Raw genomic sequence first — 42,395 nt, forward strand, 5'->3', positions numbered from 1 at the left:
CCCGAAGAAGCGCGCATCGGGCCAGGCGCGCGCCGCCGCGATCAGGTTGCGCCCGGTGCCGCAGCCGATCTCGAGCACGCTGCCCCCCGGTGGCGGCGCGATCCCGGCGACCAGTGCGTCGCGCCCGAGCAGGTAATATTTCCGCGTCAGGTCATAGATGTGCCGCTGCGACCGGTAGATCGCATCCATATGGCCGGCATGCCCCACCGCCGCCTCAACCGCTGCCGCGTCGCTCATCCGAGCACGTAGAGGTGGACGCCGCCATAGATCGAGGAGCGGTCGCGCTTGGTGTAATCGAGCGAGTCCTCGGCGCGATACTCCCATTTGCCGAGGACTGCGTCGGGCACGCGGCCCGGTAGGATCGTCGGTTCGCCCGCGGTGCGGAACAGCACGCGCGCGTGCGGTTTGGCGGTACGCGTGATTTCGCTCCACAGCTCGGTCAGCTGCGTGTCGGTCATCCAGTCCTGCGCATCGAGCAGGATGTAGCGGTCGAGCGAGGCGTCGCCCTGCTCGCGCAGATAATCGGTGAAATTGGTGTGGCGCACCTCGATCCGTGCGGCGCGATCGACGATCTCGGCATAATGCTCGCGCTGGAGATACGGCGGCAGCGGTGCGGCGGCGTCCTTGCCGTAACCGCGGCCGAACGCTTGCCAGGCGAAATAATTGTCCTTGATATCGAAGTCGCAGGCGAGCTTCTCGAGCCGTTCGCGCAGCACCACCGCCATCTTCTCGTCGCCGGCGAGCGCTTCATATTGCGCCGGCGGAATGCCGAGCCCGAACAGCGAAGCGGGCTGGTCCGTGATCCACTTGACGAAGCCCTTGTCGAAGAAGGGCGCGAACTCCCGGTCGAAGATCTCGCGCTGCTCCTCGATCGAATTGGCGGTGAGCAGGATCTTGGGGTTTACCCCGTTGAGCCGCGCGAGCAGGTGCGCGACGCCGATGAAATTGCCGAGCAATCCGCGCTTGTAGACGTTCTTGGCGAACCCCCCGATCCGCCGGCGGCCGACGATGTCGCGGCCCTCCCAATAGGCGAGCGTCGTCGCGTCGAGGTGCGGGCGGATATAGGTGCGATAGGCGAGCACGTTCTGGCGGCTGTTGGCCTGCGCGAAGAACCGGTGGAAGGCGTCGTAGTCGGGCAAATGGCGCGCCGCGACGCGCTTCAATTTGTTGAGCGCGATATGCGCCGGATTGAGATCGACCGCGGTGATCGCGCGCGGATTGGCGGTGAGGTACGACATCATGTTGCACCCGCCCGAGGCGATCGTGACGACATGGCTATCGGGGGTGATCGCGAGCGCTTCCATGTCGACCGCCGGATCCTCCCAGATCTGCGCATAGACTAGGCCGCGAAACGCGAAGGTGAACGCGCGCTCGAGCAAACCCTGCTTCGAAAGATGCTTGTGCTGGAGCACGGCGTTGCGCACCGCGCGATTCGTGACGGGGCGCTTGTCGGGACGATGGACCACGCGGTCCTTGAGCGATCGAAGGGCATTGGCCATGACGAACTCTCCTGCCGGATGATCGCGCCAAAGGAGCGGCGCACGGGGCGTGAGCGCACTACGACGAACCGGTGACGCTTCCATGACGGGATCGCGTCTAAATGAAAAGGACCTGCCGGCTAAAGGGGGGCCGACAGGTCCGTTTACGCCACCGTTCGTCGCAAAGGAGGGGATCCGACGACGGTGTTACACGCCGCTGCTTGGGGCAGCGACAGTCCAGCTACGAGGGAGTCATCAGTCCGGATGCATGCTGATGCAGATAAATATCTTACGGCATCATCACGGTGTCGATGACATGGATCACGCCGTTCGACTGCATCACGTTGGCGATCGTGATCTTACCCTTGTGGCCCTTGGCGTCCATGATGCCCCAGCCATTGCCGACCTTCATGAAGGTCAGCGTGCCGCCCTGGACGGTGGTGTAGGTCGCCTTGCCCATATTGGCCTTGGCCTTGGCGGCGATGTCCTGCGCGGTGATCGTGCCGGGCACGACGTGATAGGTCAGCACCGACGTCAGCGTCGCCTTGTTCTCGGGCTTGAGCAGCGTATCGACCGTGCCCGCGGGCAGCTTGGCGAAGGCTGCGTTGGTCGGCGCGAACACGGTGAAGGGGCCGGGGCCGCTCAGCGTCTCGACGAGGCCGGCAGCCTTGACCGCGGCGACGAGCGTGGTGTGGTCCTTCGAATTGACGGCATTCTCGACGATATTCTTGGTCGGATACATGGCGGCGCCGCCGACCATCGGGTTGGTTTGCGCATAAGCGAGCGAGGCCCCGCTGATGGCGAGGGCGGCGGCGACGATCGAGGTACGGATGGTGCGAGTCATGAGCGTCTCTCCTGCTGTACGCCCGGTGGGCCGGACGCGGCGCAGATACGCGGCAGATATCGTTACGGATGCAAACCGGACCTCTTTCCAGTCCGCGATGTTTACACCCGTGCGAGCGCGCCCGTCGCAACGACCGGCCCGGTCGGCAGCCCGGTGGTCGACCCGCCGAGCGGCTCGAGCGAAACGGCGAGTGTCGCCCCGGCGGCGATCCGCGCGCGGTTCGCGGTGCTCAGCGTCAACGCGGTCCCGCCATGCGTCTCGAGCAAGCCGAGCGAATGCGGCGTCCCGCCGACAGGGATCACCCACAGCTCGGCCACGCGCTTGGCATCGGCGAGATTGGCTGCGGTCAGCCGCAGCGAGCCGATGCGCGCATCATAGACCACCGTGACGGGCGCGCCCTTGGCGGTGGGCGAGATCGAGGCGACGAGCGTCGGCCCGGTATCGGCTGCAAGCGGCGTGGCGGGCGCTTCCGGCAGGGGCGGCGGTACGGCGAGCGGGCGGGTGAACAGAATGACGAGCAAGGCCGCTGCGGCGAGGCTCGACAGTGCTGCGATCCCCGGCCACAATTTGCTCGGCTGCCGGCCCGGCAAGGCGGCGACGCGCGCCGCGCCGGCACCGTGAATCGATCGCTCGATCCGCGCGAACAGGTCGGGCGCCGGCATTGCCGGCCACAGATCGAACAGCTGCGCCAACCGCAGCCGCCATTGCTCGACCGCACGCGCGAACGCCGGTTCGGCGAGTACGCGTCGCATCGCCGCGGTGCGCGCCTCGCCTTCGAGCAGGCCGAGCGCGAACTCGCCCGCGCTGGTGTCGGGCAGGTCGTCGTCGGGGACGTCGCGAGATGGCACGTCGCTCATCCCTCGAGACACGCCTTGAGCCGCGCGAGCCCGCGACGCACCCAGCTTTTCATCGTGCCGAGCGGCACCGCCTCGCGTTCGGCGAGCTCGGCATAGGTCACGCCGTCGAAAAAGGCGGTGCGGATCGCATCGCGCTGACGCGCCTCGAGCGCGTCGAGGCAATCGTAGAGTTGGTGCGCGGCTTCGTCGTCGAGCATCGTCTCGCTCGCGAGCGGCGCGGTGTCGAGAATCGGCGGGGCATCCTCGATCGGGGTCGCACGGCGCACGGTCTGCGCGCGCTGCCAGTCGATCGCGCGGTTGCGCGCGATCGTCGCGAGCCAGGTGATCGGGCTCGCCCGGGCGGGCTCATAGGCGCCGGCGCGTTTCCAGATGGTGAGGTATACGTCGTGCAACACGTCTTCCGCAGCCTGCCTTTCGCCGCAGATACGATAGCAAATCCCGAATAGCTTCGCCGAGGTGAGCGAATAGAGATCGCGAAACGCCGCGCGATCCTCTTCGCCGGTGCGGATCAGCGCCTCGATCAGCCGCACGCGTGCCGCCTCTGCCGTCTCGGCAGCGGAATTCACGGAAGCGCGAGGCGACGAATCTATCACAGATCAACACCCTAGCCCGCTGTAGCGGGCATCGCAATCGCCGCGGGGCAATTCTCGCGGCTTGAGTGTGGCAATTGCGCGCTTGCTTGTTTAAAGCGCCGATCATCCGCTCAATCCAATTGGGAGCGCGCTTCCGTTGCGCATCGCCATCGCCTCCGACCACGCCGCCTTTGCGCTGAAGGGTCTGCTCGCCGCCTGGTTGGCTGGGCAGGGGCACGAAGTGCGCGATCTCGGCCCCGACAGCGACGCGCGCGTCGATTATCCCGATTTCGGCTATCGGCTCGCCGAGGCGGTCGCTTCGGGGGCGGTCGAGCGCGGCATCGCGCTGTGCGGCTCGGGGATCGGCATCTCGATCGCGGTCAACCGGCACCCCGCGATGCGCTGTGCGCTCGTCTCCGAACCGCTCTCCGCCGCGCTGGCGCGCGAACATAACGATGCCAACGTCGTCGCGCTCGGCGCTCGGCTGGTCGGCGACGACATGGCCAAGGCCTGCATCACCGCTTTCCTGACCACCGATTTCGCCGGTGGCCGTCATCAAACCCGCGTCGACAAGCTCGGCGCTCCAGCTCTCGCGAAGGAACCGGCATGAGCACCAACCCGACCACGCTTCACGACGTCCAGCCCGACGGCTTCTTCACGCGCGGCCTGGCCGAAGCCGATCCCGCGATCTTTGCCGGCGTCCAGCACGAGCTGACGCGCGAGCAGACGCAGATCGAGCTGATCGCGTCGGAGAACATCGTGTCGAAGGCGGTGCTCGAGGCGCAGGGTTCGGTGTTCACCAACAAATATGCGGAAGGGTATCCCGGCAAGCGCTATTATCAGGGCTGCCATCCGTCGGACGAAGTCGAGCAGCTCGCGATCGACCGTGCCAAGCAGCTGTTTGGGTGCGCCTATGTCAACGTGCAGCCGCATTCGGGGGCGCAGGCGAACGGCGCGGTGATGCTCGCTTTGGTCAAGCCGGGCGAGACGATCCTCGGGATGAGCCTCGATGCCGGCGGCCATCTCACGCACGGCGCGCGCGCGGCGATGTCGGGCAAATGGTTCAACGCGGTGCAGTACGGCGTCGATCCGGTCAGCCATCTGATCGACTTCGACGAAGTCGCGGCGCTGGCGCGCGAGCATAAGCCAAAGCTGATCATCGCGGGCGGCTCGGCCTATCCGCGGCAGATCGATTTCGCCAAGTTCCGCGCGATCGCGGACGAGGTCGGCGCCTATTTCATGGTCGACATGGCGCATTTCGCGGGACTGGTCGCAGCGGGCCTGCATCCCTCGCCCTTCCCGCACGCGCACATCGCGACGACGACGACGCACAAGACGCTGCGGGGCCCACGCGGCGGGATGATCCTCGCCGACGACGAGGCGCTCGGCAAGAAGCTCAACTCGGCGGTGTTCCCCGGGCTGCAGGGCGGTCCGCTGATGCACGTCATCGCCGCCAAGGCGGTCGCGTTCGGCGAGGCGCTCGAGCCCGGCTATAAGAGCTACATCGCTGCGGTGATCGAGAACGCCAAGATCCTGGCGGCGACGCTGAAGGAGCGCGGCGCGGAGATCGTCTCGGGCGGCACCGACACGCATCTCGCCTTGATCGATCTCACCCCGCTCGGCGTCACCGGCAAGGACGCCGACGAAGCGCTCGAGCGTGCGGGCATCACCTGCAACAAGAACGGCATTCCCAACGATCCGCTGCCGCCGACCAAGACCAGCGGGATCCGCGTCGGCTCGCCCGCGGGCACGACGCGCGGTTTCGGTCCGGCCGAGTTCCGCGAGATCGGAAACATGGTCGCCGATGTGCTCGACGGCCTGCGCCAGAAGGGCGAGGCGGGCGACCCGCAGGTAGAAGCTGCTGTACGTGAGCGTGTTATTGTACTATGTCACCGGTTCCCGATCTATCCGGAGAGCTGACATGACCGACCATGCTGGTGACGAGAAGTCCAAGACCACTTTCGAAGACATGGCCCGCGCCGTGGGCGAAGACGTTGTCGAGGTGCTCGACAGCGCGGTCGACAAGACGAGCACCTTGCTCGGCGGCGAGGACGGCAACCGACTCGTCGGTGGCGCGGTCGTCGGCGCGCTGGCGGCGATCGTGCTGCCCTTTTCGCTGGTGACGGGCGCACTGCTCGGTGCCGGCTACGCCGCTTATCGAAAGTTGAACAAATAGAAGATGCGCTGCCCCTTTTGCGGACATGAAGACAGCCAGGTCAAGGATTCGCGTCCGACCGAAGATGCCGGCGCGATCCGCCGCCGGCGCCAGTGCGAAGGGTGTGCGGCGCGCTTCACCACGTTCGAACGGATCCAGCTGCGCGAGCTGACCGTGCTCAAGAGCGAGGACAAACGCGAGCCGTTCGATCGCGAGAAGCTGCTGCGCTCGGTCTCGATCGCGGCGCGCAAGCGCCCGATCGATCCGGTGCGGCTCGAAAAGCTCGTCTCGGGCATCCAGCGCCAGCTCGAGACGCAGGGCGAGAGCGAAGTCCGCTCGGGGCGGATCGGCGAGATGGTGATGGAGGGGCTGAAAGGCCTCGATTCGGTCGCCTATATCCGCTTCGCCAGCGTCTATAAGGACTTCCGCGAGGCGCGCGATTTCGAGGAATTCGCCGGCAATGTGAGCGAGGTCGGCAAGGCGTGAAGGATCCGCAGGCTGTTCCGCCGCCCGTCCTTGTCCTGGTCCGCCCGCAGCTCGGTGAGAATATCGGCAAGGCCGCGCGCGCGATGCTCAATTTCGGGCTGGTCGAAATGCGCCTCGTCGCCCCGCGCGACGGCTGGCCCAACCCCTCGGCCGGGCCCGCGGCATCGGGCGCCGATATCGTGCTCGAGCGCGCGCGCGTCTATGAAACCGTTGCCGCGGCGGTGGCCGATTGCAGCCATGTCTTTGCAACGACGGTGCGCAAGCGCGGTGTGACCAAGCCGGTGGTGACGCCCGAACAGGCCGCGTCGGCGATCCACGCCGGCCCGGGACGCGCGGCGATCCTGTTCGGCCCCGAGCGTTCGGGGCTCGAGACCGACGACGTCGCGCTCGCGCGCACGATCATCACCGTGCCGATCAACCCCGAATTCGGCTCGCTCAACCTCGCGCAGGCGGTGATCCTCGTCGCCTACGAATGGTCCAAGGGGATGGGACTCGCCCAGCCGCCCGCCGTCGAGCTTCATGAGCCAGCGCCGCAGGCCGAGCTCGACGGGATGATCGAACAGCTCGACGCGATGCTCGTCGCGACCGATTTCTTCTACCCGCCCGATCGCACGCCGGTGACGCGGCGTACGCTGCGCACCTTGCTGACCAAGCCAGGCTGGTCGGCGCAGGAGGTGCGCACGCTGCGGGGGGTGTTGTCCGCGCTTTCGGGAAAGACACCGCGCCGACCTTGATCGGATTGCCCCGGCGTCATACTGCGGTGCAGCAGCGTTCTTGCATGCGTGTTCCGATGTCCTAACCCAGGAGTTTCCATGAAGACGTTGTCGGCCGCCTTGCTCCTGTGTTTGCCGATGATCGCCCAGGCCGCCGACTCGCCGCTAGCTGCGTCGACGGAGAAGGAAAAGAAGGTCTGCCGCAGCGAGGAATCGACCGGATCGCTGTTCGTCAAGCGCGTCTGCCACACGAAAACCGAATGGGCAGCGCTCGACATCGAGGGTCAGCGCTCGGCCGAGCACATACAGAATCAAAGCCGCGGCAACGGCGTCGACATCCCGCGCTAAGCGCTCAGCGTCGGTCGAACGCGGCCAGTTCGTAGGCGATCGACGCTTCGACCAGTTGCTCCCAGAGATCGGCGACGATGCGCTCAGGCGCGCCGGCCGCTGCCGCTGCGGCAACCGCATTGTCGATCACCTGCATCTTGCGCGCCTCGTCGCGCACCGCCGTCCGCGCGGGTTTGATCCGCGCAGCGGCGTCCATATAGGCGAAGCGCCGCGCGAGCAGCGCGACCAGTTCGCGATCGACCTGATCGACGCCGGCGCGGACCTCGGTCATGGTGGTGCAGTCGGGGCCGGGAAGGATCTCGCTCATGGCCCCGCTCTTGGCGGGACCCACCGCGCCTGTCCAGCTTGACTCGCGGCGCCCGCACGGCTAGGCGCCCACCTTCGCAAATGGCCCCGCACCCCGGTGAAGCGGTGGCCCTGCCTCGATCCTTACAGATCCGGATAGAGCGATACCGGGTATCGATCTCCTGCCCCGGCAGGCGGTCTTGTCACGAAGCACTTGCCAAGGAATATCACATGTCGAAGCGTTCAAGCGCAAAGTACAAGCTCGATCGCCGGATGGGCGAGAACATCTGGGGTCGTCCCAAGTCGCCGGTCAACAAGCGTGAATACGGCCCTGGCCAGCACGGCCAGCGCCGCAAGGGCAAGGTCTCGGACTTCGGCATCCAGCTGCGCGCCAAGCAGAAGCTCAAGGGCTATTATGGCGACGTGACCGAGAAGCAGTTCCGCGCCTGCTACACCGAAGCCGCGCGCATGAAGGGCGACACCGGCCAGAATTTGATCGGCCTGCTCGAGCAGCGTCTCGACATGATCGTCTATCGCGCCAAGTTCGCACCGACCGTCTGGGCGGCGCGTCAGCTCGTTTCGCACGGCCATGTCCGCGTCAACGGCGTGAAGTGCAACATCGCGTCGCGTCGCTGCTTCGTCGGTGACGAGATCACGCTCGGCACCAAGGCCAAGGAAATGGCGCTGGTGCTCGAAGCGCAGCAGCTCGCCGAGCGCGAAATCCCCGATTATGTCGCTCCCGATGGCGCGGCGAAGGTCACCTTCACGCGCGTTCCGGCGCTCGACGAAGTGCCGTATCCGGTGAAGATGGAACCGAACCTGGTGGTCGAGTTCTACAGCCGCTGAGGCAAGGCTCCAGCGCAGCTGGAGCCAGCCACACTCAGCGGCTCGGCCGGCGGTGCCACGGCACCGTCCGACGACGTGGCTTCGCCACGGCGCGATCCGAACCAAGAAGGGCGGCCCCGCAACGGGCCGCCCTTTTCGTTATTTGGCCGGCAGCTTCAGCGCCGTCCGAAGGAAGGCATCGGCCTTGTCGAGCAATTGCGGCCGCGCGTCGCTGTCGTCGAGCTGGTGATCGAGCCCATGAAACTCGACATAGTCGACCTGCTTGCCCGCCGCGCGCAGCCGCGACGCCATCAGCCGTGATTCGCCGACGCCGACATTCTGGTCGCGGTCGCCGTGGAACAGCAGCACCGGCGCGGTGATCCGCGCGGCGTTCTGCGCTGGCGAGCCCTCGCGGACGTGCGGGCCCTTGCCGATGCGCGCATCCTCTTCGGCAAAGTCGGTATAGTCGTGCCGTTCCTGCCGCCGCGTCTCGAGATCGGTGACGGGAGCGACCGCGACGATCGCCTTGAACAGCGCCGGATCGAGCACCGCTGATTGCAGCGCGGCATAGCCGCCGTAGGACCAGCCGACGATCGCCAGTCTGGCCGGGTCGGCGATCCCCTGCTTGACCAGCCAGCGTCCGCCATCGTTGACGTCGCCGATCGCGACGCGCCACGATTTGTAGCCATTGTCCTTGAACCACGCTTCGCCGTAACCGGTCGATCCGCGGAAATTGGGTTGCAGCACGGCGTAGCCGCGATTGGCGAAGAATTGCGAGAGCCAGTCGAAACCCCATTCGTCGCGCGCTTCGGGACCGCCGTGCGGCATCACGATCGTCGGCAGCCCCTTGCCGTCGCTGCCCGGCGGCAGCGTGAGATAGGCCGGGATCTGTGTTCCGTCGGTGGCCGTGAAGGTGATCGGCTTGACCTGCGCCAGCGTCGTCGTGGCGAGCGCGCCGCGCGCGGGGAGGACTTCACCCAGATGGCGAGTGGCTTTGTCGTACAAGTAGAAATGCCCGGGGTCGACATCGCTGCCCGCGAACAGCAGCAATTTGCTCTCGTCGGCGCTGGCGTCGACGAAGGTGACGAGCGGCAGGCCCGGCAGCGCGCGCGACAGCGACGCGGCGAGCGCCTTGAGCGTGGGGTCGAAGAACGCGCTCTGGCGCTTGTCGGTGACGAAGCTCGCGCCGACCACGCGATTCTGCCGCCCGATCCGGATCAAATCGTCGACATCGACGTCGGGGTGATCGAGCACGAGCGTCTTGGTCAGGCTGCCGTCGAGCGCGATCGCGTACAGCGCCTGGCGCCCGTCCTTGGCGTCGAACCCGTAGACCAGGTTGCGATCACGATCGACCGCATAGGGGTTGAATCCGGTGGTCTTGCTTCCGGTGAACTTGAGCGTTCCGAGCGGCAGCCAATCGTGGCTGTCCGCCTTGCGATAGCGATAGCTGATCGTGTCGCCGTCATAGCCCGAATGGAGCCGTGGCCGGATCCCCATCACCCGGACCGCGCCATGGCCGTCGGAGATGAACTCGGCGGCTTCGGCGTTCGGCGATTCGACGGTCGTGCGGCGTAGCGTCGTCGTGTCGATCCGATCGATGCCCAGCCCCTCGCGGCCGTCGGCGAGCAGCGTACCGGTGCCCGCTTCGGGGATGTAGCTCCGCGTTACCAGGACGGTCCCGGGGCACCGCCGCTCCAGTCGATCACCGCGCCGCCACCGAACGCCACACCGAGCGCGCGGGCGTTAGAGCGCGCGCTCAGCACCTTGAGGTTCTTTCCGTCCTTGTCGATCGATATCAGGCGCGTGTAGCCGTCATGCCCGCGCTCGGTCTCGAGGATCATGTAGATGCCACAGACGAGGCGCGTGTCGCTCGACCAGTTGCACCGCGTCAGGCGGTCGGGATCGCCGCTCGACGACAGGATCGGCTTGGGCACTCCATCGGCGAGCGAGACGATGACGAGTGCGGCGCCTCTCCCCTTGATCGCGGCGATATAGGAAATTGTCGAGCCATCGGGCGAAAGGCTGATTTGCTGGATATCCTGGCGCGCTCCGAACCGCGTCGCAGCGTCGCTGTGAACGGGCGCCACCGTATCGGCAGCGAACAGCGGCCCGCTGAAACAGGCGGCGAGCGCCACCACAAACTTGGCTCTTTTCATAAAAATCCCCCCCGCAGAGGATGCTACCGACGTTTTCGTGCGATGCAATGGGATCGATGGTGTCCAGGTTGCGCGCTCGCGATGCGGCTGCCAGAACGGTGTCCTTAGCTAAAGAGGGATCTGTGCCGATGCGCGTTGTGCCGATTTTCACCGCGATGCTGGGGGTCGCGGGCCTGACCAGCGGCGCGATCGCGCAGACCGCGCCGCGTGGCCCTGCGATCTCGGTCGAGACGCTCAAGCAGGTCACCAAGACGCTGTCGTCCGACGCGTTCGAGGGCCGCAAGCCGGTGACGCCCGGCGAGACCAAGGCGACCGACTATATCGTCGAGCGCTTCAAGGCGGCGGGGCTCAAGCCGGGCAACAATGGCAGCTGGTTCCAGGCCGTCCCGCTGGTCGAGCTGACCGCGCACGCCGTGACGCCGATGACCTTCAGTGGCGGCAAGACTCCGGTCGCGCTGCAATATCGCGACGACATGGTGCTGGCGAGCTACCGCGTGACGCCGACCATCGCGATCAAGGACTCGCCCGTCGTGTTCGTCGGCTACGGCATCACCGCGCCCGAGCGCGGGTGGGACGATTACGCCGGCATCGACGTCCACGGCAAGACCGTCGTCATCCTGGTCAACGATCCCGACTGGCAGACCCAGGCGCGCGAAGGGCTCTTCGAGGGCAAGGCGATGACCTATTACGGCCGCTGGACCTACAAGTTCGAGGAAGCCGCGCGCCACGGCGCGACCGCGGCGATCATCGTCCACGATACCGAGCCCGCGGCCTATGGCTGGGGCGTGGTGCAGTCGAGCTGGACCGGGCCGCAACTCGAGCTCGACGAGCAAGGCGACCATGCCGACCAGAGCCAAGCGGTCGGCTGGATGCAATTGCCCAAGGCCAAGGAACTGTTCGCGAGCGCGGGCAAGGATTTCGACGCACTCAGCGCGGCCGCCAAGGTCAAGGGCTTCAAGGCCGTTCCGCTCGGCGTCACTGCCTCGGTTTCGTTCACCAACACGATCAAGCGGCAGGCGTCGAAGAACGTGATCGGCATCCTGCCGGGCACGACGGCGCCGAAGGACTATGTCCTCTTCACCGCGCATTGGGATCATCTCGGTCATTGCGACGCAGTCAAGGGCGACGCCATTTGCAACGGCGCGCTCGACAATGCGAGCGGGGTTGCGGGACTCGTCGCGCTCGCCGAGGCCAACGCCAAGGCGGGGCCGGCGCGGCGTTCGCTCGTCTTCCTGTCGGTGACGTGCGAGGAATGCGGACTGCTCGGCTCGCGCTATTACGCTGAGCATCCGGTCTATCCGCTTGCCGACACGGTCGGCGGCGTGAACATGGACGTGCTGAGCGTCAACGGCCGCGCCAAGGATTTCGTCATCACTGGTGCGGGCAAGTCGGAGCTCGAGGATCGCATGAAGGCGCTGGTCGAAGGCGAGGGGCGCGTGATCACGCCAGAGCCCAATCCGGAGCGCGGCGGCTATTATCGCTCGGACCATTTCAGCTTCGCCAAATTGGGCGTGCCGATGTTCGATGGCGGTGCGGGCGAGGACCTGCGTGTCGGCGGGACCGCGGCGGGGCATGCCGCGACGCTCGATTATATCCAAAACCGCTATCACAAGCCGCAGGACGAATATAATGCGGCCTGGGATTGGTCGGGCGCGGTCGAGGATCTCCAGCTCTATTACGGGTTGGGGCGCCAGCTGGCCGACGGCAGCGACTGGCCCAATTGGTACAAGACCGCGGAATTCCGCGCCATTCGCGACAAGGCTCGCGCAGGGAAGTAAAAGATGTCGAAGCTGCTGCCGCCCGCGGAATGGGCACCGCATGCCGCGGTGTGGATCGGGTTTCCGAGCCATCCCGAGCTGTGGGAGGACGATCTCGATACCGCGCGCGACGAAGTCGCGGCGTTCGGGCGCGCGGTGCATGCCGAGGGGCGCGGCGAGCAGGTCATCTTCGTCGTCGCCGATGAGGATGCGGCGGACGCGGCGCGCGACCTGGCGGGCGATTTCGCCGAGATCGTGGTCGAGCCGTTCGGCGATATCTGGCTGCGCGACACCGGGCCGATCGTGCTGTCGGACCACAGCGCGCGTGCGTTCCGCTTCAACGGCTGGGGCGGCAAATACGATCTGCCCGGCGACGACGATGTCGGGCTGCGGCTCGCGGCGAGCAAGCTGCTGCCGGTCGAGCGCTGCGACTGGGTGCTCGAGGGTGGGGCGATCGACGGCGACGGCACCGGGCTGGTCGTCACGACCGAGCAATGCCTGCTCAACGCCAATCGCAACCCGGCGCTCAGCAAGGCCGAGATCGAGCAGCGGCTGCACGACGATCTCGGCTTCGACCAGATCCTGTGGCTCGGTGATGGGCTGATGCACGATCATACCGACGGGCATGTCGACAATCTCGCGCGCTTCGTCGCGCCGGGCGTGCTGGCGATCCCGCAGGCGGCCGAGAACGACCCCAATTGGCTGGTCTATCAGCATGCCGCGAGCGCCGCCGAAGCGATGGCGGGGGTCACGGTGGTGCGGATCCCGTCGCCTGGCCGCGTGCTGCGCGACGAGGAGATCGTCCCGGCGAGCTATATGAACTTCTACATCGGCAATGCCGCTGTCGTGGTGCCGCTCTACGGCGCACCCAATGACGAATCGGCGGTCGCGGCGGTGCAGGCGCTGTTCCCGGGGCGCACCGCGGTGGGCTTGCGCGCCGATGCGATCCTGACCGGCGGCGGCAGCTTCCATTGCATCTCGCAGCAAGTGCCCGCCTGATCGGCGAGGCGCGATCGGGGAGATGCGGGCGGTCGCGTTCCGCGGAGCCGAAGCTAATCCAAATTAGAAACGCTCCGTTGCCTAAAGGTTACGGAACCCGGTCGGCTGCGACCTGTTGGCAGGCTAGTGGCTAAGCGCATGATTCTGCGCGCCGATGGCCGCGGCAAAGGGAAATGCGCATGAGCGAATGGCGAAGCTGGCCGGCGATCCTTCTGGGGCTGGTCATCGCGGCGATCGGGCTCGTCCTCACCATCGGCGGGGTCTGGCTCGTCGCGATCGGCGGATCGCCCTATTATCTGCTCGCCGGCGTCGCGATGCTGGTGTCGGGGGTGCTGCTCGTCCGCGGCCGCGTTACCGGGGCCTATCTCTATATCGCGGTGGTCGCGCTGACCGTGCCGTGGGCGTTTGCCGATTCGACCAGCAACCTCGTCTGGGCGCTGGTCCCGCGGATCATCGCGCCGATCGTGCTGCTGATCGCGACGCTGCTCGTCATGCCGACGCTGACCGCCACGCGCCAGCGCTGGCGGCTGGCGGGCGGTGCGATTGCCGGCGTCGTCGTCGCGACCGTGCTCCTGTTCACCGTGCTCGGCACGCGCGACGTCGCGATCGCCGCGCTGCCGGCGCAGACCTCGACCGGGATGGGCGATCCGTCGGGCGTGTCGACCGGCGCCGACTGGCCGGTCTATGGCGGCACCGGCGCCGCGCGCCGCTATTCGCCGCTGACGCAGATCAACGCCAGCAATGTCGGCGACCTCAAGCAGGTGTGGCTCAGCCATACCGGCGACATGCCGAGCGATGCCGCCGCCGCCGCGCAATATGGCGCCGAGACGACGCCGCTCAAGATCGGCAATTCGCTCTATCTGTGCTCGGCCAAGAACATCATGATCTCGATGGACGCGGCGACCGGCAAGGAGAATTGGCGCTTCGACCCGAAGGTCGCCAACGCGTGGATTCCCTATACCGCCGCCTGTCGCGGCGTGACCTATTATGCCGTACCGGGCGCCAAGCCCGACGCGGTGTGCGCGACGCGCATCCTCGAGGGCACGCTCGACGCGCGGCTGATCGAGGTCGACGCCAGGACCGGCAAGCCGTGCGCCGATTTCGGCGCCAACGGCCAGGTCGACGCCAAGATCGGCATGGGCCATGTCTTCCCGGGCCTCGTTTCGATAAACTCGCCGCCGGTCATCTTCCGCGGCATCGCGGTCACCGGGCATCAGACCACCGACGGACAGGAACGCTACGAGCCGTCGGGCGTGATCCAGGGCTTCGACGCGGTCACCGGCAAATTGCGCTTCGCCTGGGACATGAAACATCCCGAATGGACCGGCTATCCGCCCGCGGGGCAGGAATGGGCGCGCGGCACGCCCAACATGTGGACGATGGCGAGCGGCGACGAGAAGCTCGGGCTGGTCTTCCTGCCGATGGGCAATTCGACGGTCGATTATTGGAGCTCGCTGCGCACCAAGCCCGAGAACGATTTTGCCACCTCGATCGTCGCGCTCGACGTGACGACGGGCAAGCCGCGCTGGCATTTCCAGGCGGTCAAGAAGGATGCGTGGGATTACGACTTCGGCAGCCAGCCCTCGCTGATCGACTATAAGGGCACGCCGGCGCTGCTCGTCTCGTCGAAGCAGGGCGACATGTATGTGCTCGACCGCGCGACGGGCAAGGCGCTGACTCCGGTCGGCACGATCAAGGCGCCGGACGGCGGGATCGAACCCGACCAGCGCTCGCCGACGCAGATCGTCTCGCTGTGGCAGACGCTGCGCAAGGGCGTGCTGACCGAATCGGACATGTGGGGCATGTCGCCGATCGACCAGATGATCTGCCGCATCAACTTCCGCCGGGCGAGCTACAAGGGTTTCTACACCCCGCCCGAGGTCGACCGGCATTCGATCGAATATCCCGGTTATAATGGCGGGACCGACTGGGGCAGTGTCGCGGTCGATCCGATGCGCGGCGTGATCGTCGCCAATTACAACGACATGCCCAATTACGTCCGGCTCGTCCCGCGCAAGATCGCCGACCAGAAGGGTTGGTTCACGCGCGAGCAGAAGGCCGACATGGCCAAGCAGGACCAGGGCGGCAACGCCAGCCGTGGCGACAAGCCGCACGCCGAGGGCGCGGGCGATCCGCAGGCGGGGACGCCTTATGCGGTCGACGTCAATGCCGGGTGGCAGATGCCGTTCACCGGGATGCTGTGCAAGCAGCCGCCCTATGGCGGGATCCGCGCGATCGACTTGGCGACGGGCAAGACGATCTGGGATCGTCCGTTCGGCTCGGCGCGCAAGAACGGGCCGTTCGGCATTCCGAGCTACCTGCCCTTCACGATCGGCACGCCCAACAATGGCGGTTCGATCGTGACCGCGGGCGGGATCATCTTCGTCGCGGCGGCGACCGACGATCTGTTCAAGGCGATCGACCTCAAGACCGGCAAGATCCTGTGGCAGGTCGCGCTCCCCGCGGGCGGGCAGGCGACGCCGATGGTCTACGAACAGAACGGCCGCGAATATGTCGTGCTGATGACCGGCGGGCATCACTTCATGAAGACGCCGATCGGCGATCAGGTGATCGCCTGGGCGCTGCCTAAGAGCTGACCTTCTCAATCCTCCCCCGGGAACCGGGGGAGGGGGACCGCCAGCCTTCTTCAGGCTGGTGGTGGAGGGGGCCGCAAGCGGACCACTCGCGGAGAGGCCCCCTCCACCCTTCGCTGAATGCTCAGGGTCCCCCTCCCCCGCTGCGCGGGGGAGGATTGAGGTTACAGCCGCCCGATCAGTCGCTCGATCGCCTTGTGATCGCTCGATTCCTCGCCGCATTCCTTCTCGATCATGCGCTTGATCTTTTCGAGCTCGTCCTGCGTCAGGTGCTCGATGCCGATGAACGCGTCGCGCGCATCGCTCGTCGCGCGGATGATCTCGTCGAGCTTGGCCTGCATCGCCGACGCGTCTCTGTTCTGTGCATTCTGGATGAGGAACACCATCAGGAAGGTGACGACCGTGGTGCCGGTGTTGATCACCAGCTGCCACGTATCCGAATAGTGGAACAGCGGTCCGGTCACGCCCCACACGATCACCACCGCCAATGCGATGGCGAACGCCGGCGGCCGGCCGGCCCAGCTCGCGACCTTCTGCGCGATCGCCTCGAACACTCTATCCATCGCAACTGCCCTTTGTGTCTTTGAATCGTCGCCAAGAAGCCCGATATGGCGGCGCATGACCGAAATCACCGTCGCCGCGCTGCAGCTCGCTTTCTCCGCCGATATGGACGCGAACATCGCCCATGTCTCCGACCTCGTGCGCGAGGCCGCGGGCAAGGGCGCGCAGGTGATCCTGCCGCCCGAACTGTTCGAGGGCGAATATTTCTGCCGGGTCGAGGACGAGGGGCTGTTCGCCAACGCCAAGCCGGTTGGCGTCCACAAGGCGGTGCTCGCGATGCAGGACCTCGCCAGGGAGCTCGGCGTCTATATCCCGACCAGCTTCTTCGAGGCCGACGGCCCGCACCATTACAATTCGCTCGCGATGATCGGCCCCGATGGCGGCGTGATGGGGGTCTATCGCAAGAGCCACATCCCCGACGGGCCGGGCTATGAGGAGAAATTCTATTTCCGCCCGGGCAATACCGGCTTCAAGGTGTGGCCGGGTCCTGACGCAACGACGCTCGGCGTCGGCGTGTGCTGGGATCAATGGTATCCCGAGACCGCGCGCGCGCTGATGCTGATGGGCGCGGAAATCCTGTTCTACCCGACCGCGATCGGCAGCGAGCCGCACGACACCTCGCTCGACACCGCGCGGCTGTGGCGCCGCGCGATGGTCGGGCATGCGGTGTCGAACGTCGTGCCGGTGGTCGCCGCGAACCGCATTGGCGTCGAGCCCAATGGGGAAGAAGGGGGCCAGACCTTCTACGGCACGAGCTTCATCACCGACGAGCGCGGCGATATCCTGGCGGAACTCGGCCGCGAGGAAACCGGCGTGATCACCGCGACGCTCGATCTCGACCGGGTCAAGCGCCACCGCGCGGCGTTCGGCTTCTTCCGCGACCGCCGCCCCGATCTCTACGGGCGGTTGGTGCAGGATATCTGACGCGCTCGGGTCAGCCCGCGGCGTGCAGTTCGACCGCGCGCGCGAACACCGCCTCGAACATCTCCGCCGTCAGCCGCCCGGTGCTCTGGTTGTAGCTCGAGCAGTGATAGCTATCGATCAGCACACGCCCGTCGGGCATGCGATGCTCGGCGCCGTGCGCGAAGCGGCATTTGGGCAGCCGCCCGCCGAGCACCTTGACCGCCGACTGATGCGCGACCTGACCCAGCGCGATGAACACGCGCGCGGTGGGAACGGCGTCGGCCTGCGCTTCGAGGAAGGGGCGGCAAGTGCGGATTTCCTCGGGGGTCGGCTTGTTCTCGGGCGGGAGACATTTGACCGCGTTGACGATCATCACACCCTCGAGCTGGAGCGTATCGTCGGGTTTGCCTTCATAGTCGCCCGTCGCGAGCCCGAACTTGGCGAGCGTGTCGAACAAGAGCGGCCCCGAGCGATCACCCGTGAACGGCCGCCCGGTGCGGTTCGCGCCGAACTGGCCGGGCGCGAGGCCGACGATGCCGAGCCAAGCCTGCGGGTCGCCGAAGGCGGGGACCGGCGCGTTCCACCAGGCGGGATGTTCGACCCGCATCGTCTCGCGCAAGGCGACGAGGCGCGGGCAGAGCGGGCAATCTCGCGAAGGTTCGGTTTCGGGCAACGGGCTGGGTGCGAAGGTCATCGCGATGCGATAGGCCGGTTTGGGTGAGCAACTCAACCTGTCCCGCCTGCTATGCCATCGCAATCGGATCCAACCGCTCTGGGCGACACGGCGCTCCCACCGCTGAAGTGACCGCTGCGATCGCAGCGCTCGACGGCGTGCTGGCGCGCTCGCCGATCCTGAGCAGTGCCCCGCTCGGGCCATCGATCCGGCGCTTCGCCAATACAGTCGTGCTGGTCGGGAGCGAGGTCGTGCCGAGCGAGATGCTTGCCCGGCTCAAGCGGATCGAGCGTGATTTCGGGCGGCGGCGCGGCGCGCGCTGGGGCGCGCGGGTGATCGATCTCGATATCGTCTTGTGGTCGGGCGGGACGTGGCGGTCGAAGGGGCTGTCGGTGCCGCATCTCGCCTTCCGCGAGCGCGATTTCGTGCTCGCGCCGTTAGGCGTCGTGGCGCCCGATTGGCGCGACCCGCGGACGGGTTTGACGCCGCGCCAGCTGCTCGCTCGCTTGCGCAAGCTTAAGCGTCTGGGTTGACCCATCCGGCAACCGCTCCTAACGCGAGCGCGGTGTGGGCCCATAGCTCAGTTGGTAGAGCAACGGACTTTTAATCTGTAGGTCATGGGTTCGAGTCCCATTGGGCCCACCACCGGCATGCAAGGATGCCCCGATGCCGCCCCCCGCCGCCGATATCCGCCACCCGCCCTGGACGATCCTCGCGGTCGCCGCGCTAGGGCTGGCGGGCGGGGTCCTGATGCTCGTGGGCGCGCTGATCGATCATGGGCTGCAATTCGGGTTCGATCGCGCGATCCTGCTTTGGGTGCGGGGCGGCGTCGCACACGGCGTGCCCCCCGGGCCCGCCTGGCTGACGCGCAGCATCCTCGACATCACTGCGCTCGGTGGCCCGACCGTGTTGGTGCTCGTCGCCGCGGCGACCGCAGGGCTGTTGATCGTCCAGCGGCACTGGCTGACGCTCGCACTCGTGCTCGGCGGCACGATCAGCGGTTCGCTGGTGGTGACGGCGGTCAAGGCGCTGATCGGGCGGACGCGGCCGGCGGTGACCGATCATCTCGTCGCGGCCTATGACGCGAGCTTCCCCAGCGGCCATGCCGCGAACAGCGCCTGCGTCTATCTGACGCTCGCCTTGCTGCTGCTGCAGATCACCGAGCATCGCGCGGTTCGCCGCTATGGACTGGGCGCGGCCCTGCTGCTCGTCGCGGCGATCGGCTTCAGCCGGGTGTATCTCGGCGTGCATTGGCCGAGCGACGTGCTGGCGGGCTGGACTTTCGGCGGGTTGTGGGCGGTGGCCTGGTGGGCGCTCGGCGCAGCGCTTCGCGTGCGGGTCGCGCATCGGCGCGGGGCGCGCTGAGGGGAACGGGTCGAGCGCGCGACCCGCATGCGATCGCTGTTCCACGCCTGCAGCCGCCGCTACGACCGCATTGGCCGAACCGTTCATCGTTGCGCAAGGTTCGGGAGGCCACCCAGCCCGACACAGGGCCGATTCGTTTCCGGGAGTCGATGAAACGGCCTTGTGATAATATCACATAACATCTACTGCGCCGCACAACGACGTTTGAAAGGCCGCCTCCCGCATGCTCCGAGCCACCCTCCTGTCCAGCGCTGCCCTGCTTAGCATCGCGCCCGTCGCCGCGTTCGCCGCTCCCGAGGCCGCGCCTGCCCCGGCGCCGGTCGCTGCGCCGGCCCCTGCGCCGGCCCCTGCGCCGATCGCCACCGATGGCCAGACTCCGCCCGAAGCACCCAAGGCAGGCCCCGACATCGTCGTCACCGGCCGGCTCGACGCGGCGCGCGCCTCGATCCAGCCGAGCCTCGGCGCGACCACCTATTCGATCACCGCCGCGACGATCAAAGCGCTGCCCGGCGGCGAGAATCAGCAGCTCAATCAGATCCTGTTGCAGTTGCCGGGCGTGGTGCAGGACGGCGGCGGCCAATTCCACGTCCGCGACGACCACAACAATCTGCAATATCGTATCAACGGCACGATCCTGCCCGAAGGCGTCGCGGTGTTCGGTCAGACGCTGAGCCCGCGTCTGGTCGAGCGCTTCGATCTGCGCACCGGCGCGCTCCCCGCGCAATACGGCCTGCGCACCGCTGGCATCATCGACATCACCACCAAGAACGGCTTCGCCAATGCCGGGCAGGTGTCGCTCTATGGCGGGACCAACGACACCTTCCAGCCGAGCTTCGATTATGGCGGATCGAGCGGCAACACCAATTACTTCGTCACCGGCAGCTACAAGCATAGCAATATCGGGATCGAGGCGGTCGATGGCAGCCGGACGCCGTTGCATGATCAGACGAACCAGTATCAGGGCTTCGTCTATGTCGATCATACGCTCGACGAGAACAACCGCGTCTCGTTCATGGGCGGCTATTCCGACCAGAGCTTCCAGATCCCCAATCCGCGCGGGCTGACCCCGAGCAACGGTTACAATGTCGGCGGGGTCACCGATTTCCGCAGCGAGGATCTCGACGAACGCCAGCGCGAGCGCACCGCGTTCGGCCTCGCCAGCCTGCTCCACGATGCCGGCCCCGTTACGCTGCAGGCATCGCTCTTCGCGCGCTATTCGGCGCTGCGCTACACCCCCGACGTGACGGGGGAATTGCTGTTCAACGGCATCGCACAAAAGGCGTTCAAGCAGGACTTCACCTTCGGCGGCCAGCTCGAGGGGGTCTATCGGGCGTCGGACGCGCATACGCTGCGCGCCGGCGTGATCGTATCGCGCGATCGCAGCAATTCGCAGACCAGCGCGCAGGTGTTCCCGGTGGATGCCAGCGGCGCGCAGACTGGCCAGCCGATCACGATCGTCGACAACAGCGCGACGACCGAGATGACCTACAGCGTCTATCTGCAGGACGAATGGAAGATCGCCGATCCGCTGATCGTCAATTTCGGCGGGCGCTTCGATCATTACAACGGCTTCCGCGCCGAATCGCAATTCTCGCCGCGGATCAACGCCGTGCTGACGCCGTCGAAAGGGCTGACACTCCATGCCGGCTATGCGCGCTATTTCTCGCCCGCGCCCTTCTCGAACGTCGCGACGACGAGCGTGCTCAAGTTCCGCGGTACCAGCGCGCAGGCGCCGGGCGACGACGGTGTGAACACCCCGCTCGCCACCGTTCCCTTTGCCGAGCGGCAGGATTATTTCGACATCGGCGCCGAGCAGAAGATCGGCCGCTTCACGCTCGGCATCGATGCCTATCATCGCCGATCGAAGAACCTCGTCGACGAGGGCCAGTTCGGCGCGCCGATCATCCTGACGCCGTTCAATTATGCGCGCGGACGGATCGACGGGATCGAGGGCAATGTGTCGTACCAGCACGGACCCTGGCTCGCTTATGCCAATTTCTCCTATGCCAAGGCGCAGGGGCTCGGGATTGCGTCGGGGCAGTTCAATTTCGACCCGGGCGACGTCGCCTATATCGCGCGCAACTACATCTATCTCGACCACGACCAGACCTATACCGGCTCGGCGGGCGCGTCGTATCGCTTCGACCAGGGCTTCCTGCAGGGCAGCAAGCTTGGCGGGAGCATGATCTACGGGTCGGGGCTGCGCAAGGATGGCGATGTGCCCAATGGCGGCAAGCTGACGCCCTATGCGGTGTTCAACCTGACCGCGAGCCACAATTTCAAGGCGCCGGGGATCGAGCTGCGCTTCGATCTGCTCAATGTCGCCGACCGCGTCTACGAGATCCGCGACGGGTCGGGGGTCGGCGTCGGCGCGCCGCAATTCGGCGCGCGGCGCGGCTTCCTGTTCGGGATCAGCAAGACGATTTGATGTCGGGCACTCCCCTCCCGCCTGCGGGAGGGGCTGGGGGTGGGCTCGCGCTATCGACGGCAGCTGACGTTGAAAGCGCGCGCCCACCCCCGACCCCTCCCGCAAGCGGGAGGGGGGTAGTTACCTGCGCTCGCCCAGTTTGCGTTCCCACGCCAGCGCATCGCGGACGATACCGTCGAGATCGGCGCGCTGCGGCGTCCAGTCGAGCGTCGCCAGGATCGCGCGATTGTCGGCGACGAGTTCGCCGGCATCGCCCGCGCGGCGGCCCTCGATCACGCGGGTCAGCTGCATATTGGTGACGCGATCGACCGCGTCGAGCACTTCGAGCACCGAGAAGCCCTTGCCGTAGCCGGCGTTGAGCGTGTGGCTGCGCGTCGGCTCGGCGACGAGCAGGTCGAGCGCGGCGACATGCGCGGCGGCGAGATCGCTCACATGGATATAGTCGCGGACCCCTGTGCCGTCGGGGGTGTCGTAATCGGTGCCGTAGACTCCAACCGACGCGCGCTTGCCGAGCGCCGCCTCGACCGCGATCTTGATCAGATGCGTCGCGCCGACGGTCGACTGGCCGGTGCGCTGCTGCGGATCGGCGCCGGCGACGTTGAAATAGCGCAGCACCGCGTAATTCATCGGATAGGCTGCGGCGACGTCGCGCAGCATCGCCTCGGTCATCAGCTTCGACATGCCGTACGGGTTGATCGGCACGGTCGGGTCGCCCTCGGCCACCGGCACCTTTTCGGGTGTACCGTAAGTCGCGGCAGTCGAGGAGAAGATGAAGTGCCTTACGCCGCAAAACACCGCGCTCTCGAGCAGCGCGCGGCTCGCGACGGTGTTGTTGCGATAATATTTGAGCGGGTCGGCGACCGATTCGGGGACGATGATCGACCCGGCGAAATGCATCACCGCGCGCACCGCGTGATCGCGCAGCGTGGCGCGGACGAGCGCGTCGTCCTCGATCTCGCCGCGGACCAGCGTCGCGCGGCGATCGACCAGCCAGTCGAACCCGGTCGAGAGATTGTCGAACACCACGACCTGGTGCCCCGCGTCGAGCAGCGCCAGCACCGCGTGGCTGCCGATATAGCCAGCCCCGCCCGTCACCATCACCGCACCGTCGAGCATCGCCGTCTCCTTGTCGCGTCGCGGCGTACCAGTGGAGATTGCGCCGCGCCACCGCGTTCCTATCTAGGAAACCAGCAATAAAGGATTCGAAAATGGCAAGCGAAGTCGCAACGCTGGCGGGCGGATGTTTCTGGTGCACCGAGGCGGTGTTCAAGGACGTGATCGGCGTCGAGAAGGTCGAGAGCGGCTATATCGGCGGGACCGTGCCCGATCCGACCTACAAGCAGGTGTGCGGTGGCGACACCGGCCATGCCGAGGCGATCCGCGTGACGTTCGACAAGGACCAGGTGTCGTATGGCGAGATCCTCGACATGTTCTTTGCAACGCACGACCCGACGCAGCTCAACCGCCAGGGCAACGATGTCGGCACGCAATATCGCTCGGCGGTGTTCCCGGCGGACCATGTGCAGCGTGACGAAGTCGTCGCGGCGATGGCGCGCGCGGCGGGCGACTGGCCCGCGCCGATCGTCACGACGATCGAGCCGATGAGCGAATGGTATCCCGCCGAGGACTATCATCAGGATTATTGGGACACCGAGGGCCGCGGCAATCCATACTGTCTTGCGGTGATCCCGCCCAAGCTCGCCAAGCTGCGCAAGAGCTTCGCGGCGCGGTCGAAGGCGGCGGCTGCGCTGTAAGGGACGAAAAAGGGTTTCACGCGAAGGGCGCGAAGGAAAGAAGGTCGCGAAGGATCTCGAAGATCGAAGAGGTCCGGCGAAGCAGCCTTCTTGCTTCGCGCCCTTCTTTCCTTCGCGATCTTCGCGTGAACCTATTCGCGATACGCCGCGCGCGCCAACCGATCGTTGATCGCCACGCCGATGCCAAGCGCGGGAACGGGTGCGATCGCGATTCTTGCCGATGAGGACGCATCGGCTTCGTGGAGCGCGGCAAAGAGCCTGGACGCGGCTTCGGCGAGGTCGGCGGTCGGCGATAGTGTGATCGTGCCGGTGATCGCGCCGAAGCCGATCAGATATTCGTCGGGCGCTCCGCTGGTCGCGTTGAGGCGGAGCGGTTTGCTGGGCGCATAGTGGCTCTCGAGTTGGCCGGGCGCGGTTATGGTTTTCCCCTTCCCCGGCGAAGGCCGGGGCACAGTAGCGAGCATGTCGGCATCGTGCGCTGTGCCTGATAGCCGGTGCTCCTCGCTTGGGCCCCGGCCTTCGCCGGGGAAGGAGAAGGGGGATAGCGCTTCCGCCGTGATCGGCCCCGGGCGCAGCACCTTCAGCCCACCAGCGGTCGCGACGATCGTCGATTCCAGTCCGGCCGCTGTCGCACCGTCATCGACCACCAGCGCGATGCGCCCATCGAGGCTCGATACCACATGCCCCGCCCGCGTCGGGCTGATCCCCCCGCTGGCATTGGCCGAAGGCGCCGCGAGCGGCTTGCCCGACGCTGCGATCAACGCGCGCATCGCGCGGTGCGCCGGCACGCGCAGCGCGATCGTCGACAGCCCCGCCGTCACCGCCGCGGCGATCCCCGCACCCGCGCGCAGCGGCAGGACGAGCGTCAGCGGTCCCGGCCAGAACGCCTCGGCGAGCGCGCGCGCGACGGGGTCGAACATCGCAAGCCGCTCGGCTGCCGCGAGATCGAGCACGTGCACGATCAGCGGATTGAAGCTCGGCCGGCCTTTCGCTTCGTAGATTCGCGCGACCGCCGCCGAATCGGTCGCGTCGGCGGAGAGCCCGTAGACCGTCTCGGTCGGGATCGCGACCGGCTGTCCGGCGCGGATCAGCGCGGCGGCGGCGGCGATCGCGGCCTCGCCGTAGGGTAAGGTCTGCGTCGCAAAAGGTGCGTTTGGCGGGATCATCGGAGCGGGCTATAGCCCGGCGCAGCATCCCCGATAAGGGGCACCGAGTAAGAGGATCCGCCATGTTCACCCCCGCCACCGCCGACCAGCGTTTCGTGCTCGATCACATCGTCGGGATCGCCGATCTCGCCGCGACCGACCGCTTCGCCGCGGCGAGCGACGATGTCGTCGATGCGGTGCTCGAAGGCGTTGGGCAACTCGCCGCGGGCGAATGGGCGCCGCTGCTGCGCGCGGGCGACACGGTCGGCGCGAAATGGACGCCTGAAGGTGTGGTGATGCCCGACGGCTTCGTGAAGGCGTATCACGACTATGTCGAAGGCGGCTGGGGCACGATCGGCGTTCCCGAAGAATTCGGCGGGCAGGGCCTGCCGTTCGCGATCCAGACCGCGGTGCTCGATACGCTGGGCAGCGCGAACATGGGCTTCGCGCTCGCCCCGACGCTGACGGTCGGCGCGATCGAGGCGCTCGCGCATCACGGCAGCCCTGAGCAGCAGGCGCTCTACCTGCCGCACCTCGCGACCGGCGAATGGACCGGCACGATGAACCTGACCGAGCCGCAGGCGGGTTCCGACGTCGGCGCGCTGCGCTCGACCGCGACCCCGCTCGGCGACGGCAAGTGGTCGATCAAGGGCACCAAGATCTACATCTCGTTCGGCGATCACGACATGGCGCCCAACATCGTCCACCTCGTGCTCGCGCGGACGCCGGGGGCACCGGCGGGGACCAAGGGGATCTCGCTGTTCCTCGTGCCGAAATATCGCCTCAACGCCGACGGCACGCCGGGCGATTTCAACGACGTCCGCGTCGTCTCGATCGAGCACAAGATGGGCCTGCACGCTTCGCCGACCTGCGTGCTGAGCTTCGGCGACAATGACGATTGCATCGGCGAGCTGATCGGCGGCGAGTTCGGCGGGATTCGCGCCATGTTCACGATGATGAACAATGCGCGTCTCAATGTCGGGCTACAGGGCGTCCAGGTCGCCGAGGCCGCAACGCAGGCGGCGGTTGGCTATGCGCTCGAACGCGTCCAGTCGGCGCGCGCCGGTTCGGCCAGCAAGGAATCGGTCAAGATCGTCGAGCATCCCGACGTCCGCCGCATGCTGCTGCGGATGAAGGCGCAAACGCAGGCGGCACGTGCGCTGGTCTATTACGCCGCGGCGCAGGTCGATCGCGCGGCGCTCGGCGAAGCGGGCGCGCAGGACCGGCTCGAGATCCTCACCCCGCTGGCCAAGGCGCACGGCACCGATCTCGGCAACGAAGTCGCCAGCCTCGGCATCCAGGTGCATGGCGGGATGGGCTATATCGAGGAGACCGGCGCCGCGCAGTTCTTCCGCGATGCGCGCATCACGCCGATCTACGAGGGCACCAACGGCATCCAGGCGGCCGATCTGGTCGGGCGCAAGCTGTCGATGGCCAATGGCGGGGTGTTCGCGCAGCTGATCGCCGACATGCGCGCCGAGGCGCAGGATGCGGGGCTGATCGCGCTGATCGACGCGTGCGACGAGATCGGGCGCGGCATGGCGGGGCTCGACGCCGACGACAAGCTCGCGGCGAGCTACCCGTTCCTGACGATGCTGTCGGTCGCGACCTGCGGCTGGCTGATGGAGCGTTCGGGGCGCCTTGCGACCGGCGACGACGCCTTCTCGGCGATGAAGCGCGCGGCCTGCGCCTTCTATGTCGCGCAGATCGTCCCCGAGGCGATGGGCCTCAAGGCGGCGGCGACGGCGAAAGCGGACGTGCTGTACTCGGTGCCGGCGGAGGCGTTCGCGGCCTAGGCGCCGCGTAGCCCCGTTGGTGCCGCCTACCCGAATTTTTCGGGGTAGGCGCGGTATGGCGCGCGACCTAGTCCGGTGGGATGATCACATCGACCAAAGACGGTCTCTGGGGCCTCAGCGAGAAGGAGAAGCAGACCCTTCGGCTGATCGTGCGCGGCCATGACGCGAAATCGAGCGCTCGGCTGCTCGGTCTTTCGGTTCACACGATCAACGAGCGCTTGCGCGACGCGCGACGCAAGATGGCGGTATCGAGCAGCCGCGAGGCGGCGCCGATGCTGCTCGAAGCCGAATCCGGAGGGACCTCGCCGAACCCCGATTGCGTTGGGGACACCCGAATCGGGGAAGACGCGGACGCGGCGCCGAAAGATGAGGAAACCGCGCCGATTGTCGGCGTGGGGCGGGCATACCGCCAGCCCCGGTTTCTCATCGGAGGTTTGCTCATGACGTTACCCCTCGCTCTCTTGGCGCTGGTCGCGTTGCCACAAGACGCGCCTACCCCGCCGGGCTCATCGGTCGCTGCAGAAACCCCCGATGCTGAGGTGGTGTCCACGGCGCGGCGGTGGCTCGCACTGCTCGATCAGGCACGGTGGGACGAGAGTTACCGCGCAACTGCGCCATCGTTTCAAGAGCTCAACACGCTACAGGTCTGGACCAAAGCTTCCGAACGGGTACGCGTGCCGCTGGGCGCGATGCTGTCCCGCAGCCTCGTCAGCCAGCAGGGCGTGCCGACGCCGCCCCACGGCTATCAAATGGTGAAGTTTCGGACGCGCTTCGCCAACTTGGCCGAGGCGGTCGAGACGGTCACGCTCGAGCGCGAGAACGGCGGCTGGCGTATCGCGGGGGTCACCGTCGGATAGGCGGTGATCGTATGATCAGGCCCGGCCGAAAGCAGTGCTTCCGGCTGGGCTGACCCGGTCAGGCCTTCTCGCGTTCCAGCAGGTCGCCGACGTCGAGCCCGAGCAGTTCAATATGCGCCGCGATCCGCGGCCAGCTTGTCGTAATGAAATGCTTGCGCTCGGCGGCGCGGAGCTTTTCGGCCGCGCCGGGCAGCACGAACATCCCGACCCCGCGGCGGACCTCGACATAGCCGTCGTCCTGGAAGCTCTGATACGCTTTGGCGACGGTGAGCGGGTTGGCGCCATGTTCGGCGGCGAGCGCGCGGACCGAGGGGAGCTGGTCGCCCGCGCGGAAGTCGCCGCGCAGGATCGCGGCCGAGATCGTGCCGCGTAATTTGATATAGACCGGGCTGTCTTCGCTGTTCAGGGCTGTCATGCTGCTATAATACAGCAGCGGGCAAAAAGGTCCAGAGCTCAGCCATTCCAGCGCGAAATAATCTTGCTCGTATCGGGGCGAGGACGTTCGTCTAATTGCCTGGCGGGCGTTCCAAGAAAGAAGAAGCCGACGATCCGTTCCGGTGCCGCGCCGAATGCATCGCGTACCGCGTCCGATGCGCTCGCCCAGCCGGTTAGCCAGCCACCCGCGAAACCGAGCGCATGCGTTGCCTGAAGCAAGTTCATCGCCGCGGCGCCTGCCGACAATTGCTGTTCCCACAAGGGGATCGGGCTGTCGGTGCGCGGCGACGACAGGATCACGACGAGCGTGGGGGCCTGATGCGCAAATTGATCAAGCGAATCGAGGTCCTTCTGCGACGCCTGCGGACCTTCGGCGCGATACGCGTCGGTGATCACGCGGGCGAGCGCGGCGCGCTGTTCGGGCGCGACGATCACGAAGCGCCACGGTGCGAGCTTGCCGTGATCGGGGACGCGCGCGGCGATCTGCAGGATCGTGTCGAGCTGCGCCGCATCGGGCCCCGGCGCGACGAGATCGCGCGGCTTGCCCGAGCGGCGCGTGGCGAGGAGCGAGAGCGGGGTGGACGAGTCGTTGAGCATCGCCGCGCTGTAGCGGGAACGCGCGCATATTTACACCGTCGTCCAAGCCGCTAGTCTCGCCTGCAACCAAATGACGCCGCTCACCGCTGCGTCGACACGCATTTCAGGGACACCTAATGGTAGAAACGCCGACCGCGAACAGTCCGGTAGAGCCGGATATCAGCCACGTCGATCCGACGCAGCTCACCTGGCTCGGCCATCCGCGGCAGTTGCGGCGGTTGTTCACGATCGAGATGTGGGAGCGCTTCGGCTTCTACGGCATGCGCGCGGTGCTGGTGATCTATCTCACCAAGCATTTCCTGATGGCCGATCACGAAGCGAGCGGCATCGTCGGCGGCTATCTCAGCCTGGTCTATCTGACCCCGGTGGTCGGCGGGCTGCTGGCAGACCGCTACCTCGGGTCGAAGCGCGCGGTGAAGTTCGGCGCGCTGGTGATGGCGGTCGGCTATCTGCTGCTCTGCTTCGGCGGGCCGCAGGGCACGCCCTATGCGACGATCGAGGGCCAGCGTTATGCGGTGTCCCAGGCGCCCGCTGCCACCGTGATGGGGACGAGCGACGCGCCGCAGACGGTACAAATCGACGGCAAGACGCTCACCATCCACGGCCTCGCCAACGGCTCGGTCGAGCTGCTCGATGGCAAGACCGTCACGCGCACCGTGCCCGCCGCTTCGTTCAGCGCCGGCGCCGACCGGCCGCCGTTCTACACCGGACTGCTGCTGCTCGCGCTCAGCCTGATCGTGATCGGCAACGGCTTCTTCAAACCCAATATCGCGACGATCGTCGGCGCGCTCTACGCCAAGGACGACCGCCGCCGCGACGCGGGCTTCACGATCTTCTACGCCGGGATCAACATCGGCTCGATCCTCGGGCAGATCTTCTGCCCCTTGCTGGTCGGCCTGTTCGGCTGGTGGGCGGGGTTCCTGATCGTCTCGGCGGTGCAGGTGGTCGGCTGGGCGATGACGCAGTTCGATGGCGGGCGCCTGTCGGGCTATGGCGAGCCGCCGGTCCAGTCGGGGCGTGACCGCGCACCGCTGATCTACGGGCTCGCGCTCGCTTCGGTGGCGGTGTTCTGGTTCGTCTTCCACAATGTGATGACCGCACCGGTCGCGGCGGCGGGCAGCGGGCTTGCCGGCTATATCGCGGCGACGCCGTTCCTCGGCAAAGTGCTGTTCGTCGCATTCCTTGCCGCGGTGATCGGCATTCCGATCTGGGCGGCGCGCGTTGGCAACAAGGTCGAATTCCAGATGATGCTCGCGGCGATCATCCTCGTCGTGTTCAACGTCACCTTCTGGACGCTGTTCGAGCAGGCGGCCTCGTCGCTGACGCTGTTCGCCGATCGCAACACCGATCTGTCGATCTTCGGCTTCACCATGTCGGCGGCGACGACGCAGCAGTTCAACCCGCTGTTCGTTGTCGGCTTCGCGCCGGTGCTGAGCTTCGTGTGGCTGGCGCTCGCCAAGCGCGGCTGGGAGCCGTCGATCCAGGTCAAGTTCGGGCTGGCGCTGCTGCTGGTCGGCCTCGGCTTCGTCGTGCTGGCGCTGAGCGGATCGACCGCCGACGGCGCGTTCCGCGTGTCGCTGTGGTGGCTGGTGCTGACCTATTTCCTCCACTCGATCGCCGAATTGTGCATCTCGCCGGTCGGCATGTCGATGATCACGAAGCTGTCGATCGGACGAATCGTCGGCATGATGATGGGGGTGTGGTATCTGTCGATCTCGGTCGGCGAATATCTCGCGGGTGCGGCCGCACAGGCGGCGGCGGTGCAGACCGTCGGCGGCCAGGTGACCAACCCCGAGCTCGCGCTCAACACCTATCTCGCGACCTTCATGACCGGCGGCGAGCTGACGATCGGCGCGGGCGTGGTGCTGCTCGTCATCTCGCCGTGGTTGAAGAGGCTGATGCACGGGGTAGACTGACGCACCGGGCGGTCGTCGCTGCGATCGTGCCGTCCGGGGCTTTTCTCGAGGGGGAAAGACGATGGACGGCATTAGCATGGTGATCGCTGCGGCGGTGGCGTTCGTGGGGACGCATTTCCTACTGTCGCATCCGCTGCGCGCGCCGATCGTTCGGGCGATCGGCGCGAACGGGTTCATTGGCGTGTATGCGCTGGTCGCCTTTGCGACGCTCGGCTGGCTCGCGCATGCCTATCGGACCGCGCCCGCCACCGCGGCGCTCTGGGCGGTGGGAGAGGGGATCTGGGGGCCGGTCACGCTCGTCATGCTGGTGGCGAGCATCCTGTTGATGGGGTCGCTGCTCGGCAATCCCGCGCTTCCAGGGCCACCCGTCGCAGCAGCGCCGGCGGCTGCGCGCGGTGTCTTCAGCGTCACGCGCCATCCGATGCTATGGGCGTTCGCGCTGTGGGGGCTGTGCCACATCGCGGTCTATCCGATCGCCGCCAATATCGTCGTCGCGACGGCGATCATCATCCTGTCGCTGGTCGGCGCGGCGCTGCAGGATCGCAAGAAGGAAGCGCTCCAACCCGAGCTATGGCGCGATTGGGAGCGCAAGACGAGCTATTGGCCGTTCGTCGCGATCGCGCAGCGGCGCGCGGCGTTCGGCGGGTTCCGGCCGCACGACATTGCCGGCGGGGTGGTGATCTGGCTCGTCGCGACCTGGGCGCATTTGCCGATCGCGGGTGTCGCGGCCGGGGTGTGGCACTGGGTCTACCGCTAGTCTAGTTCGCGACCGTCCCGATCACCTGCGCGGCGAAGCGCTCCATTTCCTCTTCCTGCGGGCTCATCTGGAGCAGCAGCAGGTCGAGCCCCGCCGCTTCATATTCGGCGATCCGTTCCTTGAGCTGCTCGGGCGTGCCGACCAGATTGGGCCGCAAGCCCCGGTTCGACACCGCATATTCCTGCAGCTTCATCTCCCGCTCCAACTGCGTTCCCGACAGCCACTGGTCGAAATTGGCATAGCCTGGCGGAAGGTCGGTGACGGTGGTGATCCGCGCGAGTTCGCGCCGTGCCTCGGCCTCGCTGTCGCGGACGATCGCATAGGCGGCCATGCCGTATTGCATCGGCGCGCCGCCGGCCGCTTCGCGCCGTGCCGCCATGTCGGCGATCTTGGGGGCGATCGCCTCGACCGGGTCGCCGTGCATGACATAGGCGTCGCAGCGTGCGGCGATCATCGCCTTGGCCTTCTCGCTCTCGCCGCCGGCATAGACGACCGGCCTGTGCGCGGGCTTGGGCGCGCAGATCGCCTGCTCGGTCTGGTAGAACTGACCCGTGAAGTCGAAGCGCTGCTGGGTCCACAGCCCATCGACGACCTGCAGCCACTCGTCGGTGCGCGCGTAGCGATCGTCATGCTGGTCGAACTGCAGGCCGTATTGCTTGGCTTCGTCGGCCCACCACGAGGAGACGACGTTGAGCGCGAGCCGCCCGCCCGAAATCTGGTCGATGTTCGCCGCCGCCTTGGCGAACAGGGCAGGGTGATGGAAGTTCGGGCGCACCGCGACCATCAGCTCGATCGTCTCGGTCACCGCGGCGAGCGCGGCGGCGGTCGACCAGGCGTCGAGCGCGGGCTGTTCGATCCCCTTGATGTCGTTGAGGTTGAGCTCGGCGATCAGCGTCAAGTCGTACCCGATCTGCTCGGCGCGCTGTGTTAGGCGCTTGGCATAGGCCCAGCTCGCCTCGGGCTCGTCGGCCACATTGCGCAGCCACCCGCCAAACACCGGCATCCAGTAACCGTAACGCATCAGAGAGCCTCGAGTCGTGCGATGAGATAGTCGACAAGCTGGTCGTGCGGATCATAACCCAGCACATCATGTGGCTTGGCGACGAAGTTGGAAAGCGCGTTGATGTCGTAGAAGCGCGGAGTCCCGTCGCGATCGTCGATCATCACCTCGATCCCGCCGACGTCGAGATCGACCGCCTGCGCGATCCGTTCGGCGGCGTCGCGCAAGGCGGGACCGGGGTCGGTCGCGACCATCGCGATCGGCGCGGCGTCGTCGACACAGGCGTCGGCCGGGCACAGATCGAACGCGCCGCCCCCCGCGATGTCGAGCGCGTAGAGGAATGTGCGGTCGAGCGTCTCGATCCGCGTGACGCGGCCGTCGCGCGCCGGGACGTAATCCTGCACCAGCAGCACGCCGTCGACGCTGCTCGGCAGTTCGCCCGCCTCGACCGCGTAGCGCAGCTCGGCGAGATTATCGAAGCGCGTGATCCCCGCGCCCGATCCGCCGATATTGGCCTTCACGACGAGCGGGAAGCCGATCGCCTGCGCCGCCGCGACGACGTCGGCCGCGCGGTGGACGATACGCGTCGCCGGGATCGCCAGACCGAGCGAAGCGATCAGCGACAATTGCCGCGCCTTCGACGAATCGATCGCTAGCACTTCGGGCCCGTTGACGATCGTCGCCCCGCCGCGTCGCCAATGGTCGAGCAACGCGGTCGCATAGAAGATCGGATGTTCGCTCGCGCGCAGGAAGCTCGACATCGCGATGCGGTTGAACACGAGTCGTGCTGGAGGGGTCGTGTCGGCCGGGTCGAACGCGCCGTCGGGCGTGACCGCGACATAATCGACGCCGCGCCGGTCGAGCGCGGCGAACAGCGGGGTGAACCAGGCCGGATGCTCGTAGAGGATCGCGAGATCGGCCATGTTACTTCGCCTCGCCGAGCGCGGCCTTGGCGGCGGCGCTGGTCCAGTCCATTCCGCCCGTGCTGCGCCACACTTCATGGCCGGTCGAATCGAACAGGATGCTCATCGGCAGGCTGGCGTTGTACGCCAGGCTGAAGCCCAATTCCTTGTCGAGATAGGGCTGGAGCCGGGTGAACTTCTGCTTGGCGAAGAAGGCGGCGACGGTCGGGCGGTCCTTGTCCTGGCTGATCGTCGCGACCGCGATGTTCGCGGCGGCCTGGTCGAGCGTCGGCATCTCCTTGACGCACGGGCCGCACCACGTCGCCCACAGATTGACGAGCAGCGGCTTGCCCTTGAACGCGGCGAGGCTGGTCGGTTTGCCTGCCGGATCCTCGAAGCTGAGCGTCGGCGCGGCCTCGCCCTTGTGGCTGCGATCGATCTTGCTGGCCTCGGGCGCGGCGGCGGCGGGGGCGGCGGGCGCGGTGCCGTTCGGCGCGACCTCCGCTTGCCCGTTGGACGAGACTTGCTTATCGCACCCGGCTAGCACGAGCAGCAGGACCGAAGCGATCACCGAGCGAAACAACATGGGCACGTCCAATGCGATGTGGGGTGGGCGCTTCGCCGAGGGTCCGGCCGCGGTCATGCGTTCGATAAATGCCTCGATCCCGTTCGACAAGCGGCTCTGGCGGCAGGACATCGCCGGATCGAAGGCGCATGTCGCGATGCTCGGCGCGACGGGAATAGTTGCGGCGGACGATGCATCGGCGATTTCCGCGGGTCTCGACATGGTTGCCGCGCAGTACGAGGCGCACGGCGTCGCCGAGGACATGGCGCTCGAAGATATTCACATGCAGAGCGAATCGCGGCTCGCGGCGGCGATCGGGCCGGTCGCGGGGCGGCTGCACACCGCACGCTCGCGCAACGATCAGGTCGCGACCGACTTCAAGCTGTGGGTGCGCGATGCGATCGACGAGGTCGAGGCCGCGCTCGTCCCCTTCCAGGATGCGCTGCTGGCGCGCGCGGAAGAACATGCCGACAGCGTCATGCCCGGCTTCACGCATCTCCAGAGCGCACAGCCGGTGACGCTCGGCCATCATCTGATGGCGTATCACGAGATGATCGCGCGCGACCGCAGCCGCTTTGCCGATGCGCGCAAGCGGATGAACCTGTCGCCGCTCGGCTCGGCGGCGCTCGCCGGCACGGGCTTCCCGATCGACCGCGCGATGACGGCGGCGGCGCTCGGTTTCGATGGCCCGACGCGCAACTCGCTCGACGGCGTGTCCGACCGCGACTTCGCGATCGAGTATCTGACCTGCGCGACGCAATGCTCGCTCCACCTGTCGCGGCTCGCCGAGGAATTCGTGCTGTGGGCGTCGCAGCCGTTCGGCTTCGTCGCTTTGTCGGATCAATGGTCGACCGGCAGCTCGATCATGCCGCAGAAGCGCAATCCCGACGCCGCCGAGCTGGTGCGCGGCCATGCGGGCCGCATCCTCGGCTGCATGACCGCGCTGATGGTGACGATGAAGGGCCTGCCGCTGGCGTATTCGAAGGACATGCAGGACGACAAGCCGCCGGTGTTCGAGGCGTACGATCTGCTCGGCCTGTCGATCGCGGCGATGACCGGGATGGTCGAGAGCGCGACCTTCCGAACGCCGCGGATGCGTGAAGTCGCGGAGGCGGGCTTCGCCACCGCGACCGATCTCGCCGACTGGCTGGTGCGCGAGGCGGGCGTGCCGTTCCGCGAGGCGCATCACATCACCGGCCAGGCGGTCGCGCGCGCGGAAGCGCTCGGGCTCAAGCTCGACGCGCTGCCGCTGACCGCATTGCAGGCGATCGACAGCCGGATCGACGAGCGCGTCTACGACGTGCTGTCGGTCGATGCCTCGGTCGCCAGCCGCGTGAGTTTCGGCGGCACCGCGCCGGTGCGGGTGCGCGGCGCGATCGCTGCGGCGCGCGAAGGGAAGACGGCATGAAACACGGTCTGGCTCTCGGGTTCTGCGTCGCCTTGCTGCTCGCCGGATGCGGTGCGGCGTCGAGCTTGAAACCGGCCGAGGGGAAATCGCTCCCCGTCGCGCCCTACGGCGCGAAAGCGACGCCGACCCCCGCCGATCTGCTCAAACCGACCAACCAGGAACGGCCGCTGCGCAGCGACGAGGTGCTCACCAATTCCGCGGAACGCCGGAGCGACGAGTTCAGCCTTCCGCCTCCCAACTGACAGGCTTTCATTCGATGGATCATTTCTCGCTCGTCGATGGCGCGCTGCACTGTGAAGGCGTGCCGCTCGCGGCGATCGCCGAGGCGGTCGGCACGCCGGTCTATGTCTATTCCTCCGCGATGTTCGAGCAGAACGCGCGCGCCTTCCGCGAAGGGCTGGCGGGGGCGGGCGACGTCCACCTCGCTTATGCGATCAAGGCCAACCCCAATCTCGGCGTGCTGAGGGTGCTCACCAAGGCGGGGTACGGCGCGGATGTCGTCTCGGGCGGCGAGTTGGCGCGTGCGCTGGCGGCGGGGATTCCGGCGGCGGACATCGTCTTCTCGGGCGTCGGCAAGACCGACGCCGAGCTGAACGCCGCGCTCGACGTCGGGCTCGGCCAGTTCAACCTCGAGCTCGAGGAAGAGGGCATGGTGCTCGCGCAGATCGCCGCCGCGCGGGGGCTGCGCGCCGATGCGACGCTGCGCGTCAATCCCGACGTCGATGCCGGCACGCATGCCAAGATCTCGACCGGCAAGCGCGAGAACAAGTTCGGCGTGCCGATCGACCAGGCGCCCGCGATCTTCGCGCGGCTCGCGGCGCTGCCCGGGCTCGCGATGCGCGGCGTGGCGATGCATATCGGCAGCCAGTTGAGCGACCTCGGCCCGCTCGAAGCCGCCTATGCGCGGATCGGCGCCTTGGTCGCCGAGCTGCGCGCCGCCGGCCATCCGATCGAGCGCGTCGATCTCGGCGGCGGTCTTGGCATCCCCTATCGTGTGGGCGAGAGCTTCCCGAGCCCGGCCGAATATGGCGCGATGGTCGCGCGCGTCACCAGGGATTGGGGCGTGCGGCTGATGTTCGAGCCCGGCCGCTTCATCGCGGGCAATGCCGGGGTGCTGCTGACCGAGGTGATCTGGGTCAAGCCCGGCGTGCCGACGCCCTATGTCATCGTCGATGCGGCGATGAACGATCTCGCGCGCCCCGCGATGTACGACGCCTGGCACGATTTCGCCGCGGTCCGTCCGAGCGGTGAACGGATGACCGCCAATATCGCCGGACCGGTGTGCGAGACCGGCGACACCTTCGCGATGGGGCGCGAGATCGACGTGGTGAAGCGCGGCGACCTCGCGGTGTTCCGCACCGCAGGCGCGTATGGCGCGACGATGTCGTCGACCTATAACAGCCGCGCATGGGTGGCAGAGGTGCTCGTCGACGGCGACCGCTTCGCCGTCGTCGCCGACCGCATCCTGCCCGAGACGGTGCTCGCCGCCGAGCGCGTCCCCGAATGGCTGAAGCCCGAAGCGTCCGAGGCGTGAGCCTGCACAGCCTGCCGCTGTTCGTGCGGCTGGCGGGCCGGCCGGTGATGCTGCTCGGCGAAGGCGAGCCGGCCGAGGCGAAGCGCCGGCTGCTCGAACGCGCGGGCGCGATGATCGTCGGCGAGGAGGCTAGCGCCGCGCTCGCGATCGTCGCGATCGAGGACGAGGCGGAAGCGCAGGCGGCGATCGCCCGGCTTCAGGCGCGCGGCGTGCTGATCAACGCGGTCGACCGGCCCGATCAGTGCGACTTCACGCTGCCCGCGATCATCGACCGCAGTCCGGTGCTGATCGCGATCGGCACCGGCGGCGCGTCGGCGGGTCTCGCGGCGGCGTTGCGCCAGCGGCTCGAGGCGCTGCTCCCGGCGACGCTCGGGCCGCTCGCCGACCGGCTCTACGCCTTGCGCGCCGCGATCCGGCTCGCGTTCCCGGCGCTCGATACGCGGCGGCGCGCGCTCGGCGCCGCTTTCGCGCAAGGGGGCGCGCTCGATCCGCTCGCGGCACCCCCCGAGGCGGTCGAGACGTGGCTGATGATGCCCGCGGCCCCGACCGACCGGCTCTTCACGCTGAAGCTGCGCTCGGCCGATCCCGACGAACTCACGCTCGGCGAGGCGCGCGCGCTCGCGCTCGCCGACCGGATCTATGCCCCGGCACACGCGCCGGCCGCGATCCTCGACCGCGCGCGCGCCGATGCAGTGCGGATCCTCTGCGACACGCCGCCCGTTACGCGCGAAGCGGGCCTGACGATTTGGGTGGAATGGCAATGAGTGGATTTGCGTACCGGGTCGCCGACGGCAAGGCCGAACGCGTCGATATCGAGAAAGCGCTCGATACACCGGGCGATCTGGTCTGGGTTCACCTCACCAGCAACAACGAGCAGGCCCAGGCGTGGCTGAGCGGTGTCGCGCAAGTCCCCGACTATGTCGTCGACGCGCTCACCACGAGCGAATCGCGGCCGCGCTGCGAGGCGCTCGGCGACGGCGCCTTCCTCAATCTGCGCGGGCGGTCGAACGAGGCGATGACCGCCTCGGACCCGCTCGCCTCGATCCGCATCTGGGCGATGGCGGGGCGGGTGATCTCGGTGACGCGGCGGTCGGTCACCGCGGTCGACGACGTGGTCAAGCAGATCGAAGGCGGGACGATCCGCGACCCCGGTGACCTGATCGCCGAATTCGCGGTGGCGATCACCGAGGAGCTCGATCCCGAAGTCGCCGATCTCGGCGACAGCCTCGACGATTGCGAGGCCGATCTCGATGCCGACAAGGTGTTCGTGCTGCGCCGCGGCGTCACCAAGGTGCGCGTCGCGGCGATTGGCTATCGCCGCTTCCTGACGCCGCAGCGCGCTGCGCTCGAGAAGCTCGCCGCGCTGCCGTGCGACTGGCTGCAGGACGACGACCGGCTCCACCTCAATTCCGCCGCCGACCGCGCCGCGCGGATGGCCGAGGAACTCGAGGCGATCCGCGAACGCTCGGCGCTGATGCACGAGGCGCTGACCGACCTGCGCGCCGAACAGATCGATTCGCGCTCGCTGCTGATCTCGATCGTCGCGCTGATCTTCCTGCCGCTGACCTTCCTCACCGGCCTTTACGGCATGAACGTCGAGGGGCTGCCCTTCGCCAAGGAGCCGTGGGCGTTCGATGCGATCGGCGGGGTGTGCATCGCGATCACGGTCGGCATCATCGGCTATTTCTCGATGAAGCGCTGGTTCGGCTGACGCCTCAGGCCGCGCGGACCGAGCGCCACGCCTGGCCGATTTCGTCGAGCGTATCGGCGACCTCGCGGAACGGCCGCGGATCATGGCCGATCGCGGCGTTGACCACGGTATGGCGCGCGCCGGCATAGAGTTTGGCGAGCGCCGGGGCGACCGTGCCGCCCGCGGTGAAATCGAGCCCGGCCTCGAGCGCGAAGAGGATCGCGGTGGCGCGCGTCACCTTGTCGCTCTTCATCGCATAATTGCCGTTCTCGGCCGCCCAGGCGGCGCCGCGCAAAGCGCGGATCGCTTCGTCGTAGAGGAGTTGGACGAGAGCCGGCCCGTCGGCCTCGGCGGTCTGCCCGGCGAGTTCGATCTGGCGATAGGTCGCCTCGGGATTGCGGCCGATGGCCGTGGCGTAGGCGAGGCTCATCCGCTCGTCTTGTTCCACTGGTCGATCTGGCTCTGCAGCGCGCTCGCGCTCGCTTTATACGCCGCGACGATCGCGTCGGAGGCGGCATATTGCTTGGTGAGGCGCTCCTGATAGGCGGCGGTGTCGGTGGTCACCTGCGCTTCGGCGTCGGTCACCTTGGCGAGCCTGGCGGTGTAGAGCTGAGTGCTGCCGACGAGGCCGGTGCTTTCGGCTTGGCCGTTGATCACGACCTTGTTGCTGGTCGCCGCGGTGGTGATCGTGTTGAGCGCGGCGGCAAGCCCGCCTCCGCTCGCGCCGGTGCCGTTGGCGAACAGCGCCTCGACCGCGGCGGGAGTCTTGAGCAATGCGGTGTTGAGCTTGGACGAATCGACGCTGAGCGTGCCGTCCTTGTTGGTGGCGACGCCGATCGAGGCGAGGTTGACCGGGTCGCCCGGCGCACCCCCGGTCGAGAGCGTCGTCAGCGTGAGCCCGCGCAGCGAGCGCAGCAGGTTGGTCGCGTTGTAATCGCTGCGCAGCGGGCCCGTCGCCGGATCGGTCTCGGTCTTCAGCTCGGCGAGCACTTGGTTGTAGGTCGTCACGAAATCGTTGACCGCCTGGGCGATCCCGTCGCTCGGTGTCGTGCTGCCGAGCGAGACGGGCTTGGCGACGGTCGTCGGGGTGCCGTCGGCCTTGGTCGCGCTGGTCGTCGGCGACAGGCCGGTGAGCGTCAGTTTGACGCCGGCGACCAGGTCGGTGATCGTGTTGCTGGCGCGCTCGACGCTGACGCCGTCGACGGTCACCTTGGCGTTGCCCGCCTGGCCGTTGATCGTCGCCGCGGGGCTTTTGCCGCCGACGTTGAGCTGCGCCAGGCTGCCGGTGCCGCTGAGCGTGAAGGCCTGCGCCGTACCGGTCGGCCCTTTCAGCGACAGATAGGCGTCGCCGTTGACGTCGGTCACCACCGAGGCGGTGAGCCCCTTGCCGTTCGCAGTGATCGCCGAAGCGACCTGCGCGAGCGTGGCGCCTTGCGGGATCGCGATCTGGATCCCATCGGATGGTGGCGTAACCGACGAGACGGCGTCGTCGGCCGCGGTGCCGAAGGAGAGCGTCAGCGTACCGCCATCGGCAAAGGTCGGTGCCCCGCCCGGGAAGCTGGCGATCGCGGTCTGTGCGGTCGCCAGCCTCTCGACGGAGACCTGCGTCGACAGGCCCGACAGCCGCGCACCCGGCAGCGCGGTCGTGGTCAGCACGCTCGAATCGCTGCTCGTCGGCTGCGAGGCGAGGCTGCCGCCGGAGACGAGCGAACTCAGCGCCGAGGCGAAGCTGGTGATCGCGCTCTGAACCTTGGCGACCGAGGAGATTTGCGCGTTGAGCGCGGTGTCCTGTGCGCTGAGCGAGGCGTTCTTCGCGGCGAACTGCGCGCTGACGAGCGACTTGATCAGACCTGCCGTATCGACCCCCGACCCGGCGCCGAGCGAGGTCAGGATCGAAGAGCCCGAGACCGTCGCGGTCGAGGTCGTGGGCGTCGTCGCAGTCGTCGCGGTGGTCGTCACCATATCATCGTCCCGGAAAAGCGCTCATTCGAAAGAACGACGAAACGCCCGAAAGCTTTAGCTTTCCTTCACGCCATTCTCGTCGAAGCGCGCACTCGGCGGCACCTGCACCCGCGGCGGCGCCGCGGTGGCGCCCGCCTGGCTGTTGAGCCCGAAGACAAAGGCGAGGATCGTCGCCAGCGCGACGTAGAGATCGTCGCGGACTTCCTGGCCCTCGCGGCTGGTGTAATAGACCGCGCGGGCGAGCGACGGATATTCGAGCACCGGCACGCGCGCCTCTGCGCCGAGCTCGCGGATCGCCAGCGCGACCACGCCGCGCCCCTTGGCGACGACGACGGGCACCTGGTCGCTCTCGCGATTGTAGCGCAACGCGACCGCGAAGTGCGTCGGGTTGGTGAGGATGACATGCGCCTCGCTCACCGCGCCGCGCATCGAGCGCTTCGACATCTCGCGCTGGCGCTGGCGCATCGCGCCCTTCGCCTCGGGCGAGCCTTCGGTTTCCTTATGCTCGTCGCGCAGATCCTGTTTCGACATGCGCAGTTTGCGGAGCAACTGGAAGATCTGCAGCGGGACGTCGATCCCGGCGATGACGACGAGCCCGCCGGCCATCGCGAACAGCACACCGGTGAAGGTGCTGCCGAGCACGCCGACCGCGGTGCCGATATTGGTCGAGGCGAGCCCGATCGTGGCGTGCGCGACCTGGTCGAGCATGTGCCAGCCGATCGCGCCGAGCAGGACGACCTTGAGCAGCGACTTGCCGAGCTCGATCCACCCTTGCGGTCCGAAGATCCGCTTGAGGCCAGACGCCGGGTTGATCCGCGCTCCCTTGGGGGCGAGCAGCGAGCCGTTGAAGCTGAGATGACCGAGGCCCGCCTGGCTGACGATCGCCGCGACGATCGTCAGCGCGAGCAGCGAGATCACCGACGGCGCGAGCTTCCAGCCGCTCTGGATGAGCGGGCGGAAGGGGGAGAAATCCTCGATGTCGCGATGGTCGAACGCGAAGCTCGACATCATCACCTCCTTGCACGCGCCGACCAGCGACGGGCCCATGAAGGCGAGCCAGCCGCAGCCGGCGAGCATCATCAACGCGGTGGCGAGTTCGCGGGATTTGAGGACGTCGCCCTTTTCGGCCGCATCGCGTTTGCGCTTGGCGGTTGGCGCTTCTGTCTTTTCGCCATATTCGTCTGCCATCAGCCGAGCACCAGCGATTGCGTCGCGGCGAGGCCTTCATCGATGATGACGAGCAGATAATCGCCCATCGCCGGAAAGCCGAGCGCGAGCGCGACGACGCCGACCGCGAGGCTCGCGGGCAGGCCGACCGCGAACAGGTTGAGCGACGGCGCCGAGCGCGAGATCATCCCGACGATGAGGTTGAGGCAGAGCAGCAGGAAGCCGACCGGGAGCGCGAGCAGGAGGCCTGCCAGAAAGGTGTAGCCGCCGAAAAAGGCGATGTTCTCGAGCTGTTGCGGTTTCAGCCAGGCGCCGCCGGGCGGGAGCGCGACATAGCTCTTCACGATCATCTCGACGAGGATCAGGTGGCCGTTGACGCTGAGGAACAGCAAAGTGAGCATCATCGAGAAGAACTGGCCGAGCGCGGGGGTCGATTTGCCGTTTTGCGGGTCGATCGCCGAGGCAAAGCCGATCCCCATCGAGGTGCCGATCACCTCGCTCGCGATCATCGGCGCGGCAAAGGCGATCTGCAGCACGAAGCCGAGCGCGAGCCCGACCAAGGCTTCGGCGGCGACCGAGAGGATCGTCGCGAGCGCGAAGACGTGTTCGGGCGGGGTGATCGGGTGGACTGCGAGCACCAGCACCCCGATCGCCCCAGACAGCGTGACGCGCACGACGAGCGGGATGCCGACCGCGCTGAACACGGGCGCGGCGACGAACGCCGCGCCGACGCGGACCATCACGAAGATCAGCGCCCAGAGCTGCGGCTCGATCGACAGGCCGAAGCCTAGCGGGCCCATCTTCCCCTCCCGCTTGCGGGAGGGGTTAGGGGAGGGAATGACCTGGAACCATTCGACGCGCTTACAGCCCCACCCCCAGCCCCTCCCGCAAGCGGGAGGGGAGCAGAAGGG

Annotated in this window: 45 protein-coding genes and 1 tRNA gene (1 of these 46 cut by a window edge); 25 read left to right on the forward strand and 21 right to left on the reverse strand. The window is 67.2% G+C overall.

Translation table 11 applies throughout. From position 1 onward, the window contains the following. The 5 genes from RH90_RS05790 to RH90_RS05810 form a co-directional block, all read right to left on the reverse strand. Positions 1 to 237 carry the beginning of a class I SAM-dependent methyltransferase gene (locus RH90_RS05790; RefSeq protein WP_010184456.1) on the reverse strand. 441 nt of this gene lie to the left of the window's left edge, so 237 of the gene's 678 nt are visible here — the first part of the coding sequence; the start codon lies at positions 235 to 237; its stop codon lies beyond the left edge, outside the window. Then, positions 234 to 1,499 (reverse strand): DUF3419 family protein, encoded by a 1,266-nt coding sequence (locus RH90_RS05795; protein WP_010184457.1) that lies wholly within the window; start codon positions 1,497 to 1,499, stop codon positions 234 to 236. Before RH90_RS05795 ends, RH90_RS05790 begins: the two co-directional genes overlap by 4 nt. A 268-nt stretch (positions 1,500 to 1,767) precedes the next feature. Next, a complete protein-coding gene (locus RH90_RS05800) occupies positions 1,768 to 2,322 on the reverse strand; it encodes a fasciclin domain-containing protein (protein WP_010184458.1) in 555 nt (184 codons plus the stop codon). A 101-nt stretch (positions 2,323 to 2,423) separates the two neighbouring features. Then, a complete protein-coding gene (locus RH90_RS05805) occupies positions 2,424 to 3,179 on the reverse strand; it encodes an anti-sigma factor (RefSeq protein ID WP_010184459.1) in 756 nt (251 codons plus the stop codon). Continuing rightward, on the reverse strand, positions 3,176 to 3,745 hold the full coding sequence (locus RH90_RS05810; RefSeq protein WP_010184460.1) for a sigma-70 family RNA polymerase sigma factor: 570 nt from the start codon (positions 3,743 to 3,745) through the stop codon (positions 3,176 to 3,178). The genes RH90_RS05805 and RH90_RS05810 overlap by 4 nt, the downstream gene beginning before the upstream one ends. A 163-nt stretch (positions 3,746 to 3,908) precedes the next feature. On the opposite strand from RH90_RS05810, the gene rpiB reads away from it, so the two are divergent. The 6 genes from rpiB (at position 3,909) to RH90_RS05840 (ending at position 7,453) form a co-directional block, all read left to right on the forward strand. After that, a complete protein-coding gene (gene rpiB / locus RH90_RS05815) occupies positions 3,909 to 4,361 on the forward strand; it encodes a ribose 5-phosphate isomerase B (protein WP_010184461.1) in 453 nt (150 codons plus the stop codon). Then, entirely contained in the window at positions 4,358 to 5,671 is a 1,314-nt protein-coding gene (gene glyA / locus RH90_RS05820) for a serine hydroxymethyltransferase (protein ID WP_010184462.1), read from the forward strand. Before rpiB ends, glyA begins: the two co-directional genes overlap by 4 nt. Position 5,672: 1 nt before the next feature. Beyond that, entirely contained in the window at positions 5,673 to 5,927 is a 255-nt protein-coding gene (locus RH90_RS05825; protein WP_010184463.1) for a hypothetical protein, read from the forward strand. Between the two features lie 3 nt (positions 5,928 to 5,930). Next, on the forward strand, positions 5,931 to 6,392 hold the full coding sequence (gene nrdR, locus RH90_RS05830) for a transcriptional regulator NrdR (protein ID WP_010184464.1): 462 nt from the start codon (positions 5,931 to 5,933) through the stop codon (positions 6,390 to 6,392). After that, entirely contained in the window at positions 6,389 to 7,126 is a 738-nt protein-coding gene (locus tag RH90_RS05835) for an RNA methyltransferase (protein WP_010184465.1), read from the forward strand. The genes nrdR and RH90_RS05835 overlap by 4 nt, the downstream gene beginning before the upstream one ends. A gap of 78 nt (positions 7,127 to 7,204) precedes the next feature. Continuing rightward, on the forward strand, positions 7,205 to 7,453 hold the full coding sequence (locus RH90_RS05840; protein WP_010184466.1) for a hypothetical protein: 249 nt from the start codon (positions 7,205 to 7,207) through the stop codon (positions 7,451 to 7,453). Positions 7,454 to 7,457: 4 nt separating this feature from the next. Here the strand turns inward: RH90_RS05840 and RH90_RS05845 are convergent, their stop codons facing one another. Then, complete coding sequence (locus RH90_RS05845; protein ID WP_010184467.1) at positions 7,458 to 7,760, reverse strand: chorismate mutase; 303 nt, start codon at positions 7,758 to 7,760, stop codon at positions 7,458 to 7,460. A gap of 209 nt (positions 7,761 to 7,969) precedes the next feature. Between RH90_RS05845 and rpsD the strand changes: the two genes are divergently transcribed. After that, the gene (gene rpsD, locus RH90_RS05850) at positions 7,970 to 8,584 is read left to right on the forward strand and encodes a 30S ribosomal protein S4 (RefSeq protein WP_010184468.1); all 615 of its coding nucleotides are present in this window, start codon (positions 7,970 to 7,972) and stop codon (positions 8,582 to 8,584) included. 138 nt (positions 8,585 to 8,722) lie between these two features. On the opposite strand, the gene RH90_RS05855 is transcribed toward rpsD, so the two are convergent. Both RH90_RS05855 and RH90_RS24690 read right to left on the reverse strand, forming a co-directional pair. Further along, the gene (locus RH90_RS05855) at positions 8,723 to 10,060 is read right to left on the reverse strand and encodes an alpha/beta hydrolase family protein (RefSeq protein WP_332306559.1); all 1,338 of its coding nucleotides are present in this window, start codon (positions 10,058 to 10,060) and stop codon (positions 8,723 to 8,725) included. A 167-nt stretch (positions 10,061 to 10,227) separates the two neighbouring features. After that, a complete protein-coding gene (locus RH90_RS24690; RefSeq protein WP_332306560.1) occupies positions 10,228 to 10,719 on the reverse strand; it encodes a hypothetical protein in 492 nt (163 codons plus the stop codon). A 128-nt stretch (positions 10,720 to 10,847) separates the two neighbouring features. Between RH90_RS24690 and RH90_RS05860 the strand changes: the two genes are divergently transcribed. The 3 genes from RH90_RS05860 to RH90_RS05870 all read left to right on the forward strand — a co-directional run bounded on the left by RH90_RS05860 (position 10,848) and on the right by RH90_RS05870 (position 16,072). Further along, positions 10,848 to 12,497 (forward strand): M28 family peptidase, encoded by a 1,650-nt coding sequence (locus tag RH90_RS05860; protein WP_010184471.1) that lies wholly within the window; start codon positions 10,848 to 10,850, stop codon positions 12,495 to 12,497. 3 nt (positions 12,498 to 12,500) lie between these two features. After that, a complete protein-coding gene (locus tag RH90_RS05865; RefSeq protein WP_010184472.1) occupies positions 12,501 to 13,475 on the forward strand; it encodes an agmatine deiminase family protein in 975 nt (324 codons plus the stop codon). A gap of 179 nt (positions 13,476 to 13,654) precedes the next feature. After that, positions 13,655 to 16,072 (forward strand): membrane-bound PQQ-dependent dehydrogenase, glucose/quinate/shikimate family, encoded by a 2,418-nt coding sequence (locus RH90_RS05870; protein WP_010184474.1) that lies wholly within the window; start codon positions 13,655 to 13,657, stop codon positions 16,070 to 16,072. Between the two features lie 161 nt (positions 16,073 to 16,233). On the opposite strand, the gene RH90_RS05875 is transcribed toward RH90_RS05870, so the two are convergent. Beyond that, positions 16,234 to 16,632, reverse strand: a complete 399-nt coding sequence (locus tag RH90_RS05875; RefSeq protein ID WP_029625073.1) for a low affinity iron permease family protein — start codon at positions 16,630 to 16,632, stop codon at positions 16,234 to 16,236. A gap of 55 nt (positions 16,633 to 16,687) precedes the next feature. Between RH90_RS05875 and aguB the strand changes: the two genes are divergently transcribed. Further along, positions 16,688 to 17,554 (forward strand): N-carbamoylputrescine amidase, encoded by an 867-nt coding sequence (aguB, locus tag RH90_RS05880; protein ID WP_010184477.1) that lies wholly within the window; start codon positions 16,688 to 16,690, stop codon positions 17,552 to 17,554. 10 nt (positions 17,555 to 17,564) lie between these two features. Here the strand turns inward: aguB and RH90_RS05885 are convergent, their stop codons facing one another. Next, positions 17,565 to 18,227, reverse strand: coding sequence for a uracil-DNA glycosylase (locus RH90_RS05885; protein ID WP_010184478.1), 663 nt, complete (start codon positions 18,225 to 18,227; stop codon positions 17,565 to 17,567). A gap of 56 nt (positions 18,228 to 18,283) precedes the next feature. Between RH90_RS05885 and folK the strand changes: the two genes are divergently transcribed. From folK to RH90_RS05905, 4 genes are all read left to right on the forward strand, one after another. Continuing rightward, positions 18,284 to 18,739, forward strand: a complete 456-nt coding sequence (gene folK / locus RH90_RS05890; protein ID WP_442852468.1) for a 2-amino-4-hydroxy-6-hydroxymethyldihydropteridine diphosphokinase — start codon at positions 18,284 to 18,286, stop codon at positions 18,737 to 18,739. A 36-nt stretch (positions 18,740 to 18,775) separates the two neighbouring features. Further along, positions 18,776 to 18,851 (forward strand) — tRNA-Lys (locus RH90_RS05895). 21 nt (positions 18,852 to 18,872) lie between these two features. Continuing rightward, positions 18,873 to 19,571 carry a phosphatase PAP2 family protein gene (locus RH90_RS05900; RefSeq protein ID WP_010184482.1) on the forward strand — a complete coding sequence of 233 codons (699 nt, stop codon included), beginning with the start codon at positions 18,873 to 18,875 and terminating at the stop codon, positions 19,569 to 19,571. Between the two features lie 223 nt (positions 19,572 to 19,794). After that, complete coding sequence (locus tag RH90_RS05905) at positions 19,795 to 21,999, forward strand: TonB-dependent receptor (protein ID WP_010184484.1); 2,205 nt, start codon at positions 19,795 to 19,797, stop codon at positions 21,997 to 21,999. A 120-nt stretch (positions 22,000 to 22,119) separates the two neighbouring features. On the opposite strand, the gene galE is transcribed toward RH90_RS05905, so the two are convergent. Beyond that, complete coding sequence (gene galE / locus RH90_RS05910; RefSeq protein ID WP_010184485.1) at positions 22,120 to 23,115, reverse strand: UDP-glucose 4-epimerase GalE; 996 nt, start codon at positions 23,113 to 23,115, stop codon at positions 22,120 to 22,122. 92 nt (positions 23,116 to 23,207) lie between these two features. Between galE and msrA the strand changes: the two genes are divergently transcribed. After that, a complete protein-coding gene (gene msrA / locus RH90_RS05915; RefSeq protein ID WP_010184487.1) occupies positions 23,208 to 23,753 on the forward strand; it encodes a peptide-methionine (S)-S-oxide reductase MsrA in 546 nt (181 codons plus the stop codon). 131 nt (positions 23,754 to 23,884) lie between these two features. On the opposite strand, the gene RH90_RS05920 is transcribed toward msrA, so the two are convergent. Continuing rightward, on the reverse strand, positions 23,885 to 24,919 hold the full coding sequence (locus RH90_RS05920; RefSeq protein WP_010184488.1) for an L-threonylcarbamoyladenylate synthase: 1,035 nt from the start codon (positions 24,917 to 24,919) through the stop codon (positions 23,885 to 23,887). 62 nt (positions 24,920 to 24,981) lie between these two features. Here RH90_RS05920 and RH90_RS05925 point away from each other — a divergent pair, with 62 nt between their 5' ends. Both RH90_RS05925 and RH90_RS05930 read left to right on the forward strand, forming a co-directional pair. Next, positions 24,982 to 26,694, forward strand: a complete 1,713-nt coding sequence (locus RH90_RS05925; RefSeq protein WP_010184489.1) for an acyl-CoA dehydrogenase — start codon at positions 24,982 to 24,984, stop codon at positions 26,692 to 26,694. A gap of 80 nt (positions 26,695 to 26,774) precedes the next feature. After that, positions 26,775 to 27,551, forward strand: a complete 777-nt coding sequence (locus RH90_RS05930; protein ID WP_010184490.1) for a helix-turn-helix domain-containing protein — start codon at positions 26,775 to 26,777, stop codon at positions 27,549 to 27,551. Positions 27,552 to 27,609: 58 nt separating this feature from the next. Here the strand turns inward: RH90_RS05930 and RH90_RS05935 are convergent, their stop codons facing one another. Together RH90_RS05935 and RH90_RS05940 are read right to left on the reverse strand one after the other, a co-directional pair. Continuing rightward, positions 27,610 to 27,966 (reverse strand): GntR family transcriptional regulator, encoded by a 357-nt coding sequence (locus tag RH90_RS05935; RefSeq protein WP_010184491.1) that lies wholly within the window; start codon positions 27,964 to 27,966, stop codon positions 27,610 to 27,612. Between the two features lie 38 nt (positions 27,967 to 28,004). Next, positions 28,005 to 28,583 (reverse strand): nitroreductase family protein, encoded by a 579-nt coding sequence (locus RH90_RS05940; protein WP_010184492.1) that lies wholly within the window; start codon positions 28,581 to 28,583, stop codon positions 28,005 to 28,007. A gap of 116 nt (positions 28,584 to 28,699) precedes the next feature. On the opposite strand from RH90_RS05940, the gene RH90_RS05945 reads away from it, so the two are divergent. Both RH90_RS05945 and RH90_RS05950 read left to right on the forward strand, forming a co-directional pair. Then, on the forward strand, positions 28,700 to 30,499 hold the full coding sequence (locus RH90_RS05945; RefSeq protein WP_010184493.1) for a peptide MFS transporter: 1,800 nt from the start codon (positions 28,700 to 28,702) through the stop codon (positions 30,497 to 30,499). 61 nt (positions 30,500 to 30,560) lie between these two features. Next, positions 30,561 to 31,256, forward strand: coding sequence for an NnrU family protein (locus tag RH90_RS05950; protein ID WP_029625075.1), 696 nt, complete (start codon positions 30,561 to 30,563; stop codon positions 31,254 to 31,256). A 1-nt stretch (position 31,257) separates the two neighbouring features. On the opposite strand, the gene RH90_RS05955 is transcribed toward RH90_RS05950, so the two are convergent. Genes RH90_RS05955 through RH90_RS05965 form a run of 3 tightly spaced genes read right to left on the reverse strand, consistent with a single transcriptional unit; the run spans position 31,258 to position 33,744 of the window. Next, a complete protein-coding gene (locus RH90_RS05955) occupies positions 31,258 to 32,277 on the reverse strand; it encodes an LLM class flavin-dependent oxidoreductase (protein ID WP_010184495.1) in 1,020 nt (339 codons plus the stop codon). Further along, complete coding sequence (locus RH90_RS05960) at positions 32,277 to 33,179, reverse strand: ATP-grasp domain-containing protein (protein WP_010184496.1); 903 nt, start codon at positions 33,177 to 33,179, stop codon at positions 32,277 to 32,279. Before RH90_RS05960 ends, RH90_RS05955 begins: the two co-directional genes overlap by 1 nt. Position 33,180: 1 nt before the next feature. Beyond that, positions 33,181 to 33,744, reverse strand: coding sequence for a TlpA family protein disulfide reductase (locus RH90_RS05965; protein WP_010184497.1), 564 nt, complete (start codon positions 33,742 to 33,744; stop codon positions 33,181 to 33,183). A 16-nt stretch (positions 33,745 to 33,760) separates the two neighbouring features. Here RH90_RS05965 and argH point away from each other — a divergent pair, with 16 nt between their 5' ends. The 5 genes from argH to RH90_RS05990 are packed head-to-tail and all read left to right on the forward strand — an operon-like array spanning position 33,761 to position 38,376. Next, complete coding sequence (argH, locus tag RH90_RS05970) at positions 33,761 to 35,131, forward strand: argininosuccinate lyase (protein ID WP_086011217.1); 1,371 nt, start codon at positions 33,761 to 33,763, stop codon at positions 35,129 to 35,131. Then, the gene (locus RH90_RS05975) at positions 35,128 to 35,373 is read left to right on the forward strand and encodes a hypothetical protein (RefSeq protein WP_010184499.1); all 246 of its coding nucleotides are present in this window, start codon (positions 35,128 to 35,130) and stop codon (positions 35,371 to 35,373) included. The genes argH and RH90_RS05975 overlap by 4 nt, the downstream gene beginning before the upstream one ends. A 14-nt stretch (positions 35,374 to 35,387) precedes the next feature. Further along, positions 35,388 to 36,665 (forward strand): diaminopimelate decarboxylase, encoded by a 1,278-nt coding sequence (gene lysA, locus RH90_RS05980; RefSeq protein WP_010184500.1) that lies wholly within the window; start codon positions 35,388 to 35,390, stop codon positions 36,663 to 36,665. Then, positions 36,662 to 37,429 carry a precorrin-2 dehydrogenase/sirohydrochlorin ferrochelatase family protein gene (locus RH90_RS05985; RefSeq protein WP_010184501.1) on the forward strand — a complete coding sequence of 256 codons (768 nt, stop codon included), beginning with the start codon at positions 36,662 to 36,664 and terminating at the stop codon, positions 37,427 to 37,429. Before lysA ends, RH90_RS05985 begins: the two co-directional genes overlap by 4 nt. Then, the gene (locus RH90_RS05990; RefSeq protein WP_010184502.1) at positions 37,426 to 38,376 is read left to right on the forward strand and encodes a zinc transporter ZntB; all 951 of its coding nucleotides are present in this window, start codon (positions 37,426 to 37,428) and stop codon (positions 38,374 to 38,376) included. Before RH90_RS05985 ends, RH90_RS05990 begins: the two co-directional genes overlap by 4 nt. 4 nt (positions 38,377 to 38,380) lie before the next feature. Here the strand turns inward: RH90_RS05990 and RH90_RS05995 are convergent, their stop codons facing one another. From RH90_RS05995 to fliR, 4 genes are read right to left on the reverse strand one after another with little or no spacing between them, the layout of a single operon-like run. After that, on the reverse strand, positions 38,381 to 38,785 hold the full coding sequence (locus tag RH90_RS05995; protein WP_010184503.1) for a flagellar export chaperone FliS: 405 nt from the start codon (positions 38,783 to 38,785) through the stop codon (positions 38,381 to 38,383). Further along, positions 38,782 to 40,317, reverse strand: a complete 1,536-nt coding sequence (fliD, locus tag RH90_RS06000) for a flagellar filament capping protein FliD (RefSeq protein WP_010184504.1) — start codon at positions 40,315 to 40,317, stop codon at positions 38,782 to 38,784. The genes RH90_RS05995 and fliD overlap by 4 nt, the downstream gene beginning before the upstream one ends. 54 nt (positions 40,318 to 40,371) lie before the next feature. Then, positions 40,372 to 41,505: an EscU/YscU/HrcU family type III secretion system export apparatus switch protein gene (locus tag RH90_RS06005; protein ID WP_010184506.1), complete on the reverse strand. Its 1,134-nt coding sequence runs from the start codon at positions 41,503 to 41,505 to the stop codon at positions 40,372 to 40,374. Next, positions 41,505 to 42,284 (reverse strand): flagellar biosynthetic protein FliR, encoded by a 780-nt coding sequence (gene fliR / locus RH90_RS06010; RefSeq protein ID WP_010184508.1) that lies wholly within the window; start codon positions 42,282 to 42,284, stop codon positions 41,505 to 41,507. The genes RH90_RS06005 and fliR overlap by 1 nt, the downstream gene beginning before the upstream one ends. Positions 42,285 to 42,395 lie beyond the last annotated feature (111 nt).

This window comes from Sphingomonas sp. PAMC 26605, assembly GCF_000241485.1.
Classification (GTDB): domain Bacteria; phylum Pseudomonadota; class Alphaproteobacteria; order Sphingomonadales; family Sphingomonadaceae; genus Sphingomonas.

Excerpts from the sequence above, each read along its gene's own strand:
- RH90_RS05975 (WP_010184499.1), top strand. The coding sequence starts at position 35,128 with ATGAAACACGGTCTGGCTCTCGGGTTCTGCGTCGCCTTGCTGCTCGCC.
- fliR (WP_010184508.1), bottom strand. The coding sequence starts at position 42,284 with ATGGGCCCGCTAGGCTTCGGCCTGTCGATCGAGCCGCAGCTCTGGGCG.
- RH90_RS05940 (WP_010184492.1), bottom strand. The coding sequence starts at position 28,583 with ATGCTCAACGACTCGTCCACCCCGCTCTCGCTCCTCGCCACGCGCCGC.
- RH90_RS05870 (WP_010184474.1), top strand. The coding sequence starts at position 13,655 with ATGAGCGAATGGCGAAGCTGGCCGGCGATCCTTCTGGGGCTGGTCATC.
- RH90_RS05855 (WP_332306559.1), bottom strand. The coding sequence starts at position 10,060 with ATGGGGATCCGGCCACGGCTCCATTCGGGCTATGACGGCGACACGATC.
- lysA (WP_010184500.1), top strand. The coding sequence starts at position 35,388 with ATGGATCATTTCTCGCTCGTCGATGGCGCGCTGCACTGTGAAGGCGTG.
- RH90_RS05925 (WP_010184489.1), top strand. The coding sequence starts at position 24,982 with ATGTTCACCCCCGCCACCGCCGACCAGCGTTTCGTGCTCGATCACATC.
- RH90_RS05885 (WP_010184478.1), bottom strand. The coding sequence starts at position 18,227 with ATGACCTTCGCACCCAGCCCGTTGCCCGAAACCGAACCTTCGCGAGAT.
- glyA (WP_010184462.1), top strand. The coding sequence starts at position 4,358 with ATGAGCACCAACCCGACCACGCTTCACGACGTCCAGCCCGACGGCTTC.
- RH90_RS05990 (WP_010184502.1), top strand. The coding sequence starts at position 37,426 with ATGAGTGGATTTGCGTACCGGGTCGCCGACGGCAAGGCCGAACGCGTC.
- aguB (WP_010184477.1), top strand. The coding sequence starts at position 16,688 with ATGACCGAAATCACCGTCGCCGCGCTGCAGCTCGCTTTCTCCGCCGAT.
- RH90_RS05795 (WP_010184457.1), bottom strand. The coding sequence starts at position 1,499 with ATGGCCAATGCCCTTCGATCGCTCAAGGACCGCGTGGTCCATCGTCCC.
- RH90_RS05965 (WP_010184497.1), bottom strand. The coding sequence starts at position 33,744 with ATGTTGTTTCGCTCGGTGATCGCTTCGGTCCTGCTGCTCGTGCTAGCC.
- RH90_RS05950 (WP_029625075.1), top strand. The coding sequence starts at position 30,561 with ATGGACGGCATTAGCATGGTGATCGCTGCGGCGGTGGCGTTCGTGGGG.
- RH90_RS05875 (WP_029625073.1), bottom strand. The coding sequence starts at position 16,632 with ATGGATAGAGTGTTCGAGGCGATCGCGCAGAAGGTCGCGAGCTGGGCC.
- RH90_RS24690 (WP_332306560.1), bottom strand. The coding sequence starts at position 10,719 with ATGAAAAGAGCCAAGTTTGTGGTGGCGCTCGCCGCCTGTTTCAGCGGG.
- RH90_RS05800 (WP_010184458.1), bottom strand. The coding sequence starts at position 2,322 with ATGACTCGCACCATCCGTACCTCGATCGTCGCCGCCGCCCTCGCCATC.
- RH90_RS05955 (WP_010184495.1), bottom strand. The coding sequence starts at position 32,277 with ATGCGTTACGGTTACTGGATGCCGGTGTTTGGCGGGTGGCTGCGCAAT.
- RH90_RS05900 (WP_010184482.1), top strand. The coding sequence starts at position 18,873 with ATGCCGCCCCCCGCCGCCGATATCCGCCACCCGCCCTGGACGATCCTC.
- RH90_RS05945 (WP_010184493.1), top strand. The coding sequence starts at position 28,700 with ATGGTAGAAACGCCGACCGCGAACAGTCCGGTAGAGCCGGATATCAGC.
- RH90_RS05805 (WP_010184459.1), bottom strand. The coding sequence starts at position 3,179 with ATGAGCGACGTGCCATCTCGCGACGTCCCCGACGACGACCTGCCCGAC.
- RH90_RS05845 (WP_010184467.1), bottom strand. The coding sequence starts at position 7,760 with ATGAGCGAGATCCTTCCCGGCCCCGACTGCACCACCATGACCGAGGTC.
- rpsD (WP_010184468.1), top strand. The coding sequence starts at position 7,970 with ATGTCGAAGCGTTCAAGCGCAAAGTACAAGCTCGATCGCCGGATGGGC.
- RH90_RS05995 (WP_010184503.1), bottom strand. The coding sequence starts at position 38,785 with ATGAGCCTCGCCTACGCCACGGCCATCGGCCGCAATCCCGAGGCGACC.
- RH90_RS05860 (WP_010184471.1), top strand. The coding sequence starts at position 10,848 with ATGCGCGTTGTGCCGATTTTCACCGCGATGCTGGGGGTCGCGGGCCTG.
- RH90_RS05920 (WP_010184488.1), bottom strand. The coding sequence starts at position 24,919 with ATGATCCCGCCAAACGCACCTTTTGCGACGCAGACCTTACCCTACGGC.
- RH90_RS05960 (WP_010184496.1), bottom strand. The coding sequence starts at position 33,179 with ATGGCCGATCTCGCGATCCTCTACGAGCATCCGGCCTGGTTCACCCCG.
- fliD (WP_010184504.1), bottom strand. The coding sequence starts at position 40,317 with ATGGTGACGACCACCGCGACGACTGCGACGACGCCCACGACCTCGACC.
- argH (WP_086011217.1), top strand. The coding sequence starts at position 33,761 with ATGTGGGGTGGGCGCTTCGCCGAGGGTCCGGCCGCGGTCATGCGTTCG.
- RH90_RS05865 (WP_010184472.1), top strand. The coding sequence starts at position 12,501 with ATGTCGAAGCTGCTGCCGCCCGCGGAATGGGCACCGCATGCCGCGGTG.
- nrdR (WP_010184464.1), top strand. The coding sequence starts at position 5,931 with ATGCGCTGCCCCTTTTGCGGACATGAAGACAGCCAGGTCAAGGATTCG.
- msrA (WP_010184487.1), top strand. The coding sequence starts at position 23,208 with ATGGCAAGCGAAGTCGCAACGCTGGCGGGCGGATGTTTCTGGTGCACC.
- RH90_RS05825 (WP_010184463.1), top strand. The coding sequence starts at position 5,673 with ATGACCGACCATGCTGGTGACGAGAAGTCCAAGACCACTTTCGAAGAC.
- RH90_RS05905 (WP_010184484.1), top strand. The coding sequence starts at position 19,795 with ATGCTCCGAGCCACCCTCCTGTCCAGCGCTGCCCTGCTTAGCATCGCG.
- galE (WP_010184485.1), bottom strand. The coding sequence starts at position 23,115 with ATGCTCGACGGTGCGGTGATGGTGACGGGCGGGGCTGGCTATATCGGC.
- RH90_RS05935 (WP_010184491.1), bottom strand. The coding sequence starts at position 27,966 with ATGACAGCCCTGAACAGCGAAGACAGCCCGGTCTATATCAAATTACGC.
- RH90_RS05840 (WP_010184466.1), top strand. The coding sequence starts at position 7,205 with ATGAAGACGTTGTCGGCCGCCTTGCTCCTGTGTTTGCCGATGATCGCC.
- RH90_RS06005 (WP_010184506.1), bottom strand. The coding sequence starts at position 41,505 with ATGGCAGACGAATATGGCGAAAAGACAGAAGCGCCAACCGCCAAGCGC.
- RH90_RS05930 (WP_010184490.1), top strand. The coding sequence starts at position 26,775 with ATGATCACATCGACCAAAGACGGTCTCTGGGGCCTCAGCGAGAAGGAG.